Source organism: Paenibacillus sp. FSL K6-1230, assembly GCF_038002385.1.
Lineage (GTDB): Bacteria > Bacillota > Bacilli > Paenibacillales > Paenibacillaceae > Paenibacillus > Paenibacillus massiliensis.
In genome coordinates this window covers 4,282,693-4,340,363 of the sequence record NZ_JBBOCK010000001.1, presented here as the reverse complement: position 1 = coordinate 4,340,363, position 57,671 = coordinate 4,282,693, and the positions used below count along the sequence as shown (strand labels likewise).

The following is a 57,671-nucleotide window of genomic DNA, read 5'->3' as shown; positions in this document are numbered from 1 at the left end:
CAATAGTTGTTGGACTTGTGGTGATTGCTGTAGCCACATATCTGTTCATAGGGGGCCCGCAGCAGAAGGAGGCGAGTACCACCAGTGTGGTAACGGGAGATATCAAGTCCTTCGTGCAGCAGATTAGCACAGGTCAAGTGGATGCGCAATCTGCCTCCATCACTTCACATCAGCTGACGGTTACCGACAGCAAGGAGCACACCCAGACTTATGCCGTAGATGGTGATGAGTTTTTTGTGTCCATTGCGCCGTATATTCAGCAGACGCATCCCTGTGAGATTCATAGTCTGACAGGCTGTGAAGGAGAGCTCCAGGATCAGGAGTTCATGATATCCATTGAGGATGAGAGCGGCAATACCGTGATGAACCGTGACGTTGTGAAGTCTCAGTCTAATGGCTTTATCGATCTGTGGCTACCACGTGATCAGACCTATCATATTACGATAGAGCACGAGGGCAAGACATCTGAGGCGGACATTTCTACCCGTGAGGGGGATAACACCTGCATCACAACGATGCAATTAATCTAGTACCTTAGTTAGATTAAATATGCGTGTAGAGCCAGCAAGTGGGGGAATTTGTCGACCATTGATAAGCTTGCTGTTCATTGAAACGAAACAGAAAAGTTTATGAACAGCAAGCTTAAGCTGGACATTTCGTCTCGCTAGGGCAATCCCACTTTTCGCATGTAAGACATTCACAAGAAATCAATCCTGAATCGAGCGGTACAGCTTTCGAATTTGGCCAGCAAATCTGGCGGCCCCGGGAATTCAGATTTGCTTGAAATAATCCCCCTTTATACATCATTTTTTGCTAACTCAAAAGGATGCCAAGTTCATAATGAGTCCCCTAGGTTATAGTGAATCCCTATGGAGGAGGCAGCAGATCGGGGGTCATAGCTGGAGATAACAGTCCCCCAAGCCAGTTGATATTCTATGTAGGGATACGGATGTGAGCGTCGCACATCTGGTTGTCTGCCTAGCATATCCATGAGGATGCGATCATGCAGCTGCTTTTTGGCAAGCTCAGCTTCTTCGCTCCATTCCTCCCAGGACTTAGGGAAGTCAGGTCTATTTGCAGATAAATACGCGCACACAAGGTGTGACGTACGAAAGCATAATGAGACGTAAAAGGGTATATCGGATACGTGGACACATCCCAGGTTGTGCCATACGTTTCCGTTCCCAAGATCTCGAACCTCTATAGATAGGTGCTTGTACATGTCTGAATCAGTTAGCTGCTGTTCTGTTAACCCGTTGTGAAGCAGCAGCTTCCTGTTTCCTTCACACAGCTCCAATTGTCCATGCTGAATGTCATCTCTCACGATGGATTCCTCCCTCGATTCGTTTATAAATCAGGTGCGAAGACTTCGACTTTGCGCTCCAGGGTAAATTCTTGTAAGAGAGATGTCCTCGCTCATAGATTATCTTACAGGATAAGGTGCAGTGAGAATAACTTGGGCCACAATGAATGCACGATCAGTCCATGTGCCCAAGTACGATACATTTACTATGCAGCAGCCTAGGGCCGTACTCCGGATCGAAGTGCTTGCCAGTAGTCTGTCAGCAGCTCGCCAAAATCAGCATTCTTCTCAATATGATCAATATATGTCCATAGGATGAGTTCCTCGGACTCGATGTGTATAACTTCATATTCCATTTGCTGCGATGACCAGACGACGATCTTGCCCAAGCAGAGCCTGGATTCATGAAGCACCCCTGTCGCAGGATCGGCAGTAGCACTAGTCTCGCTTTCTTGAGAATGGATGAATTCAATCGTTGCGATGCCACTAGCTTGCAAGTGCTCCTGTTGGCGTTCTGCCCATTGCAGAAAATGTTGGTGAAGCATACAGATCGTCCTCCTGATCACTGGCTAGTATGTTGACTGAATCTAAAGTGAGTATAAAGTCGATGTCCGCTTATACACCACGCACCACGTTCTCCAGATCATTAGATCTGACATCAGATACGGTCAATGTACTAAACTAGTTCACTGACGCACATCCAATCCATGTCCATCCGTGTCAAGAATTCCGCTCATTGCTACTGATTGGACTGCTTGTCTTAGCTGCGCATGATCCTGCACCAGCGCTAGACGAACGTATCCTTCCCCTGAAGGACCAAAGGCACTGCCAGGCGTTACGATTACACCAGCTCTGGTCAATAGATCCATGGCAAATTGCTCCGAAGAGGTGTAGTGGGCAGGAATTCGGCTCCAGACGAACATGGTGGCATCAGGCTTAGGTATGTGCCAGCCCAGACTGCCCATTCCATCGCAAAGAATGTCTCGCCGCTCCTGATATATGGCTCGCACCTGCTCCACCTCGGACTGATCACCCGTAATAGCAGCGATAGCGGCCTTCTGAATCGGCAGGAACATGCCGTAGTCCATGTTGGATTTCAGCTTCTTCAGCATGGAAACGATCTTAGCGTTGCCGAGACAGAAGCCGATTCGCGCCCCTGCTAGACCGTAGGTCTTCGACAAGGAATTGAACTCAATGCCAATATCCATCGCTCCAGGGTAGGAGAGGAAGCTCCCCGCATGCTTGCCATCGAACACCAGCTCACTATAGGCATTGTCGTGCAGTACGATAATGTCATGCTTTTTGGCAAAGGCAATGAGATCCGTATAGAATTGTGTTGGCGCCATTGCTGTCGTCGGATTGTTCGGATAGGATACGAGCATGAACTTAGCGCGGTCAGCAATGTCTTCAGGAATATCCTGTAACTGGATAACGTAGCCATGCTCCTCTTTTTGCGGCATATAGTATAGTTCTGCTCCAGCCAGCAACGGCCCATCAGCAAAGATCGGGTAGCAAGGATCAGGGACGAGGACCAGATCACCCTCATCAACTATGGACAGGGAGATATGGGCAAGTCCTTCCTGCGAGCCTAACAAGGAGCATATCTGCGTACGAGGGTCAAGTTCAACCTGATAGCGTCTCTCGTACCATTCACTAACCGCCTCCAGCAGCTCCGTCTGGTCATTTAATGCATAGATATAGTTCTCGGCATTTGCTGCCGCTTCACATAAGGCTGATATAATATGCGGTGCCGGGGGGATATTCGGTGCCCCCACACTCAGGTCAATAACCGATTGTCCGTGCTCCAGCCGCTCTTTTTTGAGCTCCAGCAAGCGACTGAATATTCCTTCGCTGAAAGGGTCCATACGTTTCGCAAATTTCATAATTCATAATCCTCCAGTTCAACATAAGAGTAAAGCAGCAAGCTCTGCACAACAGGGCTTGAACGAGTGGGCATGTGCCCGCCAAAGTCACAGCTTCAATACATCGGGTACGCTAGAAATGAGATTATACGCGCTTGGTATTAAAGTAAGATTACACGCTCTAATAGTAGAGATTATAAGCTCTATAATAGATGGAATGGGGCGAATGACACAAGTGATCCTGAACAAAGTGGAGTTGCGTAGCTGAATCCATAGCTGCATCCGTAGTAGTACCGCATAGGTAGTACAACACATGGGTTCCCATGTCTGTAGCTGAACAGAGCTGTATGATCGGTCTTAGGTTAACAGATACTAGAATGGAACGGTACATATGTGAAAGTCATTATTTGCGAATCTGGAATGTAATCAATGCAAGGCTGATTATGGAAAGGAGCAGGACAATTGGCGCATGCATCAACTTCAAGCACAACCATTCGTCTGCATATGACTCGACGCTTCGAAGCTTCAGCGGAAAGGCTGTACGAGGCATGGGTAAGCCCGGATCAAATCAAGAAATGGCTCTTCACGCAGGAAGCTACCAACAAAATTGCCCGCAATGAACTTTATATCGGGGGAGAGTGGCAGATTACAGACCATCGTGAGGGTAAGGATTATACGGCAACAGGTGAATATCTTGAGCTTGATCCACCCAAGCGCCTCGTATTCACCTTCAAGATGCCCCAGTTCAGCGATACGATGGACACAATTATTGTGGAGCTCCAGCCCCAGAAATCCGGCTGTGAGATGAATTTCACACAGGAGATCGTGGTTCCTTATGAAGAAGGCTGGCAGGACGAAGAGATCGAGCAAGCGAAGCAAGAGTATCACACATCCTCCGAGGAGGGATGGAAGCGGATGTTCGACGGATTGGCCCGGCTGCTGGCCACGGATGGTCAGAAATAGCCAAGTCGAAGGGGCTAGTAGATTGGCCGAAATTGGGGGATGAGAATGTGAAAAAAAGGCTGTCTTATAGCATGCTTTCCTTAGCGACAACATGATGATTCATCTGTTTGTCGCAAGGTGCATGTCCATAAGAACAGCCTATTTTTTATTGCTTAAGGACGAATTTGCCCAGTTCATCCTGCAGCTGTTGCGCACTTGCACTCAGCATCTCTGAGGAAGCCTGAACTTCCTCCATCGAAGATAATTGTTGCTGGGTTGCAGCGGCTACGTTGCGTGTCTCGTCCGCTGTAGATCTCGTAACGCCGACCATCTCTCCAATCGCAGCTGTGACCTGCTCGGTGCTTGCTGATACTTCCTCAGCTGCTGCTGATACCTCTTGAATATGTTCGGCTACCTGCCCAATGGAATGCAGAATGGTGCCGATCGCTTCAACGGCTTCCTTGTTGGCGGTAATTCCTTGCTCTGTTACGATTGTAGATTCCTCCATAGAGGTCGTTACCCGTGCCAGCAGAGTCCGGACATTGCCGACAAGCTGAGTAATGGACTGAGCTGAATGAGTAGCCTGCTCTGCCAGCTTGCGAACCTCATTGGCTACAACCATGAAGCCGCGTCCATGCTCGCCAGCGCGTGCAGCCTCGATATTGGCATTCAGGGCAAGAAGATGAGTCTGAGCTGAGATTTCCATAATCACAGATACGATAGATTCGATCTCATTGGAATGCTGATTAAGCTGTGCAGCCAATTCGCTGGACTGCTGGACTGCTTCCTGGACGCTACTCATCTGACGGAAGGTCTCTTGTAGCTTTGCCTCGCCCAGTCTTGCACCTTGCGTAATACTCGTAGCGGATTCCGATACATCCGAGGTAGTCTCCGCAATGCGATTAATGGCAGCGGCTACCTCATTCATGGCTTGTGCATTCTCCTCCGACACCTTCTGCTGCGTATCAGCCCCATCGGATATGGAGCCCACGGAATTAGCAATCTGCTGGGTGACCGAGGTTGACTCTACAGCTAGTGCGGACAGTTGCTCAGAGGCTGCGGCCACTTGCTCAGAGATTTCCTGATTGCGCAGCAGCAGTGTGTTCAGTGCGTCTGCCATATTATTGAACGATTCACCCACGTAGCGTAGCTCGTCTTTTGTCTGCAAGTCGAACCGTTCAGACAGATCCCCTTGTGCCATCTTATCCGCACCATCACGCAAGGTTCGAATGGTGGAGCGTACATTACTGTAGAAGCCAAGATAGAATAAGGCTACAAGCAGTACAGCTACGGACACAATGATGAGCATGAGCGTCCGGGTGTCACTTAGCGAAGTATACCGTTCGGTTAAGAGATGATCCATCTCATCAACGACGACATTAAATAGCTGCGTAGAGGTCTCAATCGTCTTCGTTCCCTCTGCGAAAAAATCAGTCGGCTTCATGGACAGTGTCGTCGCATTCAGAATCTGATCATCCAGAGTGGCTGCAAATTGTTCAATGGATTGAACGTTAATCGTGCCTGTATCTCCGATCCGCTGGCTGGAGGTAGCGTTGTTCTCTCCCAGCTTCGTCAGCGCCTTCTGAATTCCTTCAAGTGTATTCAGAATTTGATTCTTCATAATCATCAGATTAATTCGCTCATCCTCTGTCAGCTGCTTACGAGCTAAAATTCCATTTCCTTGTCCGCGCACCTGTCCGGAGAGCTCGATGAGCTCCGGCATGTGATGGACCATCAAATCCATCACATAATAGGAGTCGATCTGCGGATCGAGAGTCAGCCCCGATTGATCGGCAGCATAAATGATGAGATCCAGTGTATACTGAACTAGCTCGGAATGCCGCTGGAAGCTTTCCTCCGGGGCTAGCGTGGTCACGCTCGACTGCAGCGAGCTCCATTCATTCTTAATATTACTCCATTCTGCCTCTGTACCGAGCTTGGCGGCAGCACCAGATTGTTCTGTATCAATAGAGGCTAGCAGGTTGCCTAGCTCCTGACCCACCTCGTCGAGCTTGGCCTTGGTCTGTGAATCACCATTCAGATAGCCATTTGCTAGGCCGCGATGCTGCTGAATCTGCAGGATGACCGGGAATAATGATTTAATGTAATGAACGCCTTCTTGTTCATTGACAGCAAATCGGATATCCTTCTGCAGCTCTGTCAGCCAATTGCTCATTAGAAGTGTTAGGGGGCAAATGAAGAGAAAACTAAGCAGGATAAACTTTTGCGCATACTTCAGACGGGACATGATTGCTGTGAATGGTCTCAGGAGCCAATTATTCATAATAAACCCACCTCTATTTTTGTGTATAACTATATTATTCGGTAGAGGTGGAGCGATTTGTGATATTAAGCACTAAAAAAATGAAATTATTTTACATAAAAACTATATAATTGCTATAAAGTGCTATTTTCATTAGATTAATACACAAAATGGGCATTAGAGGAACATGAAGTGAGTATTTTATGTCGATATAAAACCTATTTTGTCTGCAGCGACTCCAGGAATCCTCGTAGCACGACAGCGTGGTTATGCTGTACATCCTTGGCGGCGTAGATCAGCGTAACTGGCTTCTCGGAAGCAAGCTCCAGGATTCGGGCTACGTGAGGCTGAAGTTCTTCTGTAGATAATTCGAGTGTGTACAACTCACGGAACTCCTCGAATCTGGCAGGGTCATGCCCGAACCAGCGTCGTAGCTCTGGACTGGGAGCAACCTCCTTCATCCAGAAGTCCAGCTGTGCGGACTCTTTTGCAACCCCTCTGGGCCAGAGTCGATCCACCAGAATACGAAGACCATCAGAGGAATAAGGGGGCTCATAGATTCTTTTGAGCAGGAACGGATGCATTGGCATTAATTCCCCTCCAAATGTGGTAGCTGTACCGGAGAATACACGATGGTGTCGCCATCCTCCTCACGCTTCAAAACGATGCCGAATACGACATTTCCCTTGTGATCCCCTGAGGGAAGGGCAAAGATCATGGGCGGACAGCGGAGCTCAGAATTGTAGGTGAATTGCTGCTTCCAATGGGCAAGAGCCACTTCGAGCAGTTCATCAATTTGCTGCAGGATGACTGTCAGTTCTCCTGCTACAGCTTGGTAGAAGGGTTCATTTTGCGCATACTTGTGAGACAGCTTCGCCTTGTACTCTTCGATATAGAGTAGGCCAAATTCCCAATCCAGTGGATAGATGCCAAGATCATAATGATAAAGCTTCAACTAAGACACTCCTTTGAAATAAATGTCATGAGGTGATAATAAAAAAGTGTATACATTAGCTGAATTTTATTATAGATCATACTGATGAGATTGTTGTGTGAATCAATGTCTTTAGACGCAAGAAAAATCAAACAACCGTCTCCCGTAAAATAGTGAGAAACGGCTGCTGCTTAAAAGCACCTACTCTTTTTCGACTTTGTGACAAGAAACAGGCCCATCCTGCTGCATATAGATGTCTTCTATAATGTCAGCAAGCGTAACCTTCTGCGCTAAAGAGCTTGCTTATTCCTTTTAACACGTCTAGACCATAGTTGAAAGGAAGGTATTCATCAAGCGGCGATCTCTTTTCACTGTCTATGAAAGATCAGCCCTCGTGACTACCAGAATACAACAGGTAGAAGGGAGGAGGAATAAATGCTGGCGGGTATTTGTAAATGGATCTTCTGGGACTAAAAAGGCCCGCGTCCTCCACGGGCCTTTGCTGCGTTGCTTATTTTTTAAAGTTAGTGACGGAGTAAGTTGTCAGTATAGCTGATCTAATTACTGAGATTTGTTTCTATCATGAATCCCGTGATAGAGTTAGCTACCCCTCAGCCAACTCTTGCATCCCTCTGCTAATTGTTGAAGCTCATTGAATAACTCGCCTGCATGGTAACCGTCACACACTGCATGATGAAATTGCACGGACAAGGGCAGCATTAATTTTGTGTCTTGCCACAAGTATTTCCCTAAAGTAAATATGGGCAGCAAATAGGCTTCTCCTGAATAGATATTCAGGTTAAATCCGGTAAAGCTAACCCATGGAATACTGGATATTGAGAAAGTGTTTGGTGGTTCATGAGTATCAGGGAATAGCTGGTTCGCATTTTTGTGCTTTGTGGTTACTTGAAGATAATGATTATAAAAGGTCTGAAAATCCTCGTTGAACGGTGTCCAAATGCTTGAGAAAGATTTATGCCTCTCATGAAATATGGTGAAGCTTGGAGACATTTGATCCCACACGCCCAACCGTCCTTCGGAATCTAAGCAAGTTCGGAATTCGTTGTGTCGATTAACCACCGTGGTCAGCATATGGATTAACGCAGGGTATAATTTGATGTCCATGCGTTTTAATTCTTCTCGCAAGAGACGAATGTCTATATCGGCAGTTATGCTGTAGGTACATTTGACATGATTGAAATAATGCTCAAAATAAGGCTTTCTAGGCCAACGATCCATATCAATTAGCTTGAAATTCATTTTTCACCCTCCTAAAAATCTTTTTTAGGAGGGTACATCCACTGCTTTAACCATTTCCTCACAGCCTTTACGTTCTCATTTCGCTTCCTTTTGCTTCTTATTTCTCACCTGTAGCCACCGGGTTCTCCTCGTAGCTAATCCAGTCGCTCCAATCGGATTCGCCGATGTCTAGTTCATCGCGTCATCGACGTTGTTCACAAAACTGTATGTGAAAAATGCAGCATACGGATGGGAACGATTTTACCGGTTGGGTATGCGGCACCTTTTATTATATCAGTCTTATAGAAGTTATATTGGAAAAATATTCAATAATTTCCTGATAAAACACTTTGGATGGCGTATTCAAAACACGTTTTTTGTGCCGAACGATTCCGTGAACGAAGCTTACTTGTCGAGGCAGGGGAAGTGAAACGACACTGCCTTCCGCAAGTTCTCGAGCCATCGAGATTTTAGGCACAAGAGCAACGCCGAGTCCGCAAGTGACGATCTGCCTTACAAGTTCGGTACTTGCAAATCCGGTCGAACGGCTTCCAGAAGGAAACCCCATTTCGCTTAACAGTTTAAGTCCTTCCGTATGATACACACAGCGGGAACCGAAACCAACCATCTGAATCCCCGAAGTATTTTCCCAGCCTTCGCTTTCGATCACATGAGCCAGACTTTTGGAGGCGACGACGATCATTTCTTCTTCGATCAGCGGTTCGAAAATCAGATCTTCTTTTTGGGGGTCCATCGGCACGATTCCGAAATCGAGTGCATGAGACTGAACTTGTTCAACGATGTCCGCTTGAAATCCCGTTTCCAACAGCAGATTGATTTCGGTGTATTCTGTGAAAAAAGCATGCATAAAATCGGACATCCGCGTGACCAAAAAAGATTCCAAAGATCCCAAACGCATCATGCCTCGAGGATGATCCAGATTTTCCAAGGCTTCTTCGAGCGAATGACCCAGCTGTACAAATTGTCGGGCATAAAGCGCAAATTGTTCGCCCGCTTCAGTGGGCTTTACGCCGCGGGAAAGTCGGTGAAAAAGTTTTTGATTGCAGCTTTGCTCCAATGACTGGATCTGCGAAGTCACCGTCGATTGTACATAACCCAGCTTTTCTGCGGCACGGCTAAAATTCCCTTCTTCCAATACGGCCAAAAAGGTAAGCAGCGACCGTCCTTCCAAAGTCTCCAACATGATTGTTCCTCCTAGGTATCGAAAAAGGAAATGGATTCTATCGTATTTTTTCGTTTTTGAAATGGATAAATCTATGATAACATCAGGATGTTCTCAAGCCAACCACTTCTTCAAGGGGGAAATTATCATGATGCATACAGCCAATGGTCATTATATTAAGGTCGAGGAAAACGTCACGCTTTACGTGGAAGATGTCGGGGAAGGCAAACCTGTTGTATTTGTACATGGCATGCCGGTCAATCACCGGATTTACGAGTATCAGCAATCGATCCTGCCTCAACAAGGTATCCGTTTTATCGGAATCGATCTGCGAGGATATGGCCGTTCCGATCATCCGCTGCACGGGTACACTTACGATCGGATGGCAGACGACATTAAGGCAGTGATCGATCAGCTTGATCTCAATGATGTTACGCTGGCCGGGTTTTCTATGGGCGGCGGCGTTGTAACGCGGTATATGGGAAGGCATGGAGGACATAAAGTTTCCAAATTGATGCTTTTTGGAGCCTCGACGTTGAGCAAACTTCCCGAAGAAGCGGTAAACGGATTGATCGCCGGGCTTCAATCCGATCGTCCGCAAACGCTGACGAATATGTTTAAAGGATTTTTCCACACACTGCCTTCCCAAGGGATCGAAAACTGGTTATGGCACATGGGGATGAAGGCAAATGTTCATGCCACGATCGAAACGGTAAAAGCAATCGGCAGGGAGGATCTTCGCTCCGATCTTGAAGCCATTCGTGTTCCGACATTAATGCTGCACGGCGTTCACGATCAAGTGTGTCCGTTCCCCGCCGCCGAGCAAGCTCACGAAATTGTATCGACATCCAAACTTGTTCGTTTTGAAAACAGCGGACATGCCCCTTTCTATGAGGAAAAAGAAAAATTCAATCGGGAAGTCATAGATTTTGTGCGGTCATAAAAGGCTTTCTGATGAATCAAGGCAGACGTTTCAAGTTCTTGCTTGCGTATACAGGCTCGCCGGGTTTTGCCGGCGAGTCGTTTTATCTTATGCTGCTTCCGGATACGGATAGCGTCTCATATCGTTTATCTTCCGACGTCCCCACTTGTGATTTCGAATGTTGCTTTGTTACTAAGGGTGGAGTTGAATATATTGTAGAACGCATCTCCCAACCGTTTTAGCCCCTTAAACCGTGTACTTTCTCAACCGCCACAACGCAAAAAAAGCCCGCGTCCACCGCAGGCTTCTCTACTCCAAGCTGACCTACACCTCTTCCCCCGTCGCCACCGAATTATCCTCATACGAGATCCAATCGCTCCAGCTCCCTGGATAGAGCTTCACATTCTCATATCCGGCCTGCCGGAGTGCGAGCACGTTCGGACAAGCGGAGACACCAGAGCCGCAGTAGACAATAATCTCAGCATCCTGATCCAGTCCGGCAAAGTGCTGCGCCAGCTCCTCAGAGGATTTCAGGCTACCATTATCATTCAGAACATCCTTCCAGAAATAATTCAAGGCACCCGGGATATGTCCGGCCTTCTTGTCCATCGGCTCCTCCAGGCCCAGATAACGATTGCGGTCACGAGAATCAATGAGCACCTGAGGTCCGGCTGTCTCAACCATGGCTGACACGGCCTTCTTCGACACCTCACGAACATAATCTACATCTACAATCATATCTGGCTGTGGATGGGCAACAAAGGTCTTGGGAATGACGACAGGCTGCTCATCCGTAACCGGAAATCCAGCTTGCTGCCATGCGGTGAAGTCCTGCTCCAGAATGTAGACCTGGGTATGACCAAGATAAGTGAGCATCCACCATAGGCGGGAAGCATTCATGCCATTGTTGTCATCATAGATTACGATCCGGTCATCCTGGCTGAGTCCAACACGGCCGAATACGCGGGCGATCTCCTCCGGCTCCGGTAATGGATGTCGTCCGCCATGTGTGGTGACAGGTGCGGAGAGATCCTGCTCCAGATCAAGGAATACGGCACGCGGAATATGTGCCTCTTCATATTTTTGACGCCCGGCGGCGGGGTCGTTCAGCCAGAAACGGCAATCTGCGATGACCAGATCAGGCTCATACATTCGGGCGAGCAGCCATCTGATGGATACGGTATTTTGCATAGGGACAACTCCTTTTTTGAGAGACAGTTTCTGTTCGATTCAAGCAACTGATATGCTTTATTTTAGCCCAACCTGCTTCAGAAATCGATTCTGCTTGCTCTGACTTCCAAAGATCAGATAGAGCACCAGATCACGTTGATAATCCTCCAGTGCCTTCAGGTGGTCAGCGAGCAGCTGTGCCAGCTCTGGCGAGTCGAATTGGTCCGCGAGTCCCTTAACGGGTCTGGCAGATTCACCACTGCCGAGCAGAATCGAGATGAGCACCGGAAGCAGCTGTTCATCTAGCTGATACGTTGAGATGAAGGCTTCTGCGAATGCATTGTGGGCGAGCTGATGCTCTGTATCGACCAGCTCCATATAGTGCTGCAGCAGTGGAAAATATGCCTTGCTGTGCAGAGCTAGCCCAAGCACCGCATACGATCCGGGCATTACTGACTTTTCACCCGACTCCACATCTCCATACCAGGCGAATTCCTTCATCGCAAGCTGTGCGTATTCTGAGAGCAATGGGTGCAGTGCAGGGTATTGGAGGGCGCCTACAAAGAAACGGTGCAGCGGCGACTTCGCCAGACCCTTCACCGGCAATAGCAGCTTCGACTTGCTTCCACCAAGCTTGAGACTGTATTCCACAGGAAAACCTTGGCGCAGCAGGTCACAGAGATAGGTCAATGCATCTGCATAGCTCTCCTCCGTATCTGTCAGCAGCTTGATCTGAATCGTATGTAAAATATCGTTCGCCTGCCCTTGGATATGAGCTGTACGCCGCTGACTTTCGATGGTGCCACTGCCCTGCTGTAGATAGCTGTGTGCTTGCTCTGAGCCGAGTTGAACTGCGTACTCCAGATACTGCCTGCGGTCCCCGGAATCCGTCATACCGATACGAAGTGCCCCATACACAAGCTTGTCCAGCTGTGAAGGCTCTATTGCAGGCCGTGCCTCATCCGGCTTCAGAGTCAATGTCCGGTTAAACAGTCCACCAGCATCGTAATATTGTGGTAGTAACCTATCATCTGCCCAGAAGCGGAAGGCAAGGCCTGAATGGCGTACCCAGTCCTCGTAGAGCTTGGGGATAGGCTTCAGCTTATGGTCTAGGTGCTCGCACAATTCCTTCAGTGTGGCAAGGTCATCAGGGAATACCTCTGGATTCACCAGCTGCCTTGAAAAATGGAACAGATCCTTTTCTTTCGGATATATGGGAGGAGCGCTTTGTACTTTGTCACGGATAAAAGTATGTAATGCCTTCTGCAGCTCACTCAGCTTAGGCTCATGAATCCAGCGCTCTGTCCACTGCAAAGAGTCACTTCCCGTGGGTCGTTCAAAGTGCAGAACAAGCTCCAGATGATAATCGAAATACTTCGGTCCATGAACATTATCGTAGAACAGGCGCTCCAGCTCCTGCTTGAAGGCGGGCAGCCATTGTTGTGTGATGAGCTCATCGGTAAGCTCGGTGATATCAATTGCGGTATCCCATGTATACGCAGAATCACTCCAATCAAACGGACGACTGATCTCAAAGAACATTTTGCCATCGGCCCAATTGAATTTCCCCTTACGGTAACCGACACGGATATAGTCGTGTATCCCCGCCTGCAGTGAACTGAGCTTCCCCAGCTCTTCAATGCGTGCCTGTTCTTTCATTAGTACGGGCTTCATGTGTTCCCAGGTCTCGTTCAGCAAAATCTGTACATTATCATTCATAAGGCTCTCTCCCTGTAGTTCTTATGTAGTGTCATGAGTAGCGTCATGCTAAGTATGAGAAATATGGAGTGGACTATAGCGTATGCAGATTGCCAGCCGAGTTGCACATGTTATCCAGAATAGACTGTAAGCTTCATTATAACATGCCACAATTGGTGAAACATGGAACCTAAGCCGCATAACTAGTGGGGACAACAACATGTTTATCAAGGGAAGTGTATGTGCCGAGTAAAGAGGCAGTCATAGGTGGATATCAACATGCGTGTGAATGTGCGTGTGGATGTGCCTGTGCACATCAAAAAAGGAAGCCCGCTAGAAGCAAGCATCCTTGTACATATATTGCGTACGATGCTCCATTGTGATAGTAGCATCAACCGCAACATCAGCATTAATATAAAAATAAATATCAATATCAATATAAAGGCCTACACTATCCAATCGTCTGCACGACGTTGCCGTCTGTATCCTTGATATGAGTCTGTACAACCTGAACCTGTACTTTCGGGAAAGAAGACAGCTTAACGGTACCAGCGATAGGCTGAAGCAGCTCTGCCAGTTCATTCACAGCCGCTTCATTCAATTGCACATGAATCTCCTCATTCTCCTCGGTAACAAGCGGCTGCTCACCCGGCTCCAGAATGATCTGCAGACCCGAGCTAACAAGCGTCAAGGATCGATTGTGCAAAATTCTCCTCCGTAGCAGCTTACCGACTACCTCTGCCTGCTTCGCTCCCAAGGTGAGGGTATGTGAATCAGCTAAGGATTGCCCGGGGAGCGTCTCCCAGCCGAGCTGATCCACGAACAGAAATCCGGTACTGGACCCTTCGCGCTCGCTGCCCTCCTGCACGGCTTGCAATGCGGCTGGCTTCGTCAGTATGGAATCACGTCCGAGATCAGTCAAATAGAATGGAATATATTCAGCCAGCGTATGCAGCAACCCAAGTGTATTCCATTCCTGCGTAACCTGAAGCTCGTCCGCTGTAATGCCCACGACCTGTATGAATTCCACCTTGCCGTTAGGCGTATCCATTTCCTTAAGCTCTGGGTCTGTGATGAAGCCCAGCGCTGTCAGCTTCGTATCCGATCCAAGCATAATCGGACCGTTCGCATCCATGTGATCGCCATTTCTGAAAATATTGCCGCTGCCGAAGACATAACGAGCGAGATTTTGCAATAGATTCATCGTCCAGGCTGGAGGCTCCTGCTCATCAGGCTGTCGGACCAGTCGCAGCGTGAGCTCGAAGCCGTATCCGCTGTAATCAGGGTCATCAGTCTCTTTTTCATACAGGTCAGAGAAGCCATACGTTACAAAATGCCAGTGGGGAACGGGCTGCTGTGCCCGATAGACACTGATTCCGTTCAGCGGATCATTTCCTCCTAGCATGTAAGGGATGGAGCTGGCATAATGCATGGGCTCCTGATCCCCATAGATTTGCTCCAGAGCGCCGTCTATGGCCTCCCAGCCGATTGCTTCCACTTCTTCACTCATCACGAATCCCCCTGTCATTTACCAATTATGAAGTATTCGTGCCTATTGTAGCATGGCTGACGGTAGTGAGGCCAAATTGTACCTATTCAAAGCGACCAAGAGCTTAAAGACGACGAAGATGAGTACACAAATTCACAAAAGTGATGTAGCAGATGAATAGCACACCTTGTGAGTGGTAGGACATGCTCCTGACCCTATATTACTTGGCTACAATGCGACCATCACCGGCCAGCATCCGAAGTTCACGTGGCAGGCGGTCCTGCTCCTGCTCGGGAATCAGAAATTCCACACCGTAATAATTCTGGTCCTTCTCCAGTGGTCCCCAGCGGAGCTCGCCCTCTAATTGAAGAGGGTCCTGATTGAGCTGCAAGTCCAGACGGATCGCGATCCTGTTGGTGCTCACATGAAGGGCCAGTGGTATCCATATGCGGCACCCAGAGCGGCTAATATCATACAGACGGGCAGGTACAGGCTTGGTAGGTGCCGGATTTCCATTTATACTGAGAATGTGGAGCTCGAAATCTACAGGGTCTTTCATTGTATATCGAAAAGGTTCTTTTCTGCGGTTCATAATCATGATGTCCTCCATGCTCCATAATGTTCCATTTAAATTTGCTTTTCTTTATTCATCGTCAGGAATCGTGTGTAAATGAAGACTAAAATTGTAGTTAAGTAGGAACACGGTCAGGAAGGAGTAGCAAGATGACATGGTTAGACCAGAGCATTTCCGAAAAATGGCGTAATGAGGGGAAACGTTATGCCAAGGAAGTGAATGAGTTCGTAAGAAGAGGGATGGCAGGTGGCTGGGCAGAAACGGATGATAATCAGGAGCCAAGGGCGGATAGACGTTCACAGCTGGTAGCCAAGGTGCTGCGGATGATTCAGGAGGCTAATGCTGCCGGAGAGGTCGAGCTGCTGCGTCAAGAGCTGCCAGCCGCATCATGGCCGCTAACCTCCGAATTCGAGCAGCAGCTGCAATCGGTCAGACCTATGGTCCAACTGGAGGATGGTCGCGTGATTCTCGGGGTAGGCCAGCCGTGGTCAGGCTACAAAATGTATATAGCTACAATAGAGGAGATAAGCGAGCTTGAGCAGGTGAGCTTCACAGGTGTCTCTCCAGATGGTCGTTATATCGCGCTTGTAGACAAGCATAGCATTCGTGTGATACAGGGCAGAGATATTACAGGAGCTGTAGTGCGGACCTATATATGGACGGAAATACTTAGCCAAATTAGAGCGGAGACCGAAGGAGTGCAGACACTTGCGGATGAGGCGTCGCCTGAACTGCAGCTTATAGAGGTCATTCCATTTGGCGAGGAGCATAGGGTGCTGCTGGTCACCATGCACGGTGTGTACCTGGTGAAGCATGGGCAGGTCGAATTGGTTGAACCTGATCTACCTTCCTTGCGAAAGCATGAGCTAGAGGAGACACGGATTGATATGGGTCACGGAAGTGTGTCGCCAGACGGGCAGTGGATCGCTTGCGGCAGCCAGGGCAGTGACCATGTGCTCATGCATGTGGAGAGCGGGACACGTTATGAGATTCCCCCAGAGATCAGCTACCCGCACTACAGCATCTTCACGCGTGATGGCAAACAGGTGTGGTACAATGCATGTCATTTCTATAACGGAGCTACCGTGTCGGTAAACGTCCCCGAGAAGACTGGAGCAGAGACAGCTCTTGAACAGCAAGAGTGGCCGTTCGTGGATGAGTCCATGCGAGTCTATGCTGGCGCAGCTCTGAAAGAGGGGATTATTTTAGGAGATGCTTACGGCTACCTGCGCCTGCTGGACGAGAATGGGCAAGAGAAATGGCGTTATTTTGTAGGCAGCACCATTGCAGGGCTGCTGGTCAGCCCTGACGAGAGCCAGCTCTATGTGGGAACTTATGGCGGGATGCTGCATGTGCTGGATCTACAGAGCGTGACCACAACGGACTATGATATCGGCACGGCCCCTTTACGGGAGAATGGACGCTGGATGCTATGGAAGGAATGTGAGCCCCTGCGCTGGTAGCATGGCACATAGAGATGGTACTGTATTGCTGTTATACAGCTGCAGGAGGTTTGGAATTGGCCTGTGAGATCGTTCCTTCAGATGGCTTAAAATCATTACCGAAGCGAATGAACAGCCAGACTCCTGCCAAAATCACGGCACCTGCGGTCATCTGAATGACAGTAAGCTGTTCGTGCAGCAGCACCCAGGCCAGAATGGAGGAGATGACAGGCTCACCAAGGACGGCCATGGAGACTGTAGTCGCATTAATATATTTCAGCAGCCAATTGAACAGATAATGTCCAAATAGTGTAGGGACGATCGCTAACAACAGGAACAAGCCCCATTCCCGCCAGGCATAACCCGTGAACGGAATGCTGTTGCTGACGTTATAGACAGCCAGGAAGCTGGCTGCAATGGCAAATACCCAGAAATTGTAGGTAAAGGCGCTGATATGATCCCGTAAATGCTTGCCCATGAGCATATGAATAGCCACAGCAATGGTGCCTAGCAGGGATAGCAGATCTCCAGTTAATGCAGTTCCGCTAGCGTGGAAATCACCAGCGCCAATAGCGATGGAGCCTAGGACTGCGAGGGACATGCCCAGCAGCATCATACGATTCGTGCGGGTTCGGAAGATCCAGTAGGACCCCAGCATAACGAGGATCGGCTCCAGAGTAAGAATGACGGTAGAGCTTGCCACGGTCGTTAGGCGCAAGGAGGCCATCCACAGCAGGAAGTGAAGCCCAAGCATAATGCCAGAGGCCCCAAGCCACAGCCACTGCTTGCGGGTAAGGCCGAACAGCTCTCGGCGGTATGTCCAGGCCAGAGGCAGCATGATCAGATTGGTTAGGTATAGTCGGTACATGGCCATAGCGGACACTTCTGCTTCAGACCATTTAATGAAAATGGACGAGAAGGAGATAGCGACAATTCCGATCATGTATAGCAGTCCCAGCGTCTGCCGGGATGGTTGATGAGTATTCATGCATTGACAGCTCCATTCGTAGATTAACGTAACCTCCTGTTCAAGCTGCCTGACAGCAGGATATCACAGGGGATTTACAGAAGTTCATTATAGCCGAGCCATCCAGAATGGTGAACTATATTTTACAGGAATAATTTGGGTGGGGGGCCTTGGCGTTTTCAGGGTAAAAGATGCTAAGGATGCTAACTCGCTTGGCTAAGGAACTTTTTCGGCTCAGACTCGTCTAATATGGTGGAGGTGTTGAAATGAAGAAAAAACATATGATCGTATATGCAGTTGTATTGGCTTCCCTAGTGCTTGTGCTGTCTGCCTGTGGTGGCCGACAACAGGCTGCGCCACCTGCTCCGCAGGAGCCAGCTCAGGAGCAGAATGAGCCTGTAACCCCTGAAGTACTGAGCGGCAACGGGGTGTACAGTGGACAGGCTGATCCACATACGGTAGAGATTGAAGTAAATGGGGAGCCCAAGGCTTTTCAATTCAGTGAGGATCTGGATGCGTCCATTGCTGAGCTGACCGAAGGACAGGCTGTCTCCTTTGAATATACAGAAGAGGCTGTTGAGGGAGACGACACCCTGAAGCAGCTTACCTTGACATCAATTCAAGTGGTAGAAGGTGAAGCAGGTAGCACCACAGGAGCGGGTGCTTCTTCAGAAGAGGGTACAGTCGTAACCGGTGATCGCCCGGCGACCAAGGATTTTACGTTGAAGCTGGAAGGTACGGATGAGATTCGCACGGCTGAGCTTGCCCAAGGTGAAGGCTACTCGCTGTACGTGTTCGATGCGATGTCGTTATTTCCGGATCAGCACCGCGTAGCGATGGCTATTGATGATGAGTATTACGCAGAGATTACGAAGTTGCCGACGGACTTCAGCCTGGATACGCTGGAGCAGGAAGGGAAGCAGGCCCTGTCCGAGGTAGGCACAGCAGAGAAGCTGAGCTCTTCTGACATTCCGTCCGCATTGGAGCATGCCAGTCTCATGCTGAAGGCTACCAGTAGCGATCACAAGCTGACGCGTCAATATATCGTCCTTGAGAACAATGGACAAGGCTTCGCTGTTGTCGTGAACATTCCACAAGGTGAGCCTTCCGAGGGCTTCCAGGGCCATATCTATACTTCGCTGAACACACTGGAATAGGATCGACATCGGGAATACGAATTCGATCAAGATATAGGGCTGCGTTATGATCTGAGTGGTAAGCAAGCGGCATGGAGCAGGCCATTCCAAATACGAGCTGAACGGTCACCTGAGTGGGTCCCGACTTCACGTTCACTGAAAGGTGTTCGTTGCGGGACCCTCTCTTTTATGCTATAAAGGAATATAGTGTATGACTAGCGATGAAGGAGCTGTTGAACCTAAATGTCTAACGAAATGAACACACAAGACGTCATTAATCTGATCAAGAACAGCAAGAAGAAAACCCCTGTGAAGGTATATGTAAAGGGTGAACTGGCAGGAGCAGATTTTGGCGATCATGTACAAGCCTTTATTTCCGGCGGCACAGGTGTCGTATTTGGCGATTGGGCGGATATCAAGGTTGTAATTGAGAGCACTAACGCTAAGGAAGAAGATTATGTGGTGGAGAATGACCGCCGCAACTCTGCTGTTCCTTTTCTTGATCTGAAAGGCATTAACGCACGGATCGAGCCGGGCGCAATCATCCGTGACATGGTTAGTATCGGCGACAATGCGGTCATCATGATGGGTGCAGTCATTAACATTGGTGTGGAAATCGGCGAAGGCACAATGGTTGACATGAATGCTGTGCTTGGAGGACGTGTTAAGGTCGGTAAAATGTGCCATGTGGGTGCAGGAGTTGTCCTTGCCGGGGTTATTGAACCACCATCCGCACAGCCAGTTGTACTGGAGGATGATGTTCTGGTTGGTGCCAATGCCGTTGTACTTGAGGGTGTAAGAATCGGACAAGGCTCCGTGGTAGCTGCTGGCGCAGTAGTTACTGAGGATGTTCCTCCGTTCTCCGTAGTAGCCGGAATGCCTGCCCGTATCATTAAGCAGGTCGATGACAAGACTAAATCCAAGACAGAGATTCTGCAGGAACTGCGTACCCTCTAATCCATGAGTGGCTATGCTCTTTCGAAATAGATAACGGACAAGGCTCGGCGGCTGCGCCGAGTCTTGTGTTCTGTTGGAGCGTAATCCAGACAGACCGTAATTCAGGTAAGACGTAATTTAGTAGGACGTAATTCAGTAAGATATAGTTCAGGCATGATGGAATTTACGAAAGGGGAGTGCAACGATGACCGCTGTAGATCTGCATACATATACTCGCATCCGGCGAGAGCTACATCAGATTCCGGAGGCAGGTTTTCAGGAATTCAAGACGCAGCAGTACCTGCTTGATTATATTTCCACGCTTCCGCAGGAGCATCTGGAGGTCAAGACATGGCGTACTGGCATACTGGTGCTGGTGCACGGTACAACGCCGCGACGTAGATTCGGATATCGAGCTGATATGGACGGTCTTCCCATTACAGAGGATACGGGGCTGGAGTTCAAGTCCCAGCATCCCGGATACATGCATGCCTGTGGCCATGATCTGCATATGACGATCGGACTTGGGATTCTGACGCACTTTGCCAAGCAGCGAATGACGGACGATCTGTTACTAATCTTCCAGCCAGCCGAAGAGGGTCCGGGGGGAGCGCTCCCTATGCTGGATAGCGAGGAGTTCAAAGCGTGGAAGCCAGACCAAATGGTAGGATTGCACATTGCACCAGAATATCCGGTGGGTACGATTGCGACTCGTCCTGGCATTCTCTTCGCAAATACGTCTGAGCTATTCATTGAATTGACTGGAACAGGTGGCCATGCGGCGTATCCTCATAAAGCTAATGACATGGTCGTGGCAGGCTGTCAGCTTGTTGGTCAGCTACAGACAATCGTATCCCGGAATATCAATCCTCTCGACGCAGCCGTCATAACCGTCGGCAAGGTGGAGGGGGGGACGAAGCAGAATATCATTGCGGAGACAGCACGCCTGGAGGGCACGATTCGTACCCTCTCCGCAGATACGATGAAGCTGATCAAATCCCGGATTGAAGCCCTGATTCATGGTGTAGAGACAGGCTTCGAATGCCGTGCAGATATCAATTATGGTTCTAATTATCTTCAGGTATGGAATGAAGCCTCACTCACAGGTGAGTTCATGCAGTGGCTGGATGAGCGATCTGGAGTGGAGCTGATCGAATGCACGGAGGCCATGACAGGTGAGGATTTCGGTTATTTCCTGGAACACATTCCAGGGTTCATGTTCTGGCTTGGTGTCGATACGCCTTATGGATTGCATCATGCCAAGCTGCAACCGGATGAGGGTGCCATTGCTGTAGCGATTGAGACGGTGACGAGCTACTTCACATGGAAGTCACAGCAGTAGCGTTCGAAAGAAAGCCATATCAGTGTATATGAAGGAAAGTAGTAGAGCTGGAAAGCCACAGTAGAAGAATATGAAAGATACAGCAGTACAAAGTAATACGGATTATTAACGGATTGGTGATCAGGGTAATCATCCAAGAGAGACGCACCAGCAAAAGAGAAGCATCAGGTGCAAGGCCGAGGATAGGAGGAGCTAACATGGAAGACCGTACAATTATTCGATTTGACCGGGTTACCAAAAGCTATGATCATGACCCGCCCGTGCTAGCAGATGTCAGCTTTACCATTGAGCGTGGAAAATTCTATACACTGCTGGGGCCATCCGGCTGTGGGAAGACGACTATTTTACGTATGATTGCAGGATTCGCAGAGCCGACAGAAGGCTCCATCTATTTGAACGGTAAGCTAGTCAACAAGGTACCTGCTAATGAGCGCCAGGTCAATACGGTGTTTCAGGACTATGCCTTGTTTCCGCATTTGAACGTATTTGAGAACGTGGCCTTCGGGCTTCGTATTCGCAAGCTGGGCAAGAAAGAGATTGAAGAGAAGGTAAAGCAGGCACTCAGCTTCGTGAATCTGGACGGCTACGAGCAGCGGAGTATTGACGAGATGTCTGGCGGGCAGCGCCAGCGTGTAGCCATAGCCCGAGCTATTGTTAATGAACCGGATGTGCTGCTGCTGGACGAGCCCCTGTCGGCTCTGGACCTGAAGCTGCGCACGGAAATGCAGTATATTTTGCGGGAGATGCAGCAGCGTCTGGGCATCACCTTCATCTTCGTTACACACGACCAGGAGGAAGCCTTGGCCATGTCCGATGAGATCTTCGTCATGAATCGGGGGAAGATCGAGCAGAGCGGTACGCCTAATGACATCTATGATGAGCCGATTAACCGCTTCGTGGCGGATTTCGTCGGGGAGTCCAACATTGTGCCAGCTCGCATGATTGCGGATTATCAGGTCGAATTCAATGGCCGTCAGTTCGAGTGTGTGGATGGTGGCTTGCGCCCGAATGAGGCGGTGGAGATTGTCATTCGCCCGGAGGACCTGGTCATTACAGGTGTGAACGAAGGAAAGCTGCGGGTAAAGGTCGATACCCAATTGTTCCGGGGCGTTCATTATGAGATCAGCTGCTATGATGATTCCGGACAGGAGTGGCTGGTGCATTCCACCAAGCGTGCGGACCCGGGCAGTGAGATTGGTCTGTACTTCGATCCTGAAGCCATTCATGTTATGAGATTCGGCGAGACGGAAGAGGAATTTGACCGTCGTCTGGAGGCCTACGAAGAGGTGCAGCATGTCCAGTAATACACGCACAGTCTACTTGCTGCCCTACTACCTCTGGATTGTGCTGTTCGTGATCGCGCCAGTGCTGCTGGTGCTCTATTATTCCTTTTTTGATGTGAATGGGGAATTTACGCTACAGAACTACGCGAATTTCCTAACGCCTGTCTATTTGCAAATGACATTGAGCTCATTTTGGTACGCTCTGCTGGTGACGGTATTTTCACTATTGATTGCCTATCCTGCGGCCTATCTGTTGACCCGTACCAAGCATAAGCAGTTGTGGCTATTGCTCATTATTTTGCCGACCTGGATCAATCTGCTGTTGAAGACCTACGCCTTCATTGGCATCTTCGGCACCTACGGACCGATCAACGCTTTGTTCGAGGTGGCCGGACTGGGTCAGCAGCAGATTCTGTTCACGAGCTTCAGCTTCGTCTTCGTCTCCGTCTATATCTTCATCCCGTTCATGATTCTACCGATCTATAATGCCTTGGAGGGACTGAAGCCTTCCTTGCTGGATGCGGCTCGTGATCTGGGTGCTTCGCAGTGGACGACCTTCCGTCGGGTGATCTTCCCGCTCACGCTGGCCGGTGTTCGCTCGGGATGTATGGCGGTCTTCATACCTGCATTGTCACTATTTATGATTACGAGACTGATCGCCGGCAACCGGGTGATTACGTTGGGTACGGCAATTGAGCAGCATTTCCTTGTCACACAGGACTGGGGCATGGGCTCTACGGTCGCAGTCTTCCTGATCGTAGCGATGATTGTACTCATGCTGCTGTTTGGCAGCGGACGGGAGGTGCGAGGTGGGCGGTAAATTCAAGCTTGCTAACATCTATCTCTTCCTGACCTTTGTCGTGCTGTATGCACCCATTCTGTATCTGATGTATTACTCCTTTAATAGCGGAGGAACGATGCACGGCTTCGAGGGCTTCACGCTGGAGTGGTATAGTGAAGTGTTTCAGGATACGAGATTGATGATTATTGTCATTAATACCCTTGTGATTGCGTTGTTCTCGGCAGCCATTGCTACGATTATCGGCATTATGGGGGCACTGGCAATCGACCGGATGCAGCGGCGACGGGTGAAAAATGCGTTGTTGTCACTGAACAATGTCCTGATTGTAAGCCCTGATGTCATTATCGGCGCTTCCTTCCTGATCCTGTTCACGATGATCGGCATCAAGCTGGGCTTTGTCTCCGTGCTGCTGTCACACATCGCATTCAGTATTCCGATTACGGTGCTCATGATTCTGCCACGCTTGCAGGAAATGAGTCCGACACTGATTGATGCGGCCCGCGATCTGGGTGCTACGCGTCGTGACGTGCTTACGAAAGTAATCTTGCCTTTCATCAAGCCTGGGATCTTTACGGGTTTCTTCATGGCCCTCACCTACTCGCTGGATGATTTTGCAGTGACCTTCTTCGTCACGGGTAGCGGCTACTCCACCTTGTCTGTCGAGATCTACTCGCGGGCGCGGCAGGGCGTAGCCTTGTCCATTAACGCTTTGTCTACGCTGATCTTCCTGTTCACGGTCTTGTTGGTTGTCGGCTACTACTTCATTACTCGCAGAACCCAGCAAGCAAGAGATAAAGCTAGACGCGAGCAGGAGCCTGCGGCGGAAATGGGGGTTCCTAGATGAAGTCACTTGTACGTGTATTCGTAGCTGTATTTGCAGCATCCTTTATTCTTATGGGCGTAGCTGCGTGGCTGAACTCGAATCAGGGCTACACAAGCGCCAATACCCTTACGATCTACAACTGGGGTGACTATATCGACCCCGAACTGCTGGATCGTTTTCAGGAGGAGACAGGTATCACGGTCATCTATCAGACGTTCGACTCCAATGAAGCGATGCTGACGAAGATTGAGCAGGGAGGGACATCCTTTGATGTGGCGATCCCTTCGGAATATGCGATCTCCAAGATGAAGGAAGAGAACCTGCTCATCCCTCTGGATCATAGCCAGCTTCCTAACCTGAAGCATATTGATCCGCGGTTTCTGGACCTGTCCTTTGATCTTGGCAACCAACACTCCATACCGTACTTCTGGGGCACCGTTGGTATTGTCTTCAATCCTGAGCTGACGGAGGGCATCGAGTTCAATAGCTGGGACGATCTGTGGGACCCACGACTACGTAATAACATCCTACTGGCAGACGGCGCCCGTGAAGTCATGGGAATGGGACTGAACAGTCTGAATTACTCGCTGAATGATACGGAAGAGGCGCATTTGCAGGAGGCGTTGACCAAGCTGAAGCAGCTTGCTCCCAACGTCAAGGCTGTCGTAGGGGATGAGATCAAGATGCTGCTGGCTAATGAAGAGGCAGCTGTCGGTCTCGTCTGGTCAGGGGATGCCTCTGAGATCATGGATCAGAATGAGAAGCTGGACTATGTGGTGCCGGAGGAGGGTTCGAATCTCTGGTTCGACAATATGGTCATCCCAAAGACGGCCACCCATGTGGAGGCAGCACATCAGTTCATCAACTTCATGCTTGACCCCGAGGTGGCGGCTCAGAATGCGGAATACGTAGGTTATTCTACGCCGAACGTGGATGCATTGGCGCTGCTGCCGGAGGATATTTCTGGGGATACACGCTTCTATCCGGAGCCGGAGCTGACTTCAGAGCTGGAGGTCTATGCAAATCTGGGCAAGAGCATGCTGGCGCATTACAACGAGCTATTCCTGCAATTCAAGATGAGCTTGAAGTAGCTAGACTGCGGACCCATCAAGTGTGAATGTAGAGGACACTTAGAAGGCGTGTAGCAGCATATGCAGGCTCGAAGGTATTCGGAAGCATTTCTCATATTCAGACATTAAAGGACTCTGCACCACTGAAAGTGGAGACAGAGTCCTTTTAAGAGTGTTCGGAGGAGTATCAGGTAATGCTCCAAAGAATAGAATAGGGCAATCAATCTTTCGATTATTATTTTATTGCAATGCTTTATTGATTGGTGGTGTGTAAAAAATGAAATTGTGTGTGATTCTCATTTTTGGACTTATTCTAGCTTCATGTGGAATAGTCAATAATGATCTATTGATTAGTGGAGAGCTAGCAAATCATAACTACTCAAAGGAATCCAATGATACAGAATTTAAGAAAGAGGACAAGAATGCAAGCGGAAATATCTTAAATCTCAAAAAGGAAAAGTATACGTATAACAATATAGAGAGTTTTTATCCTGTGCTTGTTAATTTAGAAGATTCAGAAAAACAGAGTAGAATAAATACACTATTAAAAAATGACGTTTTGAAAGCCCTGAATAGTTATGTTAATGACAATCCAGACATGGATATTAAACTGGATTATATTACACAGCTCAGTGGGAAAGATCTGTTGAGTATTCAGTATCTAGGCACTGGTTATACTAAATCGGGTGTTTACCCTCTTAATATTTCTTTTACAACTAATATTGATTTGAACAGCGAGAAGCGGATTATAATCACAGATTTAGTTAAATTAAATGATAATTTTGTTGAGATTCTAAGAAAATCAAAATATATATCATATGATCCGGAATTAAATGTTGAATCGCAAGCTAGGGATTATATTAATAGTTTTTCTGACTCTGAGTTACTTTATTACTTGGATCATTCTGACACTTTCGGTGAGCAGAACGAGTTAGGGATATACACATATATCACGAATGATTCATTGGGCGTTTCCTTTGGAGTTCCCCATGCAATCGGTGACCATGCTGAGTTCGAGATTAATTTTAATGAAATAAAAGCTGATGCTTTTGTCAAAAAAGAGTGGATAGAAAAATTATCTCAATAAGTATATAAGTTTTATTCGACCGCCATTGCAGAAGCAAAGACTCTTAGTATCATTTTAGTACAAGAATTCTTTGAATAAGATTCAAAACGCAAATTGGAAAAACAAGCAGAGCAGAGGGCTTACGAAAATTTTTGGGCAAACACAGAAAGCTATAGAAAGGAAGAGCCAGAAGAATTTCTGGAATCCTGATTATTCGCCTGAGTTCTTGGAAGTGAAAATCCAATCTGTTTCCATTAAATATTCAAATTACCCGGATTTCAACTATAATCATGTAGTTGTCGATATTCCGATAAGGTACCGTGGCGAAAATATAGGACTACATAGAGTTTTGTTTAGTTTTGATGGGGAAATAGCTGATGACTTTTATTTTTTTGACTAAGAAGCAAGCGGGCTATAAATAAGGGAGGGTACATGAAAGATAAATTATATAAGTATTTTGCATTATTTGATTTTGCTGATGATGGAATAAACGTCACTTTTCCAGATTTACCAGGATGTATAACATGTGGGTATACAAAAGATGAAGCAATTGAAATGGCGAAAGAAGCACTTATGCTCTATTTAGAGGATATGATTGAAGAAAACATCCCACGAGCAACCCAAGTGAATTACTCAATGCTAAAACCTTCGGAACAAGTGTTGTTAATAGAAGTCCAGTTGTAAGAACTAAAAGAAACCTTGAAAGGCACTTCTGAAGTGCACCCCTTAGAATAGACATTGGAAAAACCCCTTGGTTTAACCGATGAATTTCTAGGGGGTGCATTTTTAATGGCTATTAAAGGTCAAAAGTTTAAGACGTATTCCGAGGAACTCAAGGTGGAGGCAATTCGCCTGCACGTAGAGGAAAAGTGGACGTATCGGCAGATCAACGATCATTTCGGAATCCAAGATCAGGGTCGGATGAAGCGTTGGATGCGAAAATACCGTGAGAAAGGTGAGTTTGGTCTATTGGATCAACGAGGAAGGCGGAAAGAATATTTAGATCAGGAGCGATATGTTCAGCAGTTGAAACGGGAGAATACGATGCTAAAAAAGTGTTTGGAAATCTGGATGCGGGAGGGAAAGAACAGCGCTTCAAGCTCATTGAGCAAGCAGCGGACATCGGCCAAGTAGCTGAATACTGCCAACTCCTTGGCGTCTCTAGAAGTGGTTACTACGCATATTTGAAGCGGAAGAACAACGACCCAGACGCCGGTGCTAAACGACTCATCCGCACGGTGTATAAACGCTACGAAGGAAGGTATGGCTACCGGCAGATCCAGCTGTTCTTGTGGCAGGATGAAGGTGTATGGATGAATCACAAAAAGGTGCTGCGCCTTATGCAAAAGCTCGGTCTTCAAGCCAGCATTCGCCGGAAACGTCGATTTAATATGACATACCAGGCTGCCGAGCGTGTAGCTGATAATCTGCTTAAGCGAAATTTCACAGCCGAAAAACCAAGCCAGAAATGGGTGACGGATGTGACTCAATACCGGGTAGGCGAACGCTGGTTGTATCTCTCAGCAGTCAAAGACCTATTCAATAACGAGATTGTGGCCTACCAACTTAGCGAACGTAACGACAATGAGCTGGTCCTCCAGACCTTTGCCAAGGCATTTGCAAAGCAAAAAGACGTGACCGGATTGGTCGTTCACAGCGACCAAGGGTTCCAGTACACGTCTCATGCTTACCACGACATGCTGCCAAAGGTTGGCGCCCAAATCAGCATGTCTCGCCGGGGCAATTGCCTAGACAACGCCTCCATGGAGAGTTTCTTCTCGCATCTCAAAACGGAAGGACTCTATCCCTATGATATACGAAATCTGGCAGAGGCACAAAGACGAATTGAGAAATACATACGTTTTTACAACCGAAGACGACCACAGCGTAAATTAAACAAACTGACGCCGGTAGAGTACCGACGCCAGTTTCTAGCTTAGGTGTTTTTTCAATGTCCACTAAATGGGGTCTTGACCACTTCTCCTTTCAAGGTTTCTTTTTAGCTGGATGCAACGCACCTCTTATGATTCTCTACAGTCCCAACCTTTATACAACCCTACAATCGCTGCAGAAAGCTCTCCAGTCGATCCAGACCTTGCTCCAGTACGGATTGTGCACAGGCGTAGGAAAGCCGAATATAGCCTTCTCCGTAGACAGAGAACGCACTTCCAGGAACGACGGCCACCTGCTGCTCCTCCAGCAAGCGAAGAGCGAAGTCCATGGATTCCATGTTCAGGTGTCGAATGGATGGGAATAGATAGAAGGCTCCTTCCGGCTTTGAGAGCGGCAGTCCCATCGCAGTTAAGCGTGCATGCACGTAGTCGCGTCTGCTCCGATATTCCTCTTTCATCGGAAGAGCGTCGTCCACTCCAGCGGTAAGGGCTGCAATCGCTGCATATTGGCTGATCGAGCTGGCGCAGGTCACATTGTATTGATGGACCTTCAGCATATGCTGCGTAATCGCAGCTGGAGCCAGCGTGAAGCCTATGCGCCACCCGGTCATGGAATGGGATTTGGACAGCCCGTTGATAACGATGGTGCGCTCACGCATGCCTTCGAGCGTAGCAATGGAGACGTGCGGCATATCGTAGACCAGTTCGCTGTAGATCTCATCGGAAATAATGAACAGGTCCCTTCCCGACAGGAGATGAGCAATGTCCTGCAGTTCTTCCTGCGTCATGACACGTCCGGTCGGGTTAGAAGGATAGCCCAGCACGACGGCTTTAGTACGCTCACTCAGATGAGGCTGAATCAGCTCTGCAGTGAGCTTGAATTCACTGTCCCGGGTATCCACCAGAACCGGAATGCCACCGCTTAGTCGAATTAAAGGCTCATATCCGGGATAAATCGGACCTGGCAGGATGACTTCATCACCTGGTGACAAAATCGTACGTAGCGTAATGTCCAGTGCCTGGCTGGCGCCGTTCGTAATGATGACCTCATCGTTAGAATTATAATGCTGAGCGTATCGTGCTCCTACAAAAGCTGCCGCTGCCTCTCTCAGCTCAGGCAGTCCGGCATTGGGGGTGTAGACGGTCTTGCCGGCATTCATCGCCTGCTGAGCAGCCTCTACGATATGCGAAGGCGTGGGGAAGTCCGGCTGTCCAATCGTCAGGGATATGACCCCTGGAATGCTGGCAGCCTTGTTGGCGATTTTACGAATTCCACTAATTTGAATATCCTTGACGCTGCTGTTCAGTAAGTGTTCCATCCGTCTGACCTTCCTATCCTACAATAGTCTCGCTATACAAATGCAAGCCGTGATCCCGACTCGGGATGCTAATTGGTTACAGTGTACCATAGCACCGTACTGAATGGTCATGAAATATGGATCTGGCTGGTACCTTGACCGAATTTGATTTCAGAATTGAATGGTCTGTGGTCGACAGGGCTCCCCGCTTGCAGCGGCTCTACACTCACTCATATTTGATCTGGTCAAGGTATTAGGAAAGTGGTGAACATTAGTGAATAACATATCTTTACCAAAGTGCCTTATTTCATGGCGGGACTGACTGAGACCCACTTCAAGACCGCTGCTCGGAATATACTAACATATACACTTCTTGTATATGCCTTCATTACATGACACATATACACTTCTTACGCGTGAACACTTGTTGCTTGAATTGCCCCGATGCTCATAGGGGTTCGCTTAGATGGGCATCATCGTCAATGGGTATACTCGTCCATTAGAGTGTTACAAGGGATAGGAAGACCCTAAGTTGGGGAGACTGTGCGCAGATCTATTATGACGGAGTAGCCTAATGGAACACCAAATGAAAATCCAGGGATGGATCACTAACCTTGCTATACCCTGTAAAACCCAACATCTTCATATTCCGACTGGCATAACCTGTAACTCGGTCGTATAATGGGTACTGGCCCCGAGTATTGTTGATTTGGCTCGAATGGCCAGGTTCGGAAGTAATCCACAGCGGAGGAATGAAGGACAATGAGGCTTGAACATGATTTTTTGGGTACAAAAGAAGTTCCGCCCGATGCCTACTACGGCATTCAGACGATGCGGGCAGCAGAGAATTTCCCGATTACAGGACAGCGTCTGCATCCTGAGCTGATTAAAGCTATGGCTATGGTCAAAAAAGCAGCGGCAACAGTCAACACGGAGTTAACTCGTCTGCATCATACCAAGGCAGAAGCGATTATTAAGGCTGCTGAGGAGATTCTCGCTGGGCAGTGGCATGATCATTTCATTGTAGATCCAATTCAGGGCGGCGCTGGCACGTCCATTAACATGAATACGAACGAGGTCATCGCTAACCGAGGGCTGGAGCTGATGGGCTTCACCAAGGGCGATTACCAGCAACTGAGTCCTAATAACCATGTCAACATGGCGCAATCTACGAATGACTCCTTCCCGACGGCCGTGCATCTGGCTGTCCTGACTATGGTGGATAAGCTATTGGGGACGATGAGCGAGCTGCGCAATGCATTCGAGAAAAAGGCGGAGGAGTTCGACGGTGTCATCAAAATGGGTCGCACACATCTGCAGGATGCTGTGCCGATTCGATTGGGACAGGAATTCCAGGCGTATGCACGCGTGTTGGGGCGTGATATCAAGCGTCTAGCGGCTACCAGAGAGCATCTCCTGAGCATTAATATGGGAGCGACTGCCGTTGGTACCGGACTGAATGCAGACCGGCGTTATATTCAGCGTGTAGCAGAGGTGCTTGCTGACCTGTCTGGCTATCCGCTGCACGCAGATGATCATCTTGTAGATGCTACTCAGAACACGGATGCCTATACCGAGGTATCCGCCGCATTGAAGATCTGCATGATGAATATGTCCAAGGTCGCCAATGATATTCGCTTGATGGCCTCAGGGCCGCGGGCGGGCTTTGGAGAATTGATCCTGCCAGCTCGTCAGCCTGGCTCCTCGATTATGCCGGGCAAAGTCAACCCGGTCATGTGCGAGGTAATTAATCAGATTGCGTTCCAGGTTATCGGCAACGATAATACAATTTGTCTGGCTTCGGAGGCAGGTCAGCTAGAGCTGAATGTCATGGAGCCGGTGCTCGTCTACAACCTGCTGCAATCGCTGGAGATTATGAATCAGGGCTTCATGGTCTTCCGGGTACATTGTATTGAAGGCATTCAGGCGAATGTGGAGCGCTGCAAATCCTATGTCGATAACAGCGTGGGCATCATTACAGCGCTGAATCCACATTTGGGCTATGAGGTCGTCTCGCGTATTGCTCGTGAAGCGATTCAGACAGGCAAATCCGTACGGGAGCTCTGCCTTCTGTATAATGTCTTGACTGAAGAAGAGCTAGATCTCATTCTGGACCCTTATCAGATGACGCAGCCAGGTATTGCTGGTGAGGCACTGCTGGAGCGAGAATAAGCTCATTCCGGACGTTCCCTGTGTAAATGGTGGCTTTACGCTTCCTTTACCTGGGAACGTTTTTCATTGTAGCTGATTGATTTATTTGTCTTTTTATGTTCATATGTTTTTTATCCTCATATGATTTTCTATCTTCAGAAGAAAGGAACGAAAGATGGACATATTGTATACGCCTGTAGGCTTGGCTGCCCTTATTGGGCTACTCATCCTGGCAGGCTTGCTGATCCGGTGGGTCATACATAGGAGAGCACGCGTACTACGAGAGCTGAACCCGCGCAAAATCACCATGAAGGATATTGATCGTATGGAGGATGGCTCGGAATTCGAAGCTTATCTGCATCGTTTGCTGACAGAGCTTGGTTATGATGAGGTATTCAAGACAACTGGCAGCCGTGACTTCGGAGCAGATCTCGTGTTCACAGATCGCCACGGGCTAAGAAATGTAGTGCAGGCCAAGCGGTATGGCAAGCAGAGTCCAGTAGGTCTGAGTGCTGTTCAGGAAATTTTTACGTCTATTAACTATTATCATGCCCAGCGCTCCATTGTGATCACCACTGGACGATACACGGATTCCTGCAAGACTTTGGCTGGTGTGAATAGAGTAACCCTGCTCCATCGTGAGGATCTGGAGGACATGATCTTATTGTTCAAGCAGCGTCGCTACGACGAAGCTATGGATATTCTGGAACGTGAGCCAGAGCTCGGTGAGGGTGGCTGGAATGAAAGCAAGCTACGCAGAAAGAGTAGTAAGCAGGGGTAGACGTACTTTTTCAGCAAAGATTTATTTAGCATTCATTTTTATTTAAGCTTCCTCGCCTATAGTAATTATTAATAACCCCCTAATTGATATACACTTGGCCCTGCTGAACTTCAGCAGGGTATTTTTTTTGGATAGGCGCCAGTGTATTTCTCTTCTTGGCGACTGCGAGCTGCTGTCTGTAGCTTACTCTTATAGAACGAATATTAAGGAATTGAATACTCTGCAGCTAGACGGAGCGTAGCCTTTTTAGCGGGCTCGGCGTTTTTATGAGGGACACAGCCGGGTATATATGATAATCTAAGAGATACTATATATACATCGTGGCTAGCTGAGCTGCAGTAGATAGGGGGACATCATGACTGTATACGACCAGCATAACAGGCCATTGCAAGATTTGCGTATTTCGGTCACAGACCGGTGTAACTTTCGCTGCCGTTATTGCATGCCTGAGGAAATATTTAATAAGGATTATGAATTCCTTCCTACCAAGGATATTTTGTCTGCTGCGGAGATTGAGCGAATCTCACGCCTATTCATAGACTTGGGAGTACGTAAGCTTCGGATTACCGGAGGAGAGCCGTTATTACGCAAGGATCTGACAGAGATCATTCGGCGTCTGGCTGCCCTGGATGCTGAGGATATTTCATTGACCACCAACGGCAGTCTGCTGCGCAATAAGGCAAGTGAGCTGAGAGAGGCTGGTCTGCAACGGATTACGGTCAGTCTGGATGCGCTGGATGATGAGACCTTCCTGAATATGAATGGCCGTCGAAGCCGCATAACGCCTGTACTGGAGGGAATTGCTGCTGCAGCTGCCGCCGGACTTGAGGTTAAGGTCAACATGGTTGTGCAGAAGGGTGTGAATGAGCACGCTGTACTGCCCATGGTTGAATATTTTCGAAATGAGGGCCACATCCTCAGAATGGTTGAGTATATGGATGTAGGGAATACGAACGGCTGGAATCGGGAGCATGTTGTTAGCAAGCAGGAGCTGCTGGATCGGATCGGAAGTCAATGGCCGCTGGAGCCTATTGCTCCGAATTATCCTGGAGAGGTAGCCTCTCGTTACAGATTCGTGGATGGGCGTGGAGAGATTGGACTGATCTCCTCCGTAACGGATGCTTTCTGCTCCACGTGCACCCGCGCCCGTCTGTCTGCGAGTGGGATGCTGTATACGTGCCTGTTTGCCGTTAAAGGACATGATCTGCGCAAGCTACTGCGATCAGAGGCTGATGATGCCATGCTAAGGGAGCAGGTTCACGCCATCTGGAGTGGACGTACAGATCAGTACTCGCTTGAACGGGAGCTGGGCCGCACGTCTCACGGCAAAGTGGAGATGTCTCATATTGGTGGTTAGCAGGTGTGCCACCTTCCTTCGGGGTCGGGAAGACTCTGGAGGAAGGTGGTTTTTTGTTAATTTATAACATTCTAAATTGTATTGGCCGTATCCAATGTAAGTGTAGAGCCGCTCCAAGCGGGGAGCTCTATCGACTGCTGTTAAGCTTGCTGTTCTTTCATTCATACTAGTGTATTACTTAATGGCTATGAACCTTCATCCGTCAGGCTTCAGACTGTGAGCCTATCTCCTGCCATTCAAAGCTGTGAGCCAGCACGTCTATATATGAATCATGTGCGCTCAGCACCCAATGTCTGATCTTGGGGGAGCTGAAGCCGTAGACAGCCCCTAGTGGTGAATCGATCACTTCATAGAAGCCTGGATTGGGACACATTCCCGTAAAGTTCCACTCCTCCTGCAATGAGCGCTCCCCACGAGTATATGGCTCGAAGTAACTGTAGTCATATCGCTCCCATTCACGAAGCTTGCTATACACGCTGAAGAGGAGCACTGGGGCAAAGGTAATCTCTACAAGGGCGTTTCCGGCCTTATTGTATCCTTCATCAGGTATGTCCCCATCATATTGAAGCGACAGCTCCGAAAGGGTCTTCTCAAAGTGCTTACTACTATACCCGCACATCATCTGTATGGCGACTTCTTGCTGATCATCTCCTCTATAGGTGGCAAAGTCGTAGGATGGGCTAATCATCCAGGGCACCTGCACTGGTGTGACAGCCATACGACGCATATCCATGTTCGTTCCTCCGTCTCTCGGGATTGCTACTGGTTGACTCCATAGCGTTAATAACAACTGCATAACGTATGCAATCGACAGCTTATTGGCGGTATTGCTTGTTGTATTGTAAGCCGAAAAGGATAAAGTTGTAAATCGGGTGCATTCACACGAGCTTCTAGAATTAAATTTGTCTGAAATCAGAACTAAATAAAGAAAAATAAAAATAAAAACGAATTTATGTGTGTTGTTTTATTGACTGAACAAAAATATAGCAGTAGGATGAAAGTGAAAAAGGTATTGTTTATCTGTATTTATTTTTACTTTTTAAAATATAAGATTTAAGGAGTGGATCAAGATGGGACAAGTAAGCTATAAGGAAGTGAATGCTGCCGACGTACCGTTCATTCAGGAAATGGCTGGCATCGCATATGATATGTGGAGTCTGGGCTGGGACGAGCGGAACGGCGGTAATATCAGCTGGCTGCTGGATGAGGAGACGGTAAGCAGCTACTTAGACATCCATCATGTAATTCGGACAATTGAGCCTGCTTTTCCAGTAGCTGAATTGGCGGGCAAGTATTTTGTGGTGACAGGCTCGGGGAAATATTTCAAGAACATGCTGGCTGCGCCCGAGATGAACTTAGGAGTGCTGCGCGTTTCGTCTGATGGACAGAAGCTGGAGATTCTGTGGGGCTTCGGCAACGGCAGTGTGCCGACGAGTGAGCTTGCTTCGCACTTCATGAGCCACATTGAGCGACTGAAGGTTGATCCTACACACCGGGTCGTGATTCATACGCATGCGACCAATGTCATTGCTATGACGTTCATTCATGATCTGGACGAACGCCTCCTGACGAGAACGCTGTGGGAGATGTGCACCGAATGTGTAGTGGTATTCCCGGACGGAATCGGCGTCATTCCTTGGATGGTTCCCGGTTCGAGCGAGATCGGGCGTGCTACGGCAGGTAAGATGAAGGACCATCGTGTAGTCTTGTGGCCACAGCACGGGATCTTCGGCACAGGAAGCTCGATTGATGAAGCCTTTGGACTGATTGAGACTGTAGAGAAGGCAGCCCAGATCTATATGCTGATTGCCCACCACGAGATCAAGCAAAGAATCACGAAGCAGGAGCTCCTAGACCTGGCAAAAGCATTCGGCGTGACGCCACGCGCAGGAGTTCTGGACTAATTGTCTACAGGTTTCATACAATACCTCATTAACTTCGTTCGAAAGAACAGCAGCTTAACAGTGGTCGACAAGGCTCCCCGCTTGCAGCGGCTCTATGCACACATTTTAATCGGGTCCATGTGTATTAGTCCTTCAGCTTCAGCGCGGCTATACCCAAATACTCCTTTAAGGCAGTTCCTATCACGGATGAAGCGCCGGGTGATGGCGAGAACTTGCCTGCATACCAGCGCTGCGGCTGGCTTGCGAGATAGTCTGTCGGGAAGGGCGTCACCTCTATGCCTGCCCGCTGGAATTGTAGAACGGCCCGCGGCAAATGAAAAGCTGAAGTAATCAGTGTGGGCCGCTGAAAGCCTTCCTCCTGAAGCAAGATGGCTGAATAGCTAGCATTCTGTTCTGTGTTCAGGGAGCGGTTCTCTGTGTAAATGTCCTGCGGAGGAACTCCCAGGCCGAGCAGCTGTCTACGGGCAATGTCTGCTTCATTCCCACTGTCCGGGAATACTTGACCGCCAGAGAACAGGATCGGCAGGCCTGTCTGTTCATATAGTCTTGCTGCGGTTAGCAGTCGATTCGCTGCTGATCCCAGCATATTCCCTTCCCCGTCAAGATCGGGAGTACCTTGCGTGGCACCACCACCAAGTACGACAATAATATCACCATGAGCTTCCTGTGGCTGAGCATATTGCCGCTCCAGGGTACCAACGAGCAGATCACCAGTCAACGGAATCATGGAAGCATACAGCAACACGGTAACGCCGAGTAGCGTAATAGCTGCTCGGCGTTGTTTTTTCCATATCCAGATGCTGATGCCTAGTAATAAGATCACGAACAATCCCGGGGGAAGTACGAAGCTATACAACCATTTGATTAGATAAATCATACATTCACACCGCCCTTTACGAGCTACTCATGCTCATAGAATCTGGCATTTTGGGCATGCTGCAGCATTCAAGCTAAAGTCAGCAGACACGAAGAGAGCCGGTAGGCTCTAGCAAATCAGGCTCGTCTGAACCTATATTTGTGATGCGTACACATGCAAAATGCCACTTTGCCTACATTGTAGCATGTTTACTCGTAGGAGAGCTTCCTTTATCCTCATGCTCCAATCGAATCCGCTCAAAGTTGGCAATGAACAGACCTGTAAAATACGGGTCCCACTGAGTACCTTTTCCTTCCAGCATAATGCTCAGAGCCTTCTCTTCCGTCATTCCTTGACGGTAGGTACGATTCGAGGTCATTGCATCGTAAGCATCTGCGATGGCGATAATGCGGCCCATTACAGGAATGCTGTTCCCCGCCAGACGGTCGGGGTAACCGTTCCCGTCGTAGCGCTCATGATGAGAGCGTACTCCCGGCAAAATCTCAACCATCGCATCAGCTGGCTCGATCTGCAGCAGGATTTTCTCACCTAGCACGGTATGCTGCTTGATAATCTCGAACTCTTCATCGGTAAGCTTGCCCTCCTTGAGCAGCACGGTATCGCGAATCCCGATCTTGCCGATGTCATGGAGCAGCGCAGCTTTGCGAAGGGTATCCAATTCCTGGTCTGTCAAGCCAGCCAGCTTGCCGATCTCATGGGAATAATGTGCCACACGCTTGGAATGCCCTGCCGTATAGGGGTCTCTGGCATCCAGCACAGTAGCAAGGGTAGTAAAATAGCTCTGAATGAGCAGCTTGGTCATATCCTCCCGATTCTTCAAGGCTCTGACCATGTGGTTGAAGCCGGCTACCAGCTGGGAGAATTCATCCGAATAAATATCGGGGGTTAGATGATCCAGCTTCCCCTGCTGAACGATTCTCATGGAGGCTGTGATGTTGCGAATCGGATGCTGTATGTCCCTGGACAGTACCCATGCACCGAAGGATGAGAAGATCGCTCCTGCTACGAGGAAGATAGTCGTCCATTCCCAATAGCTCATAAAGTTATATTGATCCAGATAGTCCTGACGGATATAGCCTGCAATACTGAACAGAAATAATGGAAAGGTGCCGATCAGAAAGGCACTATACAGAAATTTTTTGCGGACCGAAATCAGAACCGAGCCTTCTAGAGACAAATCCTTACCATAGAGGTTGTAAGCCATGCTGCGAATGTGGTTGACCACTGGAATGATCGCATGAGACGTCAGGAAGAATTCAATAAATGCATGCATACCTGCTACGACGGGAGCACAGACAATGGCAAGCACCAGATAGCTGTAGGGAACATGAATCCACTTCATATAGATGGACAGATACGTCAACAATATTCCAGGAATCATCAGCCCCATCATATGTGGCAGTACAATGCGCTTGATCGCCAGCAACGGAAGGCGATGGGTCTGAATGTAAGCTTTCCGCAGCTCCTCATAGGACGGAATTGAGCCTTCGCGATAAATTCTGTGAATCGGATACAGATGTCGAAAAAATACAGCAAGCTCCACTGTAATCATTATTACTAAGGACAGCATCAGAACGGTCATTAAGAATAGTGCTTCTTTTACAGGCATTTTTATAGCTACAAATATAAAAAACAAGCCCGTGAACATCACGGCGATGAATGATCCAACAATATAATTCAGAACTGTTTTTCGTATAAATTGGGAGTAAATGTCCAAGTCATCGCCTTCTTTAGTCTGTATGAAATGATGTTGCCAGTCATAATTAATATCGGCTAAATGGCCGGGTTTGTGAGCATTTGGTCAGGATTCAGACAGATTTATCGACGTTCGGGCAGATGATTCGCTGTTATGTGACGCGCCAGAGTGTTAAGTAACTATTTGTATATGACATGAGCGGGCAGAAGGGGAGAATCTGTTAAAAAGCACACTGATATTTAAATTTTAATGTCTTACAATGCAGGATGAGAGATACTGTGTGTGTAAGTTAGTATATGATGCATTTTTCGTATACTGCATTGCGATGTCTATGCTTTCGTACAGGCAAGCATTCTTTAATAAAAAGTGCAGTATGCTTATGCAATTGCAATACATGCTCAAGGCTGGAAGGATGAGATACACCATGCTTCGTTTGAAGTTGAAATTCATGTTCAAGAATAAGCAGACCAGGCTAATCCTGCTTCTGACGCTGACCGTCTCGCTGCTCATTACGCTGATCGGCCTCTTCTCGTATAACAACTATAGAAAAGGTATGGATACAGAGCTGAACACCCCTAATGTGGAGTTGCTTCAAATTAATCTGGACGTCACGAATCGTGCCTTCAGGGAATCAGATAGCAAAGCCGTAGACCTGGCGTTTCAGCCAGCCGTCATTTCATATGTTCAGGCGATGTCTAGTGGTATGCCTCCTTCATCCGAGCAGGAGCTTTCCTTATTGAAAGCACTATCAAGCGAAGAGGACATCCATTCGGCGTATATTATCTCCCTTCAGGAAGAGGCTCTGCTCTCCAGCGAAGAGGGCTATATATCACGCTGGAGCGATGCAGCCGATCAAAGCTGGATTCCGTGGATTCAAGAAATTAACAGCAAGCCCCTGCTGATTGAGCGGAGATGGACCGGTGAAGCGCAGACGCCCGGGCAGGTGGAGCTGCTGTCGCTAGTGAGACCCATCGTAGATCAAGGCCGCATCATTGGTGCAGTTATGGTGAACATGGACTATGATCGTTTTTTCTCCAAAATGTACACGCATCTCCCCAGCCATCAATATGTGTTCAATCTGGATCATGAGCTGATCTACCCAAAGCTGAATACAAGTGTGCCTTTGGAAGACATGCAGCATGTCATTCGTGAGCTTGACGTGAACCCGTTCACCTATGTAGAGGTAGATGGGCTAGCCTACATGGCGAATCAGACCTTCTCGGATGTGACAGGATGGCGTCTGGTATCTTTGGTGCCGATGGATCAGATGTTGAAAAGTGTGAATCTGGCCCGGAACATGATGCTCTTCTTATCATTGCTCTCGATTGTGGTTGGGTGTTCAGCGATTTATTACTATAATTATGCGGCCCTTCGACCGGTCAGAAGAATCCAGCAGCTCTTGAATCCGGGGGAGCGTGGGAGTCGGCAAGTGAATCTCTATGAACTGGAGCCAATCATTGGTAAATGGGTGGGCGAATATCAGATGAAGTCACTTGTGGCTGAACGCAGCCTGCCTGAGCTCCGCTCCAAATATGTGCAGGACATCCTGAACAAGAGCATTGGCTTACAGGAGGTTCGCACAAAATGGCAGCACTACTTCCAGGATTGGGAGGAAGGACCACTCTCTGTCTTGGTGTTGTCGATTGACCGTTATTGGCAGTGGACCAATGAGTACAGGGAAGAGGATCAGATGCTGCTCAAGTACGCCTTGCATAATATTATTCTGGAAATGCTAATGTCCTCCTGGAGAGCAGTCAGCATTGCCGCGGAGAAGGATCATTATGTCATTGTGGTTCAGCCAAGAGAGGCAGAACATGCGCCTTCGTTACTGGAGGATGCGCAGCGCATGATTGTGACGGTTCAGGAGTACCTGCATGTGACCATCTCAATTGGAGTAGGCAGTCCGGTAGCGGATGTGTATCAAATTAACCAGTCTTATGAGGAAGCCAGAGAGGCACTCTCCTATCGACTGTATGAGGGCTATGGAACGATTATGGAATATGCGACCCTTCCCTATCCGACAGGCGAATACCCACGCAGCATTCTGGATGATTCCTGGCGAATCGGTATGAATACCAGCTTGAAATCTGGTGATATGGAGGCCTGTGTGAGCTGGATTCAGCAGTGGGCTGAGTATATTCGAAAAAACGGAATTCAACCGTCCGTTGTCTATATCTCAGCTGACATGCTGGTTCAGGATCTACTGAAGCTCACCGAGCTGCAGCGCATTGAGCTGCCGTCCGAGCTTGCACACTACAGCACGAATCAGGTAGGGACCATGACCCTTTCGGAGATTGAGATTATGTTATCACAAGCAGCTGTGTATTTATCTGGTCATATGACCGCTCATAGTGAATCCAGAGAGTACAAGCTTGTGCAGGAAATGATCCAATATATGAAGGACAATCTGCATCTGAATATCGGTCTGCAAAATATTGCTGATGCTGTGCGCATGAGCATCTCATCCGTCAGTAGTATCTTCAAGGAGGAGACGGGAAGCACCGTCTATGATTATCTGACGAACCTTCGGATTGAAAAAGCCTGCGAGTTGCTGCAGGATTCTAGCCTGAAGATTGCAGACATTGCCGGGCTGGTCGGATACCAGAATGAGAACAGCTTCATTCGCACCTTCCGCAAGCAGAAATCAGTTACACCAGGCAAGTACAGAGAGACCTTCAAATCCTCCAGCGGATATGCAGATCCTCCAAATGCCGATAACGCCGGGGTTTTTGACGATCAGGAATAAGATTATACGATAGATTGCACACCGTCTCTTACGGTACACTTCAGGTGAGATAAGCGCTTCGCCTGACGAATGTCGACTGCAGGATTCAGAGCCCATAGGGAATGATATCCTCATGAAGCAGACCATGAAGAGACGGAGGTGACCCTACAGAAAAGAGGGGATGGCAGTGAAAGGGCATGGATGGCGAAAGTATATAGTAATTGCAGGAGCAGGTATCGTTTTGCTAATGATCGTTATAATGATGCTACCCAGCAGCAAATTTTCTTCGGATGCTGTGCAACGTGACGCGGCTTCCTTTCCCAACAAACCTATCACATTGGTCGTGCCTTATGCTGCCGGTGGTGGGACTGACATCACGGCCAGAGCACTGGCTGAGGCTGCCGAGAAGTATCTGGATCAGCCGATTATCGTGGTGAACCGGACGGGGGGAGGCGGAGCGATCGGGCTTATGGAGGGAGCAAATGCACGACCAGATGGTTATACGGTAACGTATCTGGTGGCTGAGCTGACGACGCTGCCCCATATGGGATTGCTGCCCATTACCTATGAGAAATTCGAGCCGATTGCCCAGACGAATTTTGATCCTTCTGCCATCACGGTTCGTGCAGATGCGCCATGGACGACAGCTGCGGCGTTTCTGGAGTATGCAAAAACACATCCCGGAGAGGTGAAGATGGGAAACGCCGGGACAGGTAGTATCTGGCACCTAGCGGCTGCCACGTTGGAGAAAGAAAGCGGCGTTACGTTTACACACATCCCTTATGAAGGGGCCGGTCCAGCAGTATCGGCTTTGGCTAGCGGCTTTGTGGATGCGGTTCCAGTTAGCCCTGCCGAAGTGAAATCACTAGTTGAACAAGGGCAGCTTCGTACGTTGGCTGTGAACACGGCTGAACGCTCGGAAGCGCTTCCTAAGGTACCGACTCTTTATGAGGCTACTGGCGTAAGATTTGAATTCATTGGAACACTCAGGGGGCTGGCCGTTCCGAAGGGAACGCCTCAGGAAATTACGGATCGTCTGGAGCAAGCATTCATGCAGGCGACCGAGGACCCGATCTTTCGGGAACGAATGCGACAAAATGGCTTGGGATTAATGGTTAGAGATAGCGAGAGCTTCGGTAGTCAACTGAAGGAATATCATGATTTGTTCGCACGACTGATCCCGGAGCTTGGCCTAAGTCGAAAATGATACCGCTTTAACTAAAGCTTGGCTTCATCTTATAAAGAACAAATGGGATGGAGCATACAGAAAGGATAGATCAATGTATGAACATTAAGAAGAAAATTGACAAGATTCCTGGCGGCATGATGCTGGTGCCGCTGTTCATAGGGGCCATAATCCATACCTTCTGGCCAACGTCGGGTGCCTATTTCGGTTCCTTTACGAATGGACTCATGACAGGTACCGTGCCTATTCTGGCCGTATGGTTCTTCTGTATGGGCGCCTCCATTGATGTAAGGGCTACGGGTACAGTGCTGCGCAAATCGGGTACGCTTGTTTTAACCAAGATCGCGGTGGCATGGGTGGTGGCTATCATTGCTGCCCAGTTCCTGCCAGTAGGCGGAATTCAGACCGGATTCTTCGCCGGACTATCCGTACTGGCCTTGATTGCGGCTATGGATATGACGAATGGCGGGCTGTATGCCTCCATCATGAATCAATATGGCTCCAAAGAAGAAGCAGGCGCGTTCGTACTGATGTCATTGGAATCTGGACCGCTCGTAACGATGCTGATTCTGGGAAGTACAGGTATGGCGGTATTCGAGCCACATGCATTTGTAGGGGCAGTACTGCCTTTCCTCGTAGGCTTCCTGTTAGGGAATGTGGATCATGATTTTAGAACCTTCTTCGGCAAAGCTACACAGACCTTGATTCCGTTCTTCGGATTTGCGCTGGGGAGCTCGATTGACCTTAGCGTTATCCTTCAGACAGGTGTCCTCGGTATCTTGCTTGGTATAGCAGTTATCATTGTAACAGGCATTCCACTGATGCTCGCAGATCGCTTCATTGGTGGCGGGAATGGGACCGCAGGACTTGCAGCCTCCAGTACAGCAGGAGCAGCCGTAGCCAATCCAATGATCGTCGCGACGATGAAGCCAGAATTCATGCCAGCGGCACAATCTGCGACAGCACTCGTAGCAGCATCAGTCATCGTGACCTCCATTCTGGTGCCAATCCTGACGGCCTACTGGGCGAAATACAAGAATAATCAGAATGGCAGTATGAATAGTGGTGCCACTAAAGGAAATGCAGGGGGCCAGACCTCCATTGATGCAGAGGCTCCTGCCAAAGCTTAGGTGAAGCGTTCCCATTCTCACTCGTACGTTTTCACTATACAAGTAAGCACGTTGTGAGGACTGCTCAAGCAGCAAGTTTTCTTGATACAGGCAGGTTGTTATAAGATTAATTCTTATAACAACTTGTTTTTAATACTTGAATATTGTCTCTGATCAGCCTGTCATAACAATTGCGGGCTTATTCGCATATTTGTCCATTCGCTGCATACGATTAGGCGATGAATGTATGTGAAGGGGCGAGAACGAATATGACATTAAACCAATGGTCATGGTCAGAGCTTGTCATGAGTTACGTGCCTCATGGCGGTGAACTGATGAACGTGGAGAGACTTGATGGTCAAGCTGCGATTCTGCCTGCGGATCTCAGGGGCAGTGGGCAGGCAGATATTGCCGCGGTCTATCGCTGGAATGGCAGCTTGTATGTATTGGTGCTGGTGAATAACGGTGGTAGCTGGAGACAGGCAGGTCACCTCGCTGGACCTGGATATGCAGTATCTGCACTCACCGCTGCTCCATTGATTGGTACAGGGCGGCCGCAGCTGCTTGTAGGCTGGCGTACTCATACTAATCGTTGCCTGCTCTCGGTCTACGATTACGATGAAGCGGGACTTAGGGATATTACACCAGGTCCGATCCAATTCAGTCATATGGATGTGGAGGACATCGCTGGCGGACATGGTTCTGATGGAGTGGCGGAGCTGGCTCTATGGCTTCATGAGACTGAATCGGCCTATCGTGTTGATATTTTCCGTTGGTCCGGCAGCGGGCTTGTGGCAGCTCAGGATGCCTACCCGGCGTACTTTCCGAAAGTCATACGCTACTATGAAGAGCTACAGCAAGCCTATCCGGATGAACCTGTGTACGGCTATTATCTGGCTGATGCGCAGCTCCGTACTGGAGCACTGCAGTCAGCGCTACATACCGTGGGCAGGACGTTAACGCTGTCACAGTCTGCCACGTCCAGAAGTCGCTTGCTTGGTCTGGAGCAATGGATACTGACTGCTGGCTATCAGGAGGGCTTTTGGCGAACGGTGGGCTTATATCCGGTGTCACTCAAGACGACAGAGGGTCTGAAGTGGGGCTATATGAACCAGACGGGACAGCTTACCATTCAGCCGCAATTTGATGATGCCCGAGATTTTGAGCATGGTTTGGCTGTGGTCAGCAAGCACAATAAATACGGACTGATCAATGCAGCAGCTCAATTTGTGGTCCAGCCTGTGTATGACTCAATCGGTCCCTTTTTCGAGGGTCTTGCCGTCGTCTCTGACGCCAGAGGCTACAGATTAATGAATGAACAGGGGAACATTATTACCCGCAGAGCCTACTCGTACATTAACGCAGTCAAAAATGGCAGAGCTGTTTTTAGCGACACGATTCAGGTGCCAGGTGCAGGTGGTCAGGAGCAGACACGTTATGGTTATCTGGACCGCGCAGGCCACGAAGTCATTCCAGCTCAGTATGAAGAGGCTTATGATTTTCAAGAGGATCGTGCGATTGTGAAGTTGCCAGCTGGGGCTTATGCACTGATTCAGAAGGATGGAACCAAGCTGCACGAATATAGCTATCCAAGTGTCGGTCCCTATTCGGACGGATTAATGTCCTTCCAGCAGGAGGAAGCCGGGAAATATGGATATATTAATGAGCGTGGGGATGTCGTGATTCAGCCTACATTTACGTTCGCGATGCCGTTTCAGCAAGGGAGGGCTATCGTAAATACGTCAGAGGATGGAGAGTACCTGTATGGTGTCATCGACCGACAGGGCAGATACATTGTGCAGCCGGAATACAACGATATTCGCAATCTGGATGCAGGACGGCTGGCTTTGGGAAGGGCTGTCGATCCTTCGCAGCCCTTCCTGGGATCATATTATGCCATTGCGGACTGGAATGGGCGAAGGCTGACAGACTTCATCTATGCAGAATTGGAATCGTATCAGGATGGACTGGCATCTGCAACTGACGGCAAGGAGACGTATTTCATTGACTTGACGGGGCGTCCGGCTCCGGGCTATCCACGACTTCGAGGGCAGGGGAGCGTGAAGCTGGTCTCGCATGGCTTGATTCAGGCGTTCATAGATCAGCGATTAAGCTATGTAACGCGCACAGGTCAGCTCATCTGGCAGCAAAATACGCTAATTCCCCTTGCACCGCCATATGCCGTGCGAGAGGAGAAGTACCATCCGAACCCTGACTATCTCGTGTACTATCCGCAGGTGGAGGGAATTCAAGACCGTACCGCTGCACAGAGGCTCAATCGCAGGCTCAAGGAGCTGTCGCAGGTCAAGCCTGTGCCTTCGGATCAAAAACTGGATTATACGTATACAGGCGACTTCCAGGTCTCCTTTTACCGCTATTACCTGCTTCAACTGGAGCTCACAGGGTACCGCTATCCGCTTGGTGCAGCACATGGTATGCCTTCATTGATCTACGCCATCATTAACCTGGGTAATGGACGTATGTATAGTCTGAAGGATTTGTTCAAGCCTGGCAGTCCGTATGTACGGGAGCTCAGCAGGATCGTGGGAGAGCAGATTCGCAACGACCCGCAATATGCTTACGTATTCCCGGATAGCTACACAGGTATAAAAGAGGATCAGCCCTTCTATGTCACAGAGGATGCACTACATCTGTACTTTGAGCCCTATGAGATTGCACCCTATGCCGCTGGCTTTCCGACCTTTACCATTCCATTCATTCAGATTCGTAGCCTTATTAATACAAAGGGAGAATTCTGGCAGGCCTTTCACCAAGCGCCATATAGTTCATAGCCGTTACCGTCAGGCACTCCTTTCCATACACTAGCAATGTATACGGAGAGGAGTGATACAGTGGTAGAAGCCTATTACAATTGTATGCAATGCATGAACAAGCGCGTACGGGTTATAACCGTCAATGGTCAGCATTATGAGGGTGTCATCGTTAATGTAGACCGCGAGAACGTGTACTTACAAATGGATAAGGAAGATAAGGGTCGGGTCAACACGTCAGGGTTCTATCCGTATGGTTATGGCTACGGAAGCTCTATCTTAACCTTAAGCCTGTTCACGCTGCTGGCTATTGCTTTGATCTGAGAAAGTGCTCAGAAGCCTTTTGTCCACCTGAATGGGGGGACAGAAGGTTTTTTTGTTGAGAAATGCATGATTTATGCTTTCATAGAGGAAGACTGACAACATGCTATTGCTTTGCAGCATTATAATGAATATGGTAGAGAGAGTAATGAAATGCTTGAATGCCCAAGACAAGGTAAAGTGAATAAATTACAAAGATAGTCCAGAATGTCAAAAAAATCACTGAAGGAGAATGCCCCTATGATTCCGTTACAACTTCCACGAGAAGAGAAGCTCCAATTAATTGCAAGCTTGCAGCATTACTTTGAAATGGAGCGTTCGGAGGAGATTGGAGAGCTTGCAGCCGAGAATCTGCTGGACTACATGCTGAAGGAGCTGTCACCTTACGTGTATAATCGTGCGATTCACGATGCCCGCAAGGTTATCGATCAGCAAATGCTTAATCTGGAAGAGGAGCTGTATGCATTACAAAAGCCCGTCCGCTAGTGGAGAGGGCTTCCTTCATATGTTCAGGTAGGCCTATCTATATGCTGCAACTACAGCAGATCCGATACGGTTCATCCTTGCTTCATTGAAGCATCATTAAAATAATGGTACAATATGGAATATTGAATTAATATGAATATAACTGCGGAGGGACTAATCATGAACTCATCATCTGTTACCGCGATCGAACAACTGATCAGCTTGGAGAACATCAGGAATACCAAGGCAAGATATTGTCGCTACATCGACACGAAGCAATGGGACAAGCTGGGTGAGGTATTCGCTCCTGATGCAGTAGCTGATTTCAGCACGGAGGGTAATCCCATACCACTCCTGGAAGGACGCGATACGATTGTAAAGGTGTTTCGTGACTTGGTGGATGTCTCTGTCTCCGTGCACCATATTCACAGTGTAGAGGTTGAGTTTGTCTCGGAGAATGAAGCGAAGGTCATCTCTGCGATGGAGGATTTGGTTCAATTCCCAGCAGAGAACCCAAATAAGTCATTCCGTGGCTATGGGCATTACCATGAGACATTTGTTCAGTTTGATGGTCAATGGGTAATTAAGCACACAACACTGAAGCGTCTTCGTCTGGACATGGAGGAGAAGTGAGAAGTGAGCTTCACTTGTTCATCTGATTCCATAATTTGACAAACAGCCTGATCGAAGGGGAATCACTCCTTTGGATCAGGCTGTTTTTTTAAAGATCATAGAGTGTATAAGCTTTCAGCAGAGCCGAACAATTCGATTATTGTAAGCTGGAAGTATGCAATACAGATCACAGTACCTCACAGTACTTCACAGTACTTCACAGTACTTCACAGTACTTCACAGTACTTCACAGTACTTCACAGTACTTCACAGTACTTCACAGTACTTCACAGTACTTCACAGTACTTCACAGTACTTCACAGTACTTCACAGTACTTCACAGTACTTCACAGTACCTCACAGTACCTCACAGTACCTCACTGCAGCATGTTGCTAGCTTTTGAGGATCTTTTCCTGGGAAATAATCACTTTGTTTTTGACTTAAGGTATAGAACAAAAGAGCACAAGCTCCAAGTTGTAAGGGCTGAAGCGGTTAAAGGATATTGACTTTCTTATCTTGATGTATTATTATTATTATCACATTGTTAATAACAATTAATTAATATCAATTGCTAGGTTCAAATTATATCTAGAATGGAGTGATACCAAATGAGTCAGACCCATCATCAACGAGTGATTCGATCACGTTGGGCAGAGGAAACGCTCAAGATTATAGAGGAGGGTGGCTATACCCACCCTGCTGGAAAAGTGATTCAAATTCAGGCGCAAATAGCCAAGACGATTGCCGAGGCAAAATTATATGCACCGGATGAGCTTCCGAGCATTAGAGAACGAATGGAAGCGACAATCAGAACCGCTGACAAAACAGAATATACGGTTCATATTCATGTGACTGCAGAGACAACACTGGAAGCAGCACAACGCTTGGTTGCAAAGGAAGGGCGAGCGCATGTAGTGTGCCTTAATTTTGCTTCTGCCAAAAATCCTGGTGGCGGCTTTCTCGGAGGAAGTCAGGCTCAGGAAGAAAGCCTTGCACGCTCCTCAGCATTGTATCCTTCCATCGTACAGATGGAGGAAATGTATAAGTTCAACAAGCGCTTAGGCACGTGCCTCTATTCGGATTACATGATCTTTTCTCCAGAGGTACCCGTATTTCGTGCAGATGATGGAGGGCTGCTGGAGGAGCCATATTGTGTGTCGATGATCACTGCTCCAGCTGTTAATGCAGGTGTCGTGCGTGAGCGTGAATCGGAGAATGTAGAACGCATCGCAGAAGTTATGCTGAACCGCATTCGCGGAATTCTGGCGGTCGTGGCAGAGCAGGGAATGGATACAATCATTCTCGGAGCATACGGATGCGGCGTATTCCGTCATAACCCGGTGGAGGTAGCAGAGTGGTTCCGTAAGGTCATTGTAGATGAGAATTATGGTAGTTTGTTTGAACGTATTGAATTCGCAGTGCTGGACCGTAAAGCCGATAGACGGACGATCGGAGCATTTCGGGACGCTTTTGAGGTGAAATAGAAATAGAAGTTATAGATACAAAAACGACAATTCACTACATCGCAGCTATGGGACATAAGAGAGTGGGTCGTCGTCTTTACGAGAATGTATTCAATTTTAAATTTTGAAGCGGCTGATTAGCGTGTTCAGACTACTGGATAGCTCACGCAGCGATTCTGCCGAGCCCTTCATCTCGTCCATAGATTGCAGCTGACTCACTGTCGCAGCGGACACTTCCTGAATGCTATAGGAGGAGTCGCGGGAGATGAGCTCCATATCCTCAATGGCTGCTGATACCTCCTCGGCACCTGCAGATAGCTGCTCCGAGGCTGCAGAGACTTCATGCAGTCGCTCGTCCATGCTCTCGACCCCTGCATGAATAGAACCAAAGGATCTGCCTGCCTCCTGAATGACTGCAAGCCCTGTCTGTACTTCAGTGGTACTGGCAGCCATATGGTCAGCCAATACAGACGTTTGTCGTGTCATTTCTGCAATCAATTCGGAAACATGCCTGGACGAATGCTCGGATTCACTTGCAAGCTTCTGAACCTCCGAGGCAACGACAGCGAAGCCTTTGCCGTGCTCTCCCGAGCGTGCGGCCTCAATGCTGGCATTCAAGGCAAGTAGCTTCGTCTGAGAGGCAATATTATTCATAAGATGCACTACGGACTCAATCTTGCCCGAATACAGTTCCATCTGTGATGTAGAGCTGGCCATCTGGGCATTGGCTTTATGGATTCGATCCATGCTGCCGATTGCGGTATGGATTTGTTCCTGTCCGTTCACAGCATTATGGGTCGTATCTCGGGATATTTCCGCAACGACTGAGGCGGCCTGAGAGATATGCTGCATGCTACGTGTAATCTCCTCCATGGAGGCTGTAATTTCACCGGCTCGTGCGACCTGCTCGGAGGCCCCCTTGGCTGAATCTTGAGTATGCACCACGATCTGCTGACTGGCCTCTGCGGTAGTTCGTGAATGCCTCGATACATCTTCAGCGGCTTGAAGCAGAGAATCAGAGTCTTGGCGAATCCCCTTCATGACTTCACGTGTATCGGTGACCAGACGCTTGAACTCCCATGCCAGCTGTCCAATCTCATCCTTGGAGCCAAGCTCCACATTGACGGTCAGGTCACCTTGGCCAACCTGAGCAATGTTCTGTCTGAGTCTTACCAGCGGGCGGGTCAGGATATGAGCAAACAGATAGACCAGCAGCACACTGAGCAAGACAATTCCCAGTGCAGTCCAGATCATCGTAAGCCGGTTCTGTGCCATCAGCTCATAGACGGCGGTCGAATCCAGATCTGCCCCCACCAGGCCAAGGACTTCTCCGCTCTCGCCATGGATCGGTACATAGGCTGTAATTGTAGCACCATATTCATCGCTTGTGAGCTCGCCCCGGACAGCTTCATTCTGGCTAAAGGCCTGTAGCATGCCTTCATAGTGCGTTTCTTCGATTGAACCATATGGAGAGAAATCATCCTCACTCACATCCGCAGCTGCACCGTCGACGACATAATAATACGATGGAGAGCCATTTTCCTCACGTACACCAAGGGTGTACAAATATTTAAGTCCGTTAGCCTCACGGAGCTGACTTAGCTGATCGCGCAGTACCTCGTAATAACTCGTCTTGCTCTGTCCTGTGCTAAGCGGTGCATATTGAGCGGTATCGATCAATTGTACAGCTCGTTCAGCAACAGCCTGTGCCTGCATCCCCATGGACTGCTCCACCAGCTGTGCCGAGGTGCGATACAGCGTTAGGCCTAATATGACCCCTGCTCCTAATAAAAGACAGGAAAAAAATAAAAAAATACGCATAAACAAAGTATTCATCCGTTAACGTGCTCCCCCTGGCATCATTCATACTGCATATGAGCTAATAAGCTGTTCTATGTATTGCTTGTAAGCCCCGGCTTGCGTAAAATTTATGTAATTACGATAACGATATTGGTATTAATTTTAAATATCGGCATCTGGCAGGTAAAGAATTAGGCCCGGGGAGGAGTTCAATCTGATGCGAGGCCAGGTATTTACCATAGAAGGACAGACGTTCTTTACCTTTGGGGGAGCAGCATCCCATGATATTGAATATCGCAAGGAAGGGAAGTCATGGTGGAGACGGGAGATGCCATCACAGGCAGAGTATGAAGAGGGTCTGCAGAATTTGGAAAAGCACAATTGGCAGGTAGACTACATACTGACACATACATGCTCGACGGGTGCCCTTAGCTACATTACGGAGCACTGTGGCATACATATGGAATTGGATGAGCTGCATGCATATTTCGATGCTGTGGAGAGCAGAACGGCATATAAGCAGTGGTACTTTGGTCATTTTCATCGGGATATGTTCTTACCGAAGCGACAGAGGTTGGTTTATAACGATAGGATCAGGCTGGAGGAAGAAATAGATAGATTTTAAGAAGTGAATGCGAATCGAAGCATAATAGCAGAATTACAGGAGCGTTATAGAAATCCCCCTTGCCACTGACGCGATAAAGGGGGATTTCTATAATACCCATGGATGGGGATCAAATCTAGCTTAATCCGACAGAGACTAATTATGCGGCGAATTCGGATTTTTAAGTGAGCGTCCTAGCCCCTTGAGGAAGCTGAGCCCGAAGCTTAGCGCTCGTAAAATGTCGGGATCGCGAAGCGATTTTGACATCGACCACAGACTGGTCTTGCTGGAGGCTGCAGTGGTCGTCTGTGCCTCGGTAATCCCGGACTTGAGCCCATCAATGAGACTCTTGGTATGAGCAGGATCGAGGCTGGTCAGTGCACCAGCTGCTGCCATTCCGTGATTGATCAGGTTAGTTACCTCAGGGCGTGACACTTGCCCGAGGGCAATCTCGGCGATATTGGCTCTTGCTTGCAGCAAGGACTCGGCAGCCTCAAGTATGCCGCTTTTATGGAGCTCATTTAAGATGGATAATGATTTCTCTAGTGCCTCATTGCTCTCAGCGAGCTGCTGCTTCAGTTGAAGAATCGTCCTCTCCTGCAGTTCTTCCTCTGTCAGCAGGCGTTTTTTGACGATGGAGATGGGTTTTGCCATAGTTGAATGGCCTCCTCTGGTATTCTATTTGACCAACGATACGAAGTCAGGTCGGTTCCACTTCCGCTCTACCTCAACACCTGCTTGCGGGTTGCGCTTCTTGTAGCGTGGATTGGTCGGAGGCAGAGGATTCACGCCCTTCACGTTCAGAATCTGCATACGCACCTTGGTCTGTTTGTAAGCAGGGGTCCGGGTGCGTACATCCAGCGCGGTACCCGTTAGCAGGTTGACCGCACTTTCATGGCTGTTGGAGTGCATGGGCACATACACTTCATGGCCCCGAACACGGTCTGTGACTAATGCACTGAGCTTAATCGCCCCGTATGGTGATTCCAGTCTAACCAGAGACCCGCTCTCGATGCCGCGTTCATGGGCAAGCTCAGGTGATACTTCAACGAATACATCAGGGAATTTCTGATTGATCCCTTTCGATTTCTTGGTCAGATTGCCTTCATGAAAATGTTCTAGTAGGCGCCCGTTGTTCAAGACGAGATCGTATTCCTTCGGATACTCTACAGGTGGAACGTACTCTACCAGTGAGAAGCGAGCCTTTTTGTCTGGGAAATAGAACCCATCTGTGTAGAGCAGCGGCGTGCTCTCTCCCGTATCCGAGCCCCACATAAAGCTTCCCCAACCTTCCAGCATCTCGTAGCTACACCCGGAGAAGAATGGAGTCAGGCTGGCCATTTCGGCAAAAATGTCGGATGGATGTGTGTAGCCCCAGTCATAGCCCATGGCTTTGGCAATTTGTGTGGTAATCCACCAGTCAGGCTTCGAGTCGCCCACCAAATCCAATGCTTGATAAAGTCTTTGAACCCGGCGCTCGGTGTTCGTGAAGGTACCGTCCTTCTCCAATGAAGGTGCTGCTGGTAGGATTACATCTGCGAACTGAGCGGTCGTAGACAGGAACACATCCTGAACGACGAAGAAGTCCAGCTTCTCCAGTACTTCATGAACGTGGTTCGCATTGGAATCGACCCAGGCCATGTCCTCACCTACGAGATACATCGCCTTCATTTCGCCACGCTCAATGTCATCTAGCATTTTGATATTGTCTTTGCCTGGAAGTGGAGAGATCGGTGTTCCGTAAGCTGCCTCGAATCTCATTCGTGCCTCGTCATTGGAGACGTGCTGATAGCCAGGCAGCCATGGCGGTAACGTCCCCATATCGCACGCACCCTGGACATTGTTATGTCCTCGCAATGGATAGGCCCCGGCGCCTGAACGCATATAGTTCCCTGTAGTCAGCAGCAGGTTGGAGATAGCTGCGGAGGTATGCGACCCAGCGATATTCTGAGTGACACCCATGCCCCAGCAGATTGCAGTTCCATCCGCATCACGAATCATTTCGGCGATCGAGATCAGCTCTGCTCTGGAAATACCGGTCTCTTGCTCTGCGAATTCCAATGTGTATGGCTCTAGCACCAACTCATAGTCTGCAAAGAAATTAACGTGATTCTCAATGAAGCTCAGGTCATGCCAGCCTTGATCAATGATGTATTTGGTCACTGCGGTAAGCCAGACGAAGTCCGTCCCTTGCTTTGGATGGATGAACAGATCGGAGCGCTCTGCCATCTCATGCTTGCGCAAGTCAGCAACGATCAACTTTTGCCCGTGTAGCTTATGTGCTCGCTTAATGCGAGTTGCCAGGACGGGATGTCCTTCCGCTGGTGCACAGCCGATCAGAATAACCAAGCCTGCAGCAGAGATGTCCTGAATCGTTCCCGCATCCCCGCCGATTCCTACCGTGGACATCAAGCCATCCGAAGCAGGGGATTGGCAGTACCGGGAGCAGTTATCAATGTTGTTCGTACCGAAGACCTGACGTGCCAGCTTCTGAATGACATAATTCTCTTCATTCGTAATCTTGGAGGAGGAGATAAATCCAATCTTGTCAGAGCCATAATCTTTCTTGATCGTACCCATGCGATCAGCAATCAGGGAGAAGGCCTCCTCCCAGGTAGCTTCTACGAATTCTTCCCCTTGGCGAATGAGTGGAGTCGTCAAGCGCTGGTCACTGTTGACAAAGTCCCAGCCGAATTTACCCTTCACACAGGTGGAAATGGCGTTCACCGGGGCATCATGGGAAGGCTGGATTTTCAGGATATTGCGCCCCTTGGTCCAGACTTCGAAGGAGCACCCTACGCCGCAGAAGGTACAGACGGTCTTCGTCTTGCGGGTCCGGGTCTCACGCATGGCAGCTTCCATCTCGGAAATCGCGAATATACCGCTGTATCCAGGTTCTACTTCTTTAATCAGATCAACCATCGGATTCAGCAGCTCTTCACCTATGCCGGACATGAATCCAGCCTCACCCAGCATAGACTTCTCCATTAGAGCGTTGCATGGGCATATAGTAACGCATTGACCACAGCTCACGCAGGAAGAATCATTGATGGAAGAGCCCTGGTCCCAGATCACTCGTGGAATGTCTGCCTCCCAGTCGATGGACAGGGTCTCATTCACTTGGAGGTTCTGACATACTTCTACGCATTGACCACAAGCAATGCACTGATTTGGATCATAGCGATAGAAGGGGTGCGACATATCTACCTCAGAGGGGGCTACCTTGGGACGATATGGATATTTCTGATGCTCAACCTCCATCATCTCGACGGTGTTGTGCAACTTGCAATTCCCATTGTTGTTGTCACATACCGTGCAATATAGCATGTGATTTTCTAGCAGCCGATCCATGCCTTCGGTCTGTGCAGCCTTAGCCGAGGGTGAATTGGTGATAATGCTCATGCCTGCCTGGACCTTGGTGGAGCAAGCGCGCTTAAGCTGCCCGTCAATCTCAACGATACAGGTGTCACAGGTCTGGATGGGATCAACTTCGGGAACATGGCAAATTTGTGGATGGGCGATATTGGCAAAGTTAATGACGTCGATGACATTTGCGCCTCGTGACACCTCATAGGTGCCTCCATTCACGACGACCTTGATCGTTTGCTCGTTCATACAGATGCTCCTTTACGATTTCTTGGCACAGAGTCTTGCGTATTTATGCATAATCTTGACTGTATGCCATTTCCTTTTTCGCAAAAATGACCATAAAAAAACTCCACCCCAAATGTAAAATCCGATACCTCGGACCATACATTTAAAGTGGAGTAATTCATTAGCAATGACCTACCAATGGATCAATCCTAAAATATTTGACAATTTTACGACTAATTAGATTATACTACTACATGACAAAAAAACAAGACTGCATCTTGAGGATCGGCACTTCTGCAATGAAATAGGATTTATTCATTTCTTATCTTTGGAGGATTTGCATGAAGAAAGAAGCTGCTTTTAACGAGATTGTGAGAAAAGTTAGAAAAGATACCTTTGGGAAGGGTCCAGAGCGGATTCACACGACATTTGTGGAGAATATGGCAATTACGAAGATGTACGGGAATTTTACGCCAACGGAGAAATTCATTGCCAAGACCACAGAAGGGGTACAGATGGTGCACAGCGCAAGGACGCATATGATCAAGAAGCTCTATGAGAATCATGTTCCAGACGGGATGGAAGAGCTATGCGGCTCAAGGCTGATTCATTTATTCTCGGATATTAAAGTGGATGAGGATGTAGCCGTGTCTGTATTTCTTTTTGAAAAAAATATTGAACAGGGATGAGATGCGATGAGTTTACCACTACAGCGTTCACAGCGTGTCATTCGTTATGAACATGGCCAAGTAGCTACAGCGGATGACCTGATTGTGACCGAGCACCCCGTCACTGTGAAAGTGAATGGGGAGGAGCTGGCCACAATGATATGCTCGCCGGAGTATATAGAAGACATGGCTGTTGGATATTTAGCGTCAGAAGGAATCATTAAGGACTATAGAGATATTCAGGAGTTATGGGTACAGGAGGAGGCCGGCTTTGTTCATGTTCGAACTCAGCGCCTCAGTCTCCTACATCAGCAGATGTACACCAAGCGTTACATTACTTCTTGTTGCGGCATGAGCCGTCCTGGTTTTGTATTCTTCAACGATGCGCGGACAGCGAAAAGTATGGAGGATGTTCATATCAGGCTGTCCTTCCAAGAGTGCTTCAAGCTGATGCATGAGGTGCTCGCACAGACGGATCTGTTCCACCGCACCGGTGGGGTGCATAATGCAGCCTTGTGTGATTCACAGGGGATATTGCTGGCTAGATGCGATATTGGACGTCACAATGCTCTGGATAAAATCTATGGTCATTGTCTGAAAGAGGGTCTAGCCCTCAAAGATAAGGTGATTGTATTCAGTGGGCGGATATCTTCTGAGATCCTGATGAAGGTATCGAAGATCGGCTGCGAGATTGTCCTCTCCAAGTCTGCGCCAACAGCGCTGGCGTTGGAACTTGCAGAACAGCTAGGTATTACGACCGTAGGTTTCATTCGTAATGATACTTGCAATGTCTATACTCATCCTGAGAGAATCGTAGATGTAAAGAGGCAAATATAAGAACATTTCTTGCGAATTACATGTCACATTATTGACAAAATCTGAATTCTGGAATAATCTTGATTTTGCAGAAGAACAACGCATCGTACTTATGCATTACGTTTGGAGTACATTCAAGGACTTGTCTTTACTCTAAACTACCCGGTAACCAGCTTGTTTGGTTCCCCTATAGTTTGTGTAGGGAAATTAACCAGCATGGAAGTCATCTCTTACCAGATTCCTCAAGTGCCACGACTAGCTTGAAGAGAGTCTATAACAGAGCATAACTTCATGAGGGTTATTTGTGCTTTCATGATATATAATCTGGAGGTCAGCCATGGGATATAATTCACCACAACAAATTATGGAATTCACCGCAGAGGCAGGTGTGAAAAAAGCACAGCTCACATGGTTGTCCTTGATTCTCCTTGGATTTCTAGGGGGAGCATTCATCTCACTTGGATTTCTCCTCGACATCAGAGTCATTGGAACCGCGCCTAAGGAATGGGGCTCCATCGCTGGATTCATTGGTGCATCGGTATTCCCGTTAGGACTGGTGCTCATTATACTAGCGGGAGGTGAGCTGTTGACAGGCAATATGATGACGATGTCAATGGCCTGGTTCGCACGCAAAATCCGCCTTTATGATGTACTACGCAACTGGATTGTTGTGCTCATCATGAATTTCGTGGGTGCGATCTTTGTCGCATTTTTCTTTGGACATGTCGTGGGACTCACAGAAGGAGACTTTCTGACGAAGACCCTGGCTATTGCTCAGGCGAAGGTGAAGGATGGATTTATGGAATCTTTTATCTCGGCGATTGGCTGTAACTGGCTCGTATGTCTGTCCATCTGGATCGCAAATGGCAGTAAGGATTCCTTAGGGAAATTCGCAGGAGTCTGGTTCCCGGTCATGGCGTTCGTGGCTATCGGTTTCCAGCACGTGGTGGCCAATATGTTCGTTATCCCGGCAGCCATCTTCGCAGGCAGCCTGACCTGGGGAGATTATCTTTCAAATTTTGTTCCAGTGTTGCTAGGAAACATCGTGGGTGGTGCGGTATTTGTCTCTCTTATTTACTTTGGAGCCTATCGAAATAAGAGAGAGGTTGCCAGTGTAATGAACAGAGAGGCTTG

At 48.5% G+C, this 57,671-nt stretch carries 52 protein-coding genes (2 of these 52 only partly in view); 32 read left to right on the top strand and 20 right to left on the bottom strand.

The window, feature by feature from the left end; genetic code table 11:
- A protein-coding gene (locus tag MKX74_RS19025; protein WP_341179444.1) for a CueP family metal-binding protein crosses the window boundary here: on the top strand, positions 1 to 530 show its 3' portion. The gene continues 16 nt to the left of window position 1, outside the view; the window shows 530 of its 546 coding nt (coding positions 17–546); its start codon lies beyond the left edge, outside the window; the stop codon is at positions 528 to 530.
- A gap of 305 nt (positions 531 to 835) precedes the next feature.
- Here MKX74_RS19025 and MKX74_RS19020 read toward each other — a convergent pair whose 3' ends face one another.
- From MKX74_RS19020 to MKX74_RS19010, 3 genes are all read right to left on the bottom strand, one after another.
- On the bottom strand, positions 836 to 1,324 hold the full coding sequence (locus MKX74_RS19020; RefSeq protein ID WP_341179443.1) for a hypothetical protein: 489 nt from the start codon (positions 1,322 to 1,324) through the stop codon (positions 836 to 838).
- 197 nt (positions 1,325 to 1,521) lie between these two features.
- The gene (locus MKX74_RS19015) at positions 1,522 to 1,848 is read right to left on the bottom strand and encodes an immunity protein TriTu family protein (protein ID WP_341179442.1); all 327 of its coding nucleotides are present in this window, start codon (positions 1,846 to 1,848) and stop codon (positions 1,522 to 1,524) included.
- 141 nt (positions 1,849 to 1,989) lie between these two features.
- Positions 1,990 to 3,186, bottom strand: a complete 1,197-nt coding sequence (locus tag MKX74_RS19010; RefSeq protein ID WP_341179441.1) for an aminotransferase class I/II-fold pyridoxal phosphate-dependent enzyme — start codon at positions 3,184 to 3,186, stop codon at positions 1,990 to 1,992.
- Positions 3,187 to 3,627: 441 nt separating this feature from the next.
- Between MKX74_RS19010 and MKX74_RS19005 the strand changes: the two genes are divergently transcribed.
- Entirely contained in the window at positions 3,628 to 4,128 is a 501-nt protein-coding gene (locus tag MKX74_RS19005; RefSeq protein WP_341179440.1) for an SRPBCC family protein, read from the top strand.
- 145 nt (positions 4,129 to 4,273) lie between these two features.
- Here MKX74_RS19005 and MKX74_RS19000 read toward each other — a convergent pair whose 3' ends face one another.
- The 5 genes from MKX74_RS19000 to MKX74_RS18980 all read right to left on the bottom strand — a co-directional run bounded on the left by MKX74_RS19000 (position 4,274) and on the right by MKX74_RS18980 (position 9,747).
- Complete coding sequence (locus MKX74_RS19000) at positions 4,274 to 6,391, bottom strand: methyl-accepting chemotaxis protein (protein ID WP_341179439.1); 2,118 nt, start codon at positions 6,389 to 6,391, stop codon at positions 4,274 to 4,276.
- 197 nt (positions 6,392 to 6,588) lie between these two features.
- Positions 6,589 to 6,960, bottom strand: coding sequence for a DUF488 domain-containing protein (locus tag MKX74_RS18995; protein WP_341179438.1), 372 nt, complete (start codon positions 6,958 to 6,960; stop codon positions 6,589 to 6,591).
- Positions 6,960 to 7,325 (bottom strand): hypothetical protein, encoded by a 366-nt coding sequence (locus MKX74_RS18990; protein WP_341179437.1) that lies wholly within the window; start codon positions 7,323 to 7,325, stop codon positions 6,960 to 6,962. The genes MKX74_RS18995 and MKX74_RS18990 overlap by 1 nt, the downstream gene beginning before the upstream one ends.
- 579 nt (positions 7,326 to 7,904) lie before the next feature.
- Positions 7,905 to 8,564 carry a type A chloramphenicol O-acetyltransferase gene (gene catA / locus MKX74_RS18985; RefSeq protein WP_341179436.1) on the bottom strand — a complete coding sequence of 220 codons (660 nt, stop codon included), beginning with the start codon at positions 8,562 to 8,564 and terminating at the stop codon, positions 7,905 to 7,907.
- Positions 8,565 to 8,832: 268 nt separating this feature from the next.
- Positions 8,833 to 9,747, bottom strand: coding sequence for a LysR family transcriptional regulator (locus tag MKX74_RS18980; protein WP_341179435.1), 915 nt, complete (start codon positions 9,745 to 9,747; stop codon positions 8,833 to 8,835).
- A 127-nt stretch (positions 9,748 to 9,874) separates the two neighbouring features.
- Here MKX74_RS18980 and MKX74_RS18975 point away from each other — a divergent pair, with 127 nt between their 5' ends.
- Positions 9,875 to 10,669 carry an alpha/beta fold hydrolase gene (locus tag MKX74_RS18975; RefSeq protein WP_028591314.1) on the top strand — a complete coding sequence of 265 codons (795 nt, stop codon included), beginning with the start codon at positions 9,875 to 9,877 and terminating at the stop codon, positions 10,667 to 10,669.
- 303 nt (positions 10,670 to 10,972) lie between these two features.
- Here the strand turns inward: MKX74_RS18975 and MKX74_RS18970 are convergent, their stop codons facing one another.
- From MKX74_RS18970 to MKX74_RS18955, 4 genes are all read right to left on the bottom strand, one after another.
- Entirely contained in the window at positions 10,973 to 11,839 is an 867-nt protein-coding gene (locus MKX74_RS18970) for a sulfurtransferase (protein ID WP_341179434.1), read from the bottom strand.
- Positions 11,840 to 11,896: 57 nt separating this feature from the next.
- Complete coding sequence (locus MKX74_RS18965; protein WP_341179433.1) at positions 11,897 to 13,537, bottom strand: DUF6138 family protein; 1,641 nt, start codon at positions 13,535 to 13,537, stop codon at positions 11,897 to 11,899.
- A gap of 430 nt (positions 13,538 to 13,967) precedes the next feature.
- Positions 13,968 to 15,026 (bottom strand): suppressor of fused domain protein, encoded by a 1,059-nt coding sequence (locus MKX74_RS18960; RefSeq protein ID WP_341179432.1) that lies wholly within the window; start codon positions 15,024 to 15,026, stop codon positions 13,968 to 13,970.
- Between the two features lie 199 nt (positions 15,027 to 15,225).
- Entirely contained in the window at positions 15,226 to 15,597 is a 372-nt protein-coding gene (locus MKX74_RS18955) for a PilZ domain-containing protein (RefSeq protein WP_341179431.1), read from the bottom strand.
- Positions 15,598 to 15,728: 131 nt separating this feature from the next.
- Between MKX74_RS18955 and MKX74_RS18950 the strand changes: the two genes are divergently transcribed.
- Positions 15,729 to 17,042 (top strand): PQQ-binding-like beta-propeller repeat protein, encoded by a 1,314-nt coding sequence (locus MKX74_RS18950; protein WP_341179430.1) that lies wholly within the window; start codon positions 15,729 to 15,731, stop codon positions 17,040 to 17,042.
- A 31-nt stretch (positions 17,043 to 17,073) separates the two neighbouring features.
- Here the strand turns inward: MKX74_RS18950 and MKX74_RS18945 are convergent, their stop codons facing one another.
- On the bottom strand, positions 17,074 to 18,009 hold the full coding sequence (locus tag MKX74_RS18945) for a DMT family transporter (RefSeq protein WP_341179429.1): 936 nt from the start codon (positions 18,007 to 18,009) through the stop codon (positions 17,074 to 17,076).
- 245 nt (positions 18,010 to 18,254) lie between these two features.
- On the opposite strand from MKX74_RS18945, the gene MKX74_RS18940 reads away from it, so the two are divergent.
- The 12 genes from MKX74_RS18940 (at position 18,255) to MKX74_RS18885 (ending at position 28,386) form a co-directional block, all read left to right on the top strand.
- Complete coding sequence (locus tag MKX74_RS18940; protein ID WP_028591322.1) at positions 18,255 to 19,145, top strand: hypothetical protein; 891 nt, start codon at positions 18,255 to 18,257, stop codon at positions 19,143 to 19,145.
- Between the two features lie 222 nt (positions 19,146 to 19,367).
- Entirely contained in the window at positions 19,368 to 20,081 is a 714-nt protein-coding gene (gene dapD, locus MKX74_RS18935) for a 2,3,4,5-tetrahydropyridine-2,6-dicarboxylate N-acetyltransferase (RefSeq protein ID WP_341179428.1), read from the top strand.
- Between the two features lie 184 nt (positions 20,082 to 20,265).
- On the top strand, positions 20,266 to 21,402 hold the full coding sequence (locus tag MKX74_RS18930) for an N-acetyldiaminopimelate deacetylase (protein ID WP_341179427.1): 1,137 nt from the start codon (positions 20,266 to 20,268) through the stop codon (positions 21,400 to 21,402).
- Positions 21,403 to 21,599: 197 nt separating this feature from the next.
- Positions 21,600 to 22,706: an ABC transporter ATP-binding protein gene (locus MKX74_RS18925; RefSeq protein ID WP_018884810.1), complete on the top strand. Its 1,107-nt coding sequence runs from the start codon at positions 21,600 to 21,602 to the stop codon at positions 22,704 to 22,706.
- On the top strand, positions 22,696 to 23,505 hold the full coding sequence (locus tag MKX74_RS18920) for an ABC transporter permease (protein ID WP_018884809.1): 810 nt from the start codon (positions 22,696 to 22,698) through the stop codon (positions 23,503 to 23,505). The genes MKX74_RS18925 and MKX74_RS18920 overlap by 11 nt, the downstream gene beginning before the upstream one ends.
- Entirely contained in the window at positions 23,495 to 24,331 is an 837-nt protein-coding gene (locus MKX74_RS18915; protein WP_341179426.1) for an ABC transporter permease, read from the top strand. The genes MKX74_RS18920 and MKX74_RS18915 overlap by 11 nt, the downstream gene beginning before the upstream one ends.
- On the top strand, positions 24,328 to 25,401 hold the full coding sequence (locus MKX74_RS18910; RefSeq protein WP_341179425.1) for an ABC transporter substrate-binding protein: 1,074 nt from the start codon (positions 24,328 to 24,330) through the stop codon (positions 25,399 to 25,401). The genes MKX74_RS18915 and MKX74_RS18910 overlap by 4 nt, the downstream gene beginning before the upstream one ends.
- Before the next feature lie 256 nt (positions 25,402 to 25,657).
- Positions 25,658 to 26,467: a hypothetical protein gene (locus MKX74_RS18905; protein WP_341179424.1), complete on the top strand. Its 810-nt coding sequence runs from the start codon at positions 25,658 to 25,660 to the stop codon at positions 26,465 to 26,467.
- Positions 26,468 to 26,537: 70 nt separating this feature from the next.
- The gene (locus tag MKX74_RS18900; RefSeq protein WP_341179423.1) at positions 26,538 to 26,846 is read left to right on the top strand and encodes a hypothetical protein; all 309 of its coding nucleotides are present in this window, start codon (positions 26,538 to 26,540) and stop codon (positions 26,844 to 26,846) included.
- A gap of 32 nt (positions 26,847 to 26,878) precedes the next feature.
- Positions 26,879 to 27,130, top strand: coding sequence for a type II toxin-antitoxin system HicB family antitoxin (locus MKX74_RS18895; protein ID WP_341179422.1), 252 nt, complete (start codon positions 26,879 to 26,881; stop codon positions 27,128 to 27,130).
- 105 nt (positions 27,131 to 27,235) lie between these two features.
- Positions 27,236 to 27,580 (top strand): helix-turn-helix domain-containing protein, encoded by a 345-nt coding sequence (locus MKX74_RS18890; RefSeq protein WP_028592002.1) that lies wholly within the window; start codon positions 27,236 to 27,238, stop codon positions 27,578 to 27,580.
- A complete protein-coding gene (locus MKX74_RS18885; RefSeq protein ID WP_169445793.1) occupies positions 27,502 to 28,386 on the top strand; it encodes an IS3 family transposase in 885 nt (294 codons plus the stop codon). The genes MKX74_RS18890 and MKX74_RS18885 overlap by 79 nt, the downstream gene beginning before the upstream one ends.
- 116 nt (positions 28,387 to 28,502) lie before the next feature.
- On the opposite strand, the gene MKX74_RS18880 is transcribed toward MKX74_RS18885, so the two are convergent.
- Positions 28,503 to 29,657 carry an aminotransferase A gene (locus MKX74_RS18880; protein ID WP_341179421.1) on the bottom strand — a complete coding sequence of 385 codons (1,155 nt, stop codon included), beginning with the start codon at positions 29,655 to 29,657 and terminating at the stop codon, positions 28,503 to 28,505.
- A 741-nt stretch (positions 29,658 to 30,398) separates the two neighbouring features.
- On the opposite strand from MKX74_RS18880, the gene aspA reads away from it, so the two are divergent.
- From aspA to moaA, 3 genes are all read left to right on the top strand, one after another.
- Entirely contained in the window at positions 30,399 to 31,808 is a 1,410-nt protein-coding gene (gene aspA / locus MKX74_RS18875) for an aspartate ammonia-lyase (protein WP_028591331.1), read from the top strand.
- A 154-nt stretch (positions 31,809 to 31,962) separates the two neighbouring features.
- On the top strand, positions 31,963 to 32,568 hold the full coding sequence (locus MKX74_RS18870; RefSeq protein ID WP_341179420.1) for a restriction endonuclease: 606 nt from the start codon (positions 31,963 to 31,965) through the stop codon (positions 32,566 to 32,568).
- 355 nt (positions 32,569 to 32,923) lie between these two features.
- Positions 32,924 to 33,925 carry a GTP 3',8-cyclase MoaA gene (moaA, locus tag MKX74_RS18865; RefSeq protein ID WP_445667285.1) on the top strand — a complete coding sequence of 334 codons (1,002 nt, stop codon included), beginning with the start codon at positions 32,924 to 32,926 and terminating at the stop codon, positions 33,923 to 33,925.
- Between the two features lie 202 nt (positions 33,926 to 34,127).
- Here the strand turns inward: moaA and MKX74_RS18860 are convergent, their stop codons facing one another.
- The gene (locus MKX74_RS18860; RefSeq protein ID WP_341179419.1) at positions 34,128 to 34,658 is read right to left on the bottom strand and encodes a hypothetical protein; all 531 of its coding nucleotides are present in this window, start codon (positions 34,656 to 34,658) and stop codon (positions 34,128 to 34,130) included.
- Between the two features lie 337 nt (positions 34,659 to 34,995).
- On the opposite strand from MKX74_RS18860, the gene rhaD reads away from it, so the two are divergent.
- Positions 34,996 to 35,829 (top strand): rhamnulose-1-phosphate aldolase, encoded by an 834-nt coding sequence (gene rhaD, locus MKX74_RS18855; RefSeq protein WP_018884794.1) that lies wholly within the window; start codon positions 34,996 to 34,998, stop codon positions 35,827 to 35,829.
- Between the two features lie 124 nt (positions 35,830 to 35,953).
- Here rhaD and MKX74_RS18850 read toward each other — a convergent pair whose 3' ends face one another.
- On the bottom strand, positions 35,954 to 36,706 hold the full coding sequence (locus tag MKX74_RS18850; RefSeq protein WP_341179418.1) for a YdcF family protein: 753 nt from the start codon (positions 36,704 to 36,706) through the stop codon (positions 35,954 to 35,956).
- A gap of 172 nt (positions 36,707 to 36,878) precedes the next feature.
- On the bottom strand, positions 36,879 to 38,258 hold the full coding sequence (locus MKX74_RS18845; RefSeq protein WP_341179417.1) for an HD domain-containing phosphohydrolase: 1,380 nt from the start codon (positions 38,256 to 38,258) through the stop codon (positions 36,879 to 36,881).
- A gap of 568 nt (positions 38,259 to 38,826) precedes the next feature.
- Between MKX74_RS18845 and MKX74_RS18840 the strand changes: the two genes are divergently transcribed.
- From MKX74_RS18840 to MKX74_RS18805, 8 genes are all read left to right on the top strand, one after another.
- Positions 38,827 to 41,148, top strand: a complete 2,322-nt coding sequence (locus MKX74_RS18840) for a helix-turn-helix domain-containing protein (RefSeq protein WP_341179416.1) — start codon at positions 38,827 to 38,829, stop codon at positions 41,146 to 41,148.
- A gap of 238 nt (positions 41,149 to 41,386) precedes the next feature.
- Positions 41,387 to 42,334, top strand: a complete 948-nt coding sequence (locus MKX74_RS18835; RefSeq protein WP_404821505.1) for a tripartite tricarboxylate transporter substrate binding protein — start codon at positions 41,387 to 41,389, stop codon at positions 42,332 to 42,334.
- Positions 42,335 to 42,411: 77 nt separating this feature from the next.
- Positions 42,412 to 43,443, top strand: coding sequence for a 2-keto-3-deoxygluconate transporter (gene kdgT, locus MKX74_RS18830; protein ID WP_341179415.1), 1,032 nt, complete (start codon positions 42,412 to 42,414; stop codon positions 43,441 to 43,443).
- A 248-nt stretch (positions 43,444 to 43,691) separates the two neighbouring features.
- Positions 43,692 to 46,214 (top strand): WG repeat-containing protein, encoded by a 2,523-nt coding sequence (locus tag MKX74_RS18825; RefSeq protein ID WP_341179414.1) that lies wholly within the window; start codon positions 43,692 to 43,694, stop codon positions 46,212 to 46,214.
- A 93-nt stretch (positions 46,215 to 46,307) separates the two neighbouring features.
- Positions 46,308 to 46,517, top strand: coding sequence for a hypothetical protein (locus MKX74_RS18820; RefSeq protein WP_231505468.1), 210 nt, complete (start codon positions 46,308 to 46,310; stop codon positions 46,515 to 46,517).
- 237 nt (positions 46,518 to 46,754) lie between these two features.
- A complete protein-coding gene (locus MKX74_RS18815; RefSeq protein ID WP_133567413.1) occupies positions 46,755 to 47,000 on the top strand; it encodes a DUF2164 family protein in 246 nt (81 codons plus the stop codon).
- Positions 47,001 to 47,159: 159 nt separating this feature from the next.
- Positions 47,160 to 47,612, top strand: a complete 453-nt coding sequence (locus MKX74_RS18810) for a nuclear transport factor 2 family protein (RefSeq protein WP_341179413.1) — start codon at positions 47,160 to 47,162, stop codon at positions 47,610 to 47,612.
- 588 nt (positions 47,613 to 48,200) lie between these two features.
- Positions 48,201 to 49,076, top strand: coding sequence for a TIGR02452 family protein (locus MKX74_RS18805; protein ID WP_341179412.1), 876 nt, complete (start codon positions 48,201 to 48,203; stop codon positions 49,074 to 49,076).
- Between the two features lie 96 nt (positions 49,077 to 49,172).
- On the opposite strand, the gene MKX74_RS18800 is transcribed toward MKX74_RS18805, so the two are convergent.
- A complete protein-coding gene (locus MKX74_RS18800; RefSeq protein WP_341179411.1) occupies positions 49,173 to 50,891 on the bottom strand; it encodes a methyl-accepting chemotaxis protein in 1,719 nt (572 codons plus the stop codon).
- Positions 50,892 to 51,072: 181 nt separating this feature from the next.
- Between MKX74_RS18800 and MKX74_RS18795 the strand changes: the two genes are divergently transcribed.
- A complete protein-coding gene (locus MKX74_RS18795; protein WP_208115156.1) occupies positions 51,073 to 51,480 on the top strand; it encodes a hypothetical protein in 408 nt (135 codons plus the stop codon).
- 135 nt (positions 51,481 to 51,615) lie between these two features.
- On the opposite strand, the gene MKX74_RS18790 is transcribed toward MKX74_RS18795, so the two are convergent.
- Together MKX74_RS18790 and fdhF are read right to left on the bottom strand one after the other, a co-directional pair.
- Entirely contained in the window at positions 51,616 to 52,113 is a 498-nt protein-coding gene (locus MKX74_RS18790; RefSeq protein WP_028591864.1) for a DUF1641 domain-containing protein, read from the bottom strand.
- 24 nt (positions 52,114 to 52,137) lie between these two features.
- Entirely contained in the window at positions 52,138 to 55,074 is a 2,937-nt protein-coding gene (fdhF, locus tag MKX74_RS18785; RefSeq protein WP_028591863.1) for a formate dehydrogenase subunit alpha, read from the bottom strand.
- A 320-nt stretch (positions 55,075 to 55,394) separates the two neighbouring features.
- Between fdhF and MKX74_RS18780 the strand changes: the two genes are divergently transcribed.
- The 3 genes from MKX74_RS18780 to MKX74_RS18770 form a co-directional block, all read left to right on the top strand.
- Positions 55,395 to 55,742: a DUF2294 domain-containing protein gene (locus MKX74_RS18780; RefSeq protein WP_018884779.1), complete on the top strand. Its 348-nt coding sequence runs from the start codon at positions 55,395 to 55,397 to the stop codon at positions 55,740 to 55,742.
- 6 nt (positions 55,743 to 55,748) lie between these two features.
- Positions 55,749 to 56,558 (top strand): formate dehydrogenase accessory sulfurtransferase FdhD, encoded by an 810-nt coding sequence (gene fdhD / locus MKX74_RS18775; RefSeq protein WP_028591862.1) that lies wholly within the window; start codon positions 55,749 to 55,751, stop codon positions 56,556 to 56,558.
- 316 nt (positions 56,559 to 56,874) lie between these two features.
- Positions 56,875 to 57,671: the 5' portion of a formate/nitrite transporter family protein gene (locus MKX74_RS18770; RefSeq protein ID WP_028591861.1), read on the top strand. 1 nt of this gene lie beyond the right edge of the window; only the first 797 of its 798 coding nucleotides appear in the window; it begins with the start codon at positions 56,875 to 56,877; the stop codon is cut by the window's right edge — 2 of its three bases fall inside, at positions 57,670 to 57,671.

What these genes read in the sequence shown, in the direction of transcription:
- MKX74_RS18910 (WP_341179425.1), top strand. Translation starts at nt 24,328, where the DNA reads ATGAAGTCACTTGTACGTGTATTCGTAGCTGTATTTGCAGCATCCTTT.
- MKX74_RS18805 (WP_341179412.1), top strand. Translation starts at nt 48,201, where the DNA reads ATGAGTCAGACCCATCATCAACGAGTGATTCGATCACGTTGGGCAGAG.
- moaA (WP_445667285.1), top strand. Translation starts at nt 32,924, where the DNA reads ATGACTGTATACGACCAGCATAACAGGCCATTGCAAGATTTGCGTATT.
- MKX74_RS18860 (WP_341179419.1), bottom strand. Translation starts at nt 34,658, where the DNA reads ATGGATATGCGTCGTATGGCTGTCACACCAGTGCAGGTGCCCTGGATG.
- MKX74_RS18950 (WP_341179430.1), top strand. Translation starts at nt 15,729, where the DNA reads ATGACATGGTTAGACCAGAGCATTTCCGAAAAATGGCGTAATGAGGGG.
- MKX74_RS18850 (WP_341179418.1), bottom strand. Translation starts at nt 36,706, where the DNA reads ATGATTTATCTAATCAAATGGTTGTATAGCTTCGTACTTCCCCCGGGA.
- MKX74_RS18890 (WP_028592002.1), top strand. Translation starts at nt 27,236, where the DNA reads ATGGCTATTAAAGGTCAAAAGTTTAAGACGTATTCCGAGGAACTCAAG.
- MKX74_RS18800 (WP_341179411.1), bottom strand. Translation starts at nt 50,891, where the DNA reads ATGAATACTTTGTTTATGCGTATTTTTTTATTTTTTTCCTGTCTTTTA.
- fdhF (WP_028591863.1), bottom strand. Translation starts at nt 55,074, where the DNA reads ATGAACGAGCAAACGATCAAGGTCGTCGTGAATGGAGGCACCTATGAG.
- rhaD (WP_018884794.1), top strand. Translation starts at nt 34,996, where the DNA reads ATGGGACAAGTAAGCTATAAGGAAGTGAATGCTGCCGACGTACCGTTC.
- MKX74_RS19000 (WP_341179439.1), bottom strand. Translation starts at nt 6,391, where the DNA reads ATGAATAATTGGCTCCTGAGACCATTCACAGCAATCATGTCCCGTCTG.
- MKX74_RS18845 (WP_341179417.1), bottom strand. Translation starts at nt 38,258, where the DNA reads ATGATTACAGTGGAGCTTGCTGTATTTTTTCGACATCTGTATCCGATT.
- MKX74_RS18835 (WP_404821505.1), top strand. Translation starts at nt 41,387, where the DNA reads ATGATGCTACCCAGCAGCAAATTTTCTTCGGATGCTGTGCAACGTGAC.
- MKX74_RS19015 (WP_341179442.1), bottom strand. Translation starts at nt 1,848, where the DNA reads ATGCTTCACCAACATTTTCTGCAATGGGCAGAACGCCAACAGGAGCAC.
- MKX74_RS18825 (WP_341179414.1), top strand. Translation starts at nt 43,692, where the DNA reads ATGACATTAAACCAATGGTCATGGTCAGAGCTTGTCATGAGTTACGTG.
- MKX74_RS18940 (WP_028591322.1), top strand. Translation starts at nt 18,255, where the DNA reads ATGAAGAAAAAACATATGATCGTATATGCAGTTGTATTGGCTTCCCTA.
- aspA (WP_028591331.1), top strand. Translation starts at nt 30,399, where the DNA reads ATGAGGCTTGAACATGATTTTTTGGGTACAAAAGAAGTTCCGCCCGAT.
- MKX74_RS18790 (WP_028591864.1), bottom strand. Translation starts at nt 52,113, where the DNA reads ATGGCAAAACCCATCTCCATCGTCAAAAAACGCCTGCTGACAGAGGAA.
- MKX74_RS18920 (WP_018884809.1), top strand. Translation starts at nt 22,696, where the DNA reads ATGTCCAGTAATACACGCACAGTCTACTTGCTGCCCTACTACCTCTGG.
- MKX74_RS18970 (WP_341179434.1), bottom strand. Translation starts at nt 11,839, where the DNA reads ATGCAAAATACCGTATCCATCAGATGGCTGCTCGCCCGAATGTATGAG.
- MKX74_RS18780 (WP_018884779.1), top strand. Translation starts at nt 55,395, where the DNA reads ATGAAGAAAGAAGCTGCTTTTAACGAGATTGTGAGAAAAGTTAGAAAA.
- MKX74_RS18980 (WP_341179435.1), bottom strand. Translation starts at nt 9,747, where the DNA reads ATGTTGGAGACTTTGGAAGGACGGTCGCTGCTTACCTTTTTGGCCGTA.
- MKX74_RS18820 (WP_231505468.1), top strand. Translation starts at nt 46,308, where the DNA reads ATGAACAAGCGCGTACGGGTTATAACCGTCAATGGTCAGCATTATGAG.
- fdhD (WP_028591862.1), top strand. Translation starts at nt 55,749, where the DNA reads ATGAGTTTACCACTACAGCGTTCACAGCGTGTCATTCGTTATGAACAT.
- MKX74_RS18870 (WP_341179420.1), top strand. Translation starts at nt 31,963, where the DNA reads ATGGACATATTGTATACGCCTGTAGGCTTGGCTGCCCTTATTGGGCTA.
- MKX74_RS18840 (WP_341179416.1), top strand. Translation starts at nt 38,827, where the DNA reads ATGCTTCGTTTGAAGTTGAAATTCATGTTCAAGAATAAGCAGACCAGG.
- MKX74_RS18930 (WP_341179427.1), top strand. Translation starts at nt 20,266, where the DNA reads ATGACCGCTGTAGATCTGCATACATATACTCGCATCCGGCGAGAGCTA.
- MKX74_RS18815 (WP_133567413.1), top strand. Translation starts at nt 46,755, where the DNA reads ATGATTCCGTTACAACTTCCACGAGAAGAGAAGCTCCAATTAATTGCA.
- kdgT (WP_341179415.1), top strand. Translation starts at nt 42,412, where the DNA reads ATGAACATTAAGAAGAAAATTGACAAGATTCCTGGCGGCATGATGCTG.
- catA (WP_341179436.1), bottom strand. Translation starts at nt 8,564, where the DNA reads ATGAATTTCAAGCTAATTGATATGGATCGTTGGCCTAGAAAGCCTTAT.
- MKX74_RS19010 (WP_341179441.1), bottom strand. Translation starts at nt 3,186, where the DNA reads ATGAAATTTGCGAAACGTATGGACCCTTTCAGCGAAGGAATATTCAGT.
- MKX74_RS18795 (WP_208115156.1), top strand. Translation starts at nt 51,073, where the DNA reads ATGCGAGGCCAGGTATTTACCATAGAAGGACAGACGTTCTTTACCTTT.
- MKX74_RS18895 (WP_341179422.1), top strand. Translation starts at nt 26,879, where the DNA reads ATGAAAGATAAATTATATAAGTATTTTGCATTATTTGATTTTGCTGAT.
- MKX74_RS18880 (WP_341179421.1), bottom strand. Translation starts at nt 29,657, where the DNA reads ATGGAACACTTACTGAACAGCAGCGTCAAGGATATTCAAATTAGTGGA.
- MKX74_RS18995 (WP_341179438.1), bottom strand. Translation starts at nt 6,960, where the DNA reads ATGCCAATGCATCCGTTCCTGCTCAAAAGAATCTATGAGCCCCCTTAT.
- MKX74_RS18965 (WP_341179433.1), bottom strand. Translation starts at nt 13,537, where the DNA reads ATGAATGATAATGTACAGATTTTGCTGAACGAGACCTGGGAACACATG.
- MKX74_RS18955 (WP_341179431.1), bottom strand. Translation starts at nt 15,597, where the DNA reads ATGAACCGCAGAAAAGAACCTTTTCGATATACAATGAAAGACCCTGTA.
- dapD (WP_341179428.1), top strand. Translation starts at nt 19,368, where the DNA reads ATGTCTAACGAAATGAACACACAAGACGTCATTAATCTGATCAAGAAC.
- MKX74_RS18905 (WP_341179424.1), top strand. Translation starts at nt 25,658, where the DNA reads ATGAAATTGTGTGTGATTCTCATTTTTGGACTTATTCTAGCTTCATGT.
- MKX74_RS18960 (WP_341179432.1), bottom strand. Translation starts at nt 15,026, where the DNA reads ATGAGTGAAGAAGTGGAAGCAATCGGCTGGGAGGCCATAGACGGCGCT.
- MKX74_RS18810 (WP_341179413.1), top strand. Translation starts at nt 47,160, where the DNA reads ATGAACTCATCATCTGTTACCGCGATCGAACAACTGATCAGCTTGGAG.
- MKX74_RS18945 (WP_341179429.1), bottom strand. Translation starts at nt 18,009, where the DNA reads ATGAATACTCATCAACCATCCCGGCAGACGCTGGGACTGCTATACATG.
- MKX74_RS18975 (WP_028591314.1), top strand. Translation starts at nt 9,875, where the DNA reads ATGATGCATACAGCCAATGGTCATTATATTAAGGTCGAGGAAAACGTC.
- MKX74_RS18925 (WP_018884810.1), top strand. Translation starts at nt 21,600, where the DNA reads ATGGAAGACCGTACAATTATTCGATTTGACCGGGTTACCAAAAGCTAT.